This is a genomic window from Allobosea sp. CS1GBMeth4 (genome assembly GCF_900185715.1).
Lineage (GTDB): Bacteria > Pseudomonadota > Alphaproteobacteria > Rhizobiales > Beijerinckiaceae > Allobosea.
Genome location: NZ_FYAS01000032.1, coordinates 1 through 45,913, shown reverse-complemented (window position 1 = coordinate 45,913; position 45,913 = coordinate 1). Strand labels below are relative to the sequence as shown.

The 45,913-nt window shown below is 68.4% G+C and carries 45 protein-coding genes; 24 read left to right on the top strand and 21 right to left on the bottom strand.

The features are described from left to right. The 5 genes from infB to CS1GBM4_RS19900 all read left to right on the top strand — a co-directional run. A partial coding sequence (infB, locus tag CS1GBM4_RS19920) for a translation initiation factor IF-2 (protein WP_244607318.1) occupies positions 1–1,839 on the top strand: 1,839 nt, incomplete at its 5' end. A gap of 12 nt (positions 1,840–1,851) precedes the next feature. Then, on the top strand, positions 1,852–2,403 hold the full coding sequence (locus CS1GBM4_RS19915; RefSeq protein WP_186420496.1) for a YcxB family protein: 552 nt from the start codon (positions 1,852–1,854) through the stop codon (positions 2,401–2,403). 10 nt (positions 2,404–2,413) lie between these two features. After that, positions 2,414–2,845, top strand: coding sequence for a 30S ribosome-binding factor RbfA (gene rbfA, locus CS1GBM4_RS19910; protein ID WP_186420495.1), 432 nt, complete (start codon positions 2,414–2,416; stop codon positions 2,843–2,845). After that, complete coding sequence (truB, locus tag CS1GBM4_RS19905) at positions 2,832–3,773, top strand: tRNA pseudouridine(55) synthase TruB (protein ID WP_186420494.1); 942 nt, start codon at positions 2,832–2,834, stop codon at positions 3,771–3,773. Before rbfA ends, truB begins: the two co-directional genes overlap by 14 nt. 159 nt (positions 3,774–3,932) lie before the next feature. Beyond that, positions 3,933–6,482 (top strand): methyl-accepting chemotaxis protein, encoded by a 2,550-nt coding sequence (locus tag CS1GBM4_RS19900; protein ID WP_186420493.1) that lies wholly within the window; start codon positions 3,933–3,935, stop codon positions 6,480–6,482. 18 nt (positions 6,483–6,500) lie between these two features. On the opposite strand, the gene CS1GBM4_RS19895 is transcribed toward CS1GBM4_RS19900, so the two are convergent. Then, positions 6,501–7,400, bottom strand: a complete 900-nt coding sequence (locus CS1GBM4_RS19895; RefSeq protein WP_186420492.1) for an AraC family transcriptional regulator — start codon at positions 7,398–7,400, stop codon at positions 6,501–6,503. Positions 7,401–7,693: 293 nt separating this feature from the next. Between CS1GBM4_RS19895 and CS1GBM4_RS19890 the strand changes: the two genes are divergently transcribed. Next, a complete protein-coding gene (locus CS1GBM4_RS19890) occupies positions 7,694–8,080 on the top strand; it encodes an Atu4866 domain-containing protein (RefSeq protein WP_186420491.1) in 387 nt (128 codons plus the stop codon). 37 nt (positions 8,081–8,117) lie between these two features. On the opposite strand, the gene CS1GBM4_RS19885 is transcribed toward CS1GBM4_RS19890, so the two are convergent. Then, positions 8,118–8,729: an NAD(P)-dependent oxidoreductase gene (locus CS1GBM4_RS19885; RefSeq protein WP_186420490.1), complete on the bottom strand. Its 612-nt coding sequence runs from the start codon at positions 8,727–8,729 to the stop codon at positions 8,118–8,120. Between the two features lie 119 nt (positions 8,730–8,848). On the opposite strand from CS1GBM4_RS19885, the gene CS1GBM4_RS19880 reads away from it, so the two are divergent. From CS1GBM4_RS19880 to CS1GBM4_RS19865, 4 genes are all read left to right on the top strand, one after another. Next, the gene (locus CS1GBM4_RS19880) at positions 8,849–9,220 is read left to right on the top strand and encodes a helix-turn-helix domain-containing protein (RefSeq protein ID WP_210201608.1); all 372 of its coding nucleotides are present in this window, start codon (positions 8,849–8,851) and stop codon (positions 9,218–9,220) included. 179 nt (positions 9,221–9,399) lie between these two features. Beyond that, the gene (gene rpsO, locus CS1GBM4_RS19875) at positions 9,400–9,669 is read left to right on the top strand and encodes a 30S ribosomal protein S15 (RefSeq protein ID WP_186420489.1); all 270 of its coding nucleotides are present in this window, start codon (positions 9,400–9,402) and stop codon (positions 9,667–9,669) included. A gap of 393 nt (positions 9,670–10,062) precedes the next feature. Next, complete coding sequence (pnp, locus tag CS1GBM4_RS19870; RefSeq protein WP_186420488.1) at positions 10,063–12,237, top strand: polyribonucleotide nucleotidyltransferase; 2,175 nt, start codon at positions 10,063–10,065, stop codon at positions 12,235–12,237. Between the two features lie 64 nt (positions 12,238–12,301). After that, complete coding sequence (locus CS1GBM4_RS19865; RefSeq protein WP_348522339.1) at positions 12,302–13,090, top strand: pyridoxamine 5'-phosphate oxidase family protein; 789 nt, start codon at positions 12,302–12,304, stop codon at positions 13,088–13,090. A gap of 186 nt (positions 13,091–13,276) precedes the next feature. On the opposite strand, the gene CS1GBM4_RS19860 is transcribed toward CS1GBM4_RS19865, so the two are convergent. Continuing rightward, complete coding sequence (locus CS1GBM4_RS19860) at positions 13,277–14,908, bottom strand: aromatic amino acid ammonia-lyase (protein WP_186420487.1); 1,632 nt, start codon at positions 14,906–14,908, stop codon at positions 13,277–13,279. Positions 14,909–15,187: 279 nt separating this feature from the next. Between CS1GBM4_RS19860 and hemA the strand changes: the two genes are divergently transcribed. Then, positions 15,188–16,399 carry a 5-aminolevulinate synthase gene (gene hemA, locus CS1GBM4_RS19855; protein ID WP_186420486.1) on the top strand — a complete coding sequence of 404 codons (1,212 nt, stop codon included), beginning with the start codon at positions 15,188–15,190 and terminating at the stop codon, positions 16,397–16,399. Positions 16,400–16,415: 16 nt separating this feature from the next. Here hemA and CS1GBM4_RS19850 read toward each other — a convergent pair whose 3' ends face one another. The 5 genes from CS1GBM4_RS19850 to CS1GBM4_RS19830 all read right to left on the bottom strand — a co-directional run bounded on the left by CS1GBM4_RS19850 (position 16,416) and on the right by CS1GBM4_RS19830 (position 20,302). Continuing rightward, positions 16,416–17,414 carry an adenosine kinase gene (locus CS1GBM4_RS19850; RefSeq protein WP_186420485.1) on the bottom strand — a complete coding sequence of 333 codons (999 nt, stop codon included), beginning with the start codon at positions 17,412–17,414 and terminating at the stop codon, positions 16,416–16,418. Positions 17,415–17,469: 55 nt separating this feature from the next. Next, a complete protein-coding gene (locus tag CS1GBM4_RS19845) occupies positions 17,470–17,844 on the bottom strand; it encodes a helix-turn-helix domain-containing protein (protein WP_186420484.1) in 375 nt (124 codons plus the stop codon). Then, positions 17,844–18,176: a Smr/MutS family protein gene (locus CS1GBM4_RS24850; protein ID WP_348522338.1), complete on the bottom strand. Its 333-nt coding sequence runs from the start codon at positions 18,174–18,176 to the stop codon at positions 17,844–17,846. Before CS1GBM4_RS24850 ends, CS1GBM4_RS19845 begins: the two co-directional genes overlap by 1 nt. A gap of 231 nt (positions 18,177–18,407) precedes the next feature. Continuing rightward, positions 18,408–19,520, bottom strand: a complete 1,113-nt coding sequence (locus tag CS1GBM4_RS19835; RefSeq protein ID WP_186420482.1) for an MltA domain-containing protein — start codon at positions 19,518–19,520, stop codon at positions 18,408–18,410. A gap of 62 nt (positions 19,521–19,582) precedes the next feature. Continuing rightward, positions 19,583–20,302, bottom strand: coding sequence for a Tim44/TimA family putative adaptor protein (locus CS1GBM4_RS19830; protein ID WP_186420481.1), 720 nt, complete (start codon positions 20,300–20,302; stop codon positions 19,583–19,585). 252 nt (positions 20,303–20,554) lie between these two features. On the opposite strand from CS1GBM4_RS19830, the gene secB reads away from it, so the two are divergent. Together secB and CS1GBM4_RS19820 are read left to right on the top strand one after the other, a co-directional pair. Further along, entirely contained in the window at positions 20,555–21,049 is a 495-nt protein-coding gene (secB, locus tag CS1GBM4_RS19825) for a protein-export chaperone SecB (protein ID WP_186420480.1), read from the top strand. 153 nt (positions 21,050–21,202) lie between these two features. Beyond that, positions 21,203–21,943: a TerC family protein gene (locus CS1GBM4_RS19820; RefSeq protein WP_186420479.1), complete on the top strand. Its 741-nt coding sequence runs from the start codon at positions 21,203–21,205 to the stop codon at positions 21,941–21,943. 14 nt (positions 21,944–21,957) lie between these two features. On the opposite strand, the gene dnaQ is transcribed toward CS1GBM4_RS19820, so the two are convergent. From dnaQ to CS1GBM4_RS19795, 5 genes are read right to left on the bottom strand one after another with little or no spacing between them, the layout of a single operon-like run. Next, a complete protein-coding gene (gene dnaQ / locus CS1GBM4_RS19815) occupies positions 21,958–22,665 on the bottom strand; it encodes a DNA polymerase III subunit epsilon (RefSeq protein WP_186420478.1) in 708 nt (235 codons plus the stop codon). Between the two features lies 1 nt (position 22,666). Next, positions 22,667–23,278 carry a dephospho-CoA kinase gene (gene coaE, locus CS1GBM4_RS19810; RefSeq protein ID WP_186420477.1) on the bottom strand — a complete coding sequence of 204 codons (612 nt, stop codon included), beginning with the start codon at positions 23,276–23,278 and terminating at the stop codon, positions 22,667–22,669. Between the two features lie 22 nt (positions 23,279–23,300). Further along, positions 23,301–24,134 carry a shikimate dehydrogenase gene (locus CS1GBM4_RS19805; protein ID WP_186420476.1) on the bottom strand — a complete coding sequence of 278 codons (834 nt, stop codon included), beginning with the start codon at positions 24,132–24,134 and terminating at the stop codon, positions 23,301–23,303. Between the two features lie 19 nt (positions 24,135–24,153). Continuing rightward, positions 24,154–24,777, bottom strand: coding sequence for a Maf family protein (locus tag CS1GBM4_RS19800; protein WP_186420475.1), 624 nt, complete (start codon positions 24,775–24,777; stop codon positions 24,154–24,156). Then, on the bottom strand, positions 24,774–25,604 hold the full coding sequence (locus tag CS1GBM4_RS19795) for a pyruvate, water dikinase regulatory protein (RefSeq protein ID WP_186420474.1): 831 nt from the start codon (positions 25,602–25,604) through the stop codon (positions 24,774–24,776). Before CS1GBM4_RS19795 ends, CS1GBM4_RS19800 begins: the two co-directional genes overlap by 4 nt. Before the next feature lie 454 nt (positions 25,605–26,058). Here CS1GBM4_RS19795 and hemE point away from each other — a divergent pair, with 454 nt between their 5' ends. From hemE to rho, 3 genes are all read left to right on the top strand, one after another. Then, positions 26,059–27,084, top strand: coding sequence for a uroporphyrinogen decarboxylase (hemE, locus tag CS1GBM4_RS19790; protein ID WP_186420473.1), 1,026 nt, complete (start codon positions 26,059–26,061; stop codon positions 27,082–27,084). Positions 27,085–27,199: 115 nt separating this feature from the next. Further along, complete coding sequence (gene hemJ / locus CS1GBM4_RS19785; protein WP_186420472.1) at positions 27,200–27,625, top strand: protoporphyrinogen oxidase HemJ; 426 nt, start codon at positions 27,200–27,202, stop codon at positions 27,623–27,625. Positions 27,626–27,841: 216 nt separating this feature from the next. Beyond that, positions 27,842–29,107: a transcription termination factor Rho gene (gene rho, locus CS1GBM4_RS19780; RefSeq protein WP_186420471.1), complete on the top strand. Its 1,266-nt coding sequence runs from the start codon at positions 27,842–27,844 to the stop codon at positions 29,105–29,107. A gap of 76 nt (positions 29,108–29,183) precedes the next feature. On the opposite strand, the gene CS1GBM4_RS19775 is transcribed toward rho, so the two are convergent. Next, positions 29,184–31,181 (bottom strand): thioredoxin domain-containing protein, encoded by a 1,998-nt coding sequence (locus tag CS1GBM4_RS19775; RefSeq protein ID WP_186420470.1) that lies wholly within the window; start codon positions 31,179–31,181, stop codon positions 29,184–29,186. Between the two features lie 32 nt (positions 31,182–31,213). On the opposite strand from CS1GBM4_RS19775, the gene mnmE reads away from it, so the two are divergent. From mnmE to CS1GBM4_RS19750, 5 genes are read left to right on the top strand one after another with little or no spacing between them, the layout of a single operon-like run. After that, positions 31,214–32,518 (top strand): tRNA uridine-5-carboxymethylaminomethyl(34) synthesis GTPase MnmE, encoded by a 1,305-nt coding sequence (gene mnmE, locus CS1GBM4_RS19770; RefSeq protein ID WP_186420469.1) that lies wholly within the window; start codon positions 31,214–31,216, stop codon positions 32,516–32,518. A gap of 44 nt (positions 32,519–32,562) precedes the next feature. Next, positions 32,563–34,455, top strand: coding sequence for a tRNA uridine-5-carboxymethylaminomethyl(34) synthesis enzyme MnmG (gene mnmG / locus CS1GBM4_RS19765; RefSeq protein ID WP_186420468.1), 1,893 nt, complete (start codon positions 32,563–32,565; stop codon positions 34,453–34,455). Between the two features lie 4 nt (positions 34,456–34,459). Next, positions 34,460–35,113, top strand: a complete 654-nt coding sequence (gene rsmG / locus CS1GBM4_RS19760) for a 16S rRNA (guanine(527)-N(7))-methyltransferase RsmG (protein WP_244607317.1) — start codon at positions 34,460–34,462, stop codon at positions 35,111–35,113. Continuing rightward, positions 35,113–35,940, top strand: coding sequence for a ParA family protein (locus CS1GBM4_RS19755; protein WP_186420467.1), 828 nt, complete (start codon positions 35,113–35,115; stop codon positions 35,938–35,940). The genes rsmG and CS1GBM4_RS19755 overlap by 1 nt, the downstream gene beginning before the upstream one ends. A gap of 30 nt (positions 35,941–35,970) precedes the next feature. Beyond that, a complete protein-coding gene (locus CS1GBM4_RS19750) occupies positions 35,971–36,852 on the top strand; it encodes a ParB/RepB/Spo0J family partition protein (RefSeq protein ID WP_186420466.1) in 882 nt (293 codons plus the stop codon). 1 nt (position 36,853) lies between these two features. On the opposite strand, the gene holA is transcribed toward CS1GBM4_RS19750, so the two are convergent. The 3 genes from holA to leuS are packed head-to-tail and all read right to left on the bottom strand — an operon-like array spanning position 36,854 to position 41,047. Then, positions 36,854–37,879 (bottom strand): DNA polymerase III subunit delta, encoded by a 1,026-nt coding sequence (gene holA, locus CS1GBM4_RS19745; protein ID WP_186420465.1) that lies wholly within the window; start codon positions 37,877–37,879, stop codon positions 36,854–36,856. Positions 37,880–37,890: 11 nt separating this feature from the next. After that, positions 37,891–38,436: an LPS assembly lipoprotein LptE gene (lptE, locus tag CS1GBM4_RS19740; protein WP_186420464.1), complete on the bottom strand. Its 546-nt coding sequence runs from the start codon at positions 38,434–38,436 to the stop codon at positions 37,891–37,893. After that, positions 38,423–41,047, bottom strand: a complete 2,625-nt coding sequence (gene leuS / locus CS1GBM4_RS19735) for a leucine--tRNA ligase (RefSeq protein WP_186420463.1) — start codon at positions 41,045–41,047, stop codon at positions 38,423–38,425. Before leuS ends, lptE begins: the two co-directional genes overlap by 14 nt. A 117-nt stretch (positions 41,048–41,164) precedes the next feature. Between leuS and CS1GBM4_RS19730 the strand changes: the two genes are divergently transcribed. Continuing rightward, complete coding sequence (locus CS1GBM4_RS19730) at positions 41,165–41,830, top strand: YggS family pyridoxal phosphate-dependent enzyme (RefSeq protein ID WP_186420462.1); 666 nt, start codon at positions 41,165–41,167, stop codon at positions 41,828–41,830. A 48-nt stretch (positions 41,831–41,878) separates the two neighbouring features. Here CS1GBM4_RS19730 and CS1GBM4_RS19725 read toward each other — a convergent pair whose 3' ends face one another. Then, positions 41,879–42,433 carry a L,D-transpeptidase family protein gene (locus tag CS1GBM4_RS19725; protein ID WP_244607316.1) on the bottom strand — a complete coding sequence of 185 codons (555 nt, stop codon included), beginning with the start codon at positions 42,431–42,433 and terminating at the stop codon, positions 41,879–41,881. Positions 42,434–42,627: 194 nt separating this feature from the next. Between CS1GBM4_RS19725 and CS1GBM4_RS19720 the strand changes: the two genes are divergently transcribed. Both CS1GBM4_RS19720 and CS1GBM4_RS19715 read left to right on the top strand, forming a co-directional pair. Next, entirely contained in the window at positions 42,628–43,314 is a 687-nt protein-coding gene (locus tag CS1GBM4_RS19720; RefSeq protein ID WP_186420461.1) for a response regulator transcription factor, read from the top strand. 7 nt (positions 43,315–43,321) lie between these two features. Then, positions 43,322–43,786, top strand: coding sequence for a cyclic nucleotide-binding domain-containing protein (locus CS1GBM4_RS19715; protein WP_186420460.1), 465 nt, complete (start codon positions 43,322–43,324; stop codon positions 43,784–43,786). Here CS1GBM4_RS19715 and CS1GBM4_RS19710 read toward each other — a convergent pair whose 3' ends face one another. The 3 genes from CS1GBM4_RS19710 to CS1GBM4_RS24690 all read right to left on the bottom strand — a co-directional run bounded on the left by CS1GBM4_RS19710 (position 43,787) and on the right by CS1GBM4_RS24690 (position 45,899). Next, a complete protein-coding gene (locus tag CS1GBM4_RS19710; protein ID WP_186420459.1) occupies positions 43,787–44,602 on the bottom strand; it encodes an exodeoxyribonuclease III in 816 nt (271 codons plus the stop codon). A gap of 172 nt (positions 44,603–44,774) precedes the next feature. Further along, positions 44,775–45,611, bottom strand: a complete 837-nt coding sequence (locus CS1GBM4_RS19705) for an outer-membrane lipoprotein carrier protein LolA (protein WP_210201607.1) — start codon at positions 45,609–45,611, stop codon at positions 44,775–44,777. A 153-nt stretch (positions 45,612–45,764) separates the two neighbouring features. Further along, positions 45,765–45,899, bottom strand: a complete 135-nt coding sequence (locus tag CS1GBM4_RS24690; RefSeq protein ID WP_280177669.1) for a DNA translocase FtsK — start codon at positions 45,897–45,899, stop codon at positions 45,765–45,767. Positions 45,900–45,913: the final 14 nt, after the last annotated feature.

Genomic DNA, 45,913 nt, shown 5'->3' with positions numbered 1-45,913 from the left:
CCCGCCTTCCGCCGCCCCGTCCAGCGCATGACCGGCCACCGCGCCTCGGACGCCGCCAAGGAGCGGGTGATGCGCGAGGTGATCATCCCCGAGACCATCACCATCCAGGAACTCGCCAACCGCATGAGCGAGCGTGGCGTCGACGTCATCCGCCTGCTGATGAAGCAGGGCGCGATGCACAAGATCACCGACGTGATCGACGCCGACACCGCCCAGCTCATCGCCGAGGAGATGGGCCATACGGTGAAGCGCGTCGCCGAGGCCGACGTGGAGGAGGGCCTGTTCGACACGCCGGACGCCGACGAGACCCTGGTCTCGCGCCCGGCCGTCGTGACGATCATGGGCCATGTCGACCACGGCAAGACCTCGCTGCTCGATGCGATCCGCAAGACCAATGTCGTGACCGGCGAAGCGGGCGGCATCACCCAGCATATCGGCGCCTATCAGGTGACGACGGCCGCCGGGGCCAAGGTGACCTTCATCGACACGCCCGGCCACGCCGCCTTCACGGCGATGCGCGCCCGCGGCGCCAAGGTGACGGATATCGTCGTGCTGGTCGTCGCCGCCGATGACGGCGTGATGCCGCAGACGGTCGAGGCGATCAATCACGCCAAGGCGGCCAGGGTGCCGCTGATCGTGGCGATCAACAAGATCGACAAGGCCGACGCCAACCCGGATCGGGTCCGCTCCGAGCTGCTGCAATACGAGATCCAGGTCGAGTCGCTCGGCGGCGAGACGCTCGAGATCGAGGTCTCGGCCAAGACCGGCCAGGGTCTCGACACGCTGCTCGACGCGATCGCGCTGCAGGCCGAGGTGCTCGAGCTCAAGGCGAACCCCGACCGCGCCGCCGAGGGCACGGTGATCGAGGCTAAGCTCGACCGCGGCCGTGGCCCGGTCGCGACCGTCCTCGTCCAGCGCGGCACGCTGCGCACCGGCGACATCGTCGTCGCCGGGTCGGAATGGGGCCGTGTCCGTGCGCTGATCGCCGACACCGGCGCGCAGATCAAGGAGGCGCCGCCCTCGCTTCCGGTCGAGGTGCTCGGCTTCAACGGCACGCCGGAGGCCGGCGACCGCGTCGCGGTGGTCGAATCCGAGGCGCGCGCCCGCGAGATCACCGATTATCGCGAGCGCCAGCGGCGCGACCGCCTGGCGGCGCGCGGCGCCGGCTCGGGCGCCGGCCGCTCGCTCGCCGAGATGATGCGCGAGTTGAAGGAAGGCGCGGGCCGCAAGGAGTTCCCGCTCGTCGTCAAGGGCGACGTGCAGGGCTCCGTGGAAGCCATCGTCGGATCGCTCGAGAAAGTCGGCAACGACGAGGTGCGCGCCCGCGTGCTCTCCTCGGGCGTCGGCGCGATCACCGAATCCGACATCACGCTGGCCCAGGCTTCGGGCGCGGTCGTGGTCGGCTTCAATGTGCGCGCCCACAAGGAAGCGCGCGAGGCGGCCGAGCGCGCCGGGGTCGAAATCCGTTACTACAACATCATCTACAACCTGATGGATGATGTGAAGGACGCGATGTCGGGCCTGCTGGCGCCGACCCTGCGCGAGACCATGCTCGGCAACGCCCAGATCCTCGAGATCTTCAACGTCTCGAAGGTCGGCAAGATCGCCGGCTGCCGCGTCACCGACGGCACGATCGAACGCGGCGCCAATGTCCGCCTGATCCGCGACGGCGTCGTGGTCCACGAGGGCAAGCTCGGCCAGCTCAAGCGCTTCAAGGACGACGCCAAGGAAGTGGTCGCCGGCCAGGAATGCGGCATGGCCTTCGAGAACTACCAGGACATGCGCGTCGGCGACGTGATCGAGTGCTACCGCGTCGAGGAGATCAAGCGCAGCCTGTAAGGGAGTTGTCGAATGGCGACCGCTGGGCCGCCATTCGGCGCGCGATATCGCTACACACGCGGCGACCTGTTCGAAGCGGCGCGTGTTGTTCACAGAGGTAGCGTGCGCCAGCGACTTGGGCGTGCTCTCCTCTGGGTTGGCGTGTTCCTCGGCACGCTCTGGCTCGTCAGCAAGCGTTCTCTTTCGGAAATCGACTGGCTATCGGCGCTGCAGCAACCGCTCGTTCTGAGCGCTTTGGTCGGTTTCAGTCTGATCGTCGCGTTCGGACATTATATCGGAATCCTGTGCGTGCTCGCCGGCTACCGGCGTTACGCCGTCGCCGACAAGCAGATTGACATCGTGCTCGGCGCCGAGGGGATCGATACGGATGTGACAGGCATCCGTAGCAGCCTGCCTTGGGACAAGGTCAGCAGCCTTGTCGAAAGACCGGATCGACTACTGATTGGAATCAGCAAGGTCGAGTTCCTAACGCTGCCGCGCCGGGGCTTTGCCGATCCCGAATGTTATCGGACCGCTGTGGAATACGTAAAGAAGCAAGTAGAAGAAGCAGCCTCTCATGCCTAGACCCCCGAAAATGGGTAAGGATTCAGGCCCCTCGCAGCGGCAGCTCCGCGTCGGCGAGCTCATCCGCCACGCCCTCGCCGAGATGCTGGCGCGCGGCGACATCCATGACGATGTCCTGGCCAAGCATGTGGTGACCGTGCCGGAGGTCCGGCTCTCGCCCGACCTCAAGCTGGCCACCTGCTACATCATGCCGCTCGGCGGCCAGGATGTCGGGCCGGTGCTGAAGGCGCTCGACGCCCACAAGCGCCATATCCGCGGCGAGATCGCCCACCGGGTCAACCTGAAATACGCGCCCGATATCCGCTTCCGCCAGGATGAGAGCTTCGACGAGGCGGCCAGGATCGACGCCCTGCTCGATTCCGAGGCGGTGCGCCGCGACACCGATCGCAAGCCGCTGCGCATCGACCAGGACCAGCAAGACGACGATCATGACGACGACTGACGAGAATCCGCAGGCCGGCGGCGGAAGCGGGCGGCCGCCGCGCCCGAAGAAGCGCGACGTGCATGGCTGGGTCGTGCTCGACAAGCCGGTCGGCATGACCTCGACCCATGCGGTCAGCGTGGTGAAGCGCGCCTATTGCGCCAAGAAGGCCGGCCATGCCGGCACGCTCGATCCGCTCGCCTCGGGCCTGCTGCCGATCGCGCTCGGAGAGGCGACCAAGACCGTCCCCTTCGTGATGGACGGGCGCAAGGCCTATCAGTTCACCGTGGCCTGGGGGTCGCAGACCGACACGGACGATACCGAGGGCAAGGTCGTCGCCACCTCCGAGAAGCGCCCCGACGAGAGCGCCATCGCGGCGCTGCTGCCGCGCTTCACCGGGACGATCCAGCAGGTGCCGCCGAAGTTCTCGGCGATCAAGATCGCCGGCGAGCGCGCCTATGATCTCGCCCGCGACGGCGAGGAGGTGACGCTGGAGCCTCGGCCGGTCGAGATCGCCGCGCTGCGCATCGTCCGCCATGACGGCCCGACCACAACCTTCGAGGCCGAATGCGGCAAGGGCACCTATGTCCGCGCCATCGCACGCGATCTCGGCCTCGCCCTCGGCTGTCTCGGCCATGTCGCGCATCTGCGCCGGACGCGGGTCGGGCCGTTCGCCACGGCGGACGCGGCGACGGTCGAGGCCCTGCGCGACGCGGCGGGTGCGGCCGAGGCGCTGCTGCCGGTGTCGGCGGCGCTGGCGCTGATCCCCGAGATCGTGGTGCATCGCGACGCCGCGCTCCGGCTCAAGCGTGGCCAGAGCGTGCTGCTGCGCGGCCGCGACGCGCCTTTGGAAGCGGATGCGGTCTATGCGGTGAGCGGGGGCGTGCTGGTCGCCACCGGCTCGATCACCCAGGGCGAGTTCGTGCCCCACAGGGTCTTCAACCTCTGAAAATCGCCGCGAGACCGGGCGTCGAAAGGCGCCGTTAACGCTCGCCCGGCTATACCCGGCACGACGAGGCGTTCGTGACCGACGGCCCCCGCCGCGGATCGCGGCACCGGGATCGACGACAATGTCGGTCCGCGTGCCGGGATCGGGGACCAAGGGGCCATGCGCGTCACGCATTTTCTGTTCTGCACGATCGCAGCCGGCGCAGCGGCGATCCTCGCCAGCGGCTATATCGCCTATCATCAGGCGCAGACGCTTTCATCGGCCCGCGAGGCGCGCGCGCTCGTCGTCGCCTCCGAAAGCATCTCCCGGGTCCTCGAACGCGCCGCGGTGGAGCGCGGCGCCGTCACGCAGTCCCTGCTCGCCAGCGATCCCGACGGCAAGCTCGCCGCCGCCGAGGCCCAGGCCGCACGCGAGACGGATATGCGCGTCGGCCAGATGCAGGAGGCCTTCGCCGGAACGAGCCTCGCCGGACGCGCCGAACTCGCCGGCCCGGTCGCGCAGATCGGCCGGCAGCTCACCGAGGCCCGCAAGCTCGCCCGGAGCGAGGCGGAGAAGCCGCTTGCGCAGCGCGACGCCAAGGCGGCGGGCACCCTCAACGGCACCTTCTCAGAGATCCTCGGCCGGCAGGTCGCGCTTCAGCGGCAGATCGGCGCCCGCATCGGCGATCTCAACCCGGAGGTCGGCAAGGCGGTCTCGCTCGGCGAGCTGTCGACCGGCCTGCGCGAAAGCGCGGGCACCCGCTCGGTCTTCTTCACCCAATATGTCGGCAGCGGCGCCAGGCTGACGCCTGCGGCCGTCGCCGCCGTCGACCGCAACACCGGCCGCATCGAGCAGCTCGGGGTGCTGATCGACCAGGCGCTGGCGCGGCTCGTGATCACGCCGCAGCTCCAGACGGCGATCGACGCGGTCAAGACCGGCTTCCGGGACGAGGAGACCCGGACCTACACGGCGATGTACGAGGCGGCGCGCGACGGCAAGCCGCCGGGCATGAGCCTCCCCGACTGGCGTGCCTGGGCGCAAGCATCGCTGGCGACCATCCTGCAGCTCCGCGATGCGGCCTATCGGCAGGCGACCGCCCAGATCGATGCCGACATCGCGCGCGCCGGCTGGCAGCTCGCCCTCGCATTGCTGGCGATCCTTGCGGTCACCGGCATCGTCGCCGGCATCGTGATGCTGTTCAATCGCGGCGTGGTGCGCCCGCTCGGCAAGCTCGCCCGGTCGGTCGAGCTCATGCTCTCCGGCGCCGCCGACGCGCAGATTCCGCCCAAGGTCGGCATGGTCGAGGTCGACGCGATCAGCCATGCGCTGTCCGATTTCGACGCGAACCTGAAGCGCATCCGCGAGCTCGAGGCGGCGGAGCATGCCGCCGCGGAGGCGCGGCTCGCGCGGGCCCGGTCGCTGGAGGCGGTGGTGAGCGATGTCGGCGAGGTCGTGTCGGCCGCGGCGGCGGGGGATTTCTCGGCGCGGCTGCAGATCACGGACGCCGACGAGCAGATGCAGCGGCTGGTGGCCGGGATCAACGAGATCAACGTGGTGGTCGATTCGGCGACGACCGAGTTCGTCGAGGTCCTGCAGGCGCTGGCGGCGGGAGATCTGACGCGGCAGGTGCCGACCGCCTATCGCGGCCGCTTCGCCGAGCTCAAGGACGCGGTGAACGAGACGGTGGAGCGCCTCGCCTCGACGGTGCGCACCATCCAGTCGACCTCGGCGGAGGTCGGGGTGGCAGCGCGGGAGATCAACAGCGGGGCGGACGATCTGTCGAAGCGCACCGAGGAGCAGGCCTCCTCGCTCGAGCAGACGGCGGCGACGACCGAGGAACTGGCAGCCTCGGTCAAAGCCTCGGCGCAGGGCGCGCGCCAGGCAGCCGCGATCGCCGAGGAGGCGATGCAGGCGGCCCAGGCCGGCGGCGCCATCGCCGGCGAAGCGGTCTCGGCCATGGCCCGGATCGAGCAGGCCTCGAAGAAGATCTCCGAGATCGTCTCGGTGATCGACGGCATCGCCTTCCAGACCAATCTGCTGGCGCTCAACGCCGCGGTCGAGGCGGCCCGGGCCGGAGACGCCGGCAAGGGCTTCGCCGTGGTCGCCTCGGAGGTGCGCACCCTGGCCCAGCGCTCGGGCGAGGCCGCCAAGGACATTTCGGGGCTGATCTCGTCCTCGAACGTCGAGGTCGAGGCCGGGGTCAAGCTGGTGCGCCAGGCGGGGAACGCGCTGGAGACGATCCTCACCGCCTCGCAGAAGGTCACCGGCACGATCCAGGAGATCTCGGTGGCGGCGGACGAGCAGGCCAACGGCATCGGCGAAATGAGCCAGGCGGTGGCCCATCTCGACGAGATGACCCAGGCGAACGCGGCGCTGGCGGAACAGAGCGCCGCCTCGGCCGGGGCCCTGTCGGGGCGGATCGGCGAGCTCAACGCGCTGGTCGCCAGCTTCCGCACCGGCGAAGGCCGGCCCGTCGCCGCCACGACACCGCCCGCCGCCCGGCCGGCGCCCAGGGCGCCGAGGCCGACAGCCCTCGCCGTTCACCCGGATACCGTCCAGCCCATGCCCGCGACGGCCGACACCGAGCCGGAGCGGCTGCGCCAGCTCGCCGAGGCCGCCTTCGTCCAGAGCCGCACCGCCGCGCCGCGCCGCGACCGGCCGGCCGCCAGTCCGCCCGCCCGCAAGGCCGCCAATGGCCGCGCCGGCGACGACGGATGGGAGGAATTCTGAGGGGCCGTTGCGGCGGCGTCAGGCGCCGAGATCCGCCTGGGCGCCGCGCAGGCGGGCGACGTCGCGCACGGGCGGCGCTCCGAACAGGCGGCTATATTCCCGGCTGAACTGCGAGGGGCTCTCGTAGCCGACCTCGAACCCGGCCGAGGCGGCGTCGTGCGCATGAGACAGGATCAGCCGACGCGCCTCCTGGAGGCGTAGCTGCTTCTGGTATTGCAGCGGGCTCATCGCCGTCACCGCCTTGAAATGCTGGTGCAGCGCGGAAGGGCTCATCCGCGCCTCGGCCGCGACGATGTCGATGCTGAACGGCCTGCGATAATTGCGCTTGATCCAGCCGATGGCGCGGTTGACCTGCTGCAGCTTGCTCTCCGCGACCGCGATCTGGCGCAGGCGCGCCGCCTGCTCCCCGGTCAGCAGCCGGTAGAGGATCTCGCGCTCGGCCAGCGGCGCGAGCACCGGAATGTCGGCGGGCGAAGCCAGCAGACCGGTCAGCCGGACGACGGCGTCGAGCAGGGCCGGTGTCATCGGGCTGAGCGCCATCCCCGGAGCGGGCGCCGCCGGCCGCTCCGCCAGCGGCGCGGCGTCCAGCATCAATGCGCCGATGGCGGCCGGGTCGAGCTCGAGCTTGACGCAGAGATAAGGCTGTTCCGGCGTCGCCTCGACCACCTGGCCGATGACCGGCAGGTCGAGCGAGACGACGAGGCAGCGCGCCGCATCGTAGCGATAGATCCGCTCGCCCAGGATGACCTGCTTGGCCCCTGCGGCGATGACGCAGAGCGCCGGTTCGTGCAGGCCGTGCATGGGCTCGCTCGGCTGCGAGAGGCGCACCAGCTTCAGGCGCGGGATCGCCGTGGCGTGGACGCCGTCGGTCGGCGCGAAACGCTCGATCAGGGCGGCGAGCTCGTCGACCTGGCGCATGCAGACTCCCTCCTCCGCCAGCCGCAAGCGGACGGCCCGGACTTTCATATAAGGAAGCGCCGGAGTTTTGCGATGCCCGGGCCGGACCCCTGGAGTATCGGGCAAGGATCGCGGCGGATCGATCTACCGGCCGCGGCGCGCGCCGGTGCACAAGCAGGACTTCACCGGCAGCGTCGTCGACGACAGCCCGGGGCCACGAGCCCCGGCGGCCGAGCACCGGTCGCTCCTGACATATTCCTGCCAGAGGCGGCGCTATCTGCGCAGCCCAACAACCTGAACGAAAGGAGATCACCATGCCCTTCAGCCAGGTCCTCCAGTCGCTCGGCGCGCTCGCGTCGATCATCGCCCCGGCGAAGCAGCCGGTGCGCCCGCTCGAGATCGACCTCGAGCTGCCCGAGCCGCTGAGCAGGGCCGAGCGCGCCGTGCTCGGCCGCTGGATCAGCGAGGACGGCGCCATCCGGCTCGACCTCAGACCCAATGGCCGCTTCGGCAAGCAGCGCGACCAGGCACCGAGCCATGGCGGCCGCTACGAGGTCGACGCGTCCCGGCTCTATTTCGAAAGCGATACCGGCCATGTCTGGCGCGGCGAATTGCGCCGCGGCCAGCTCGCCTTCGGCGAGAAGCGCTTCCGCCGGGCCTCGCGGCCGGATCCAGCCGGATCGATCCGGCCCGACCGCTGAGCCTCGCGGATCGAAGCGGGACGTTCGGCGCCCTGCCTCAATAGCCGACCGTGAAGCGCTGGCGCACATGCGCCGGCGTCTCCAGCTCGTCGACCAAAGCGACGGCATAGTCCTCGGCCGAGATCCGGCTGCGGCCCTCGCCATCGACCAGGAGCTGATCCTTGCCGAGGCGGAACCTGCCGGTGCGCTCGCCCGGCTCGATCAGGGCCGAGGGGGAGAGGAAGGTCCAGTCGAGGCCGCTCTCCCCCTTGAGCAGATCGAGATAGGCGCCGCCCTTCTTCGCCTCGTCGAGATAGAGCGCCGGGAACGCCTCGGTGTCGAACAGCCTGACGCCCGGCGCGACCTCGAGGCTGCCGGCGCCGCCGACGACGAGATAGCGCTTCACGCCCGACTGCTTCACGGCGGCCAGGAGGATCGCCGGATCGCTGGCCGAATAGTGCACCGAGCTGATCACCGCGTCGTGGCCGGCGAGCAGGGCGGCCAGCCCGTCCCTGTCGTAGACGTCGCCCTTCCTGGCGGTGACGCCGGCGCCCTGCGGCACCTTCTCCGGATTGCGGACGATGGCGGTGACGCGATGGCCGCGGCTGGCCAGCTCGGCGAGCAGGCGCGAGCCGATGAAGCCGGTGGCGCCAATGAGAGCAATCTGCATGCGCGGTCCTTTCTGGTATCTTTCGGAAATCTACATCCCGATGGACACCAGATGGCAGCCATGCGATTTTCGCTCAAGAAGGCACTTCCACGCCACAAGGTCACCTGACGGAAACCGCCATGCTGCATCGCCCCGACCCGTTCAACGCCCGCTGCCCGACACGGCAGGTGCTCGACCGGGTCGGCGACAAATGGGCGGTGCTCGTGCTGATCCTGCTCGAACGGGAGACGCTGCGCTTCAACGAACTGCGCCGGCGCATCGAGAGCATCTCGCAGAAGATGCTGTCGCAGACGCTGAAAAGCCTGGAGCGCGACGGGCTCGTCACGCGGCGCGCCTTCGCGACCGTGCCCGTCACGGTCGAATATTCGTTGACGCCGCTCGGCCGCACGCTCGCCGGCACGGTCGCGGCGTTGACGCAATGGGCGGAGAGCCATATCGGCGAAATCGAGGCGGCGCAGCGCCGCTATGACCGCGGCGAGACCGCGGCCTGAGCGGGTCCCGACATCGCGCCGCTGGTCTTTCGCCAGATTTCGTGTATATGCCGCGGCAACCGGCTCGACAGCCGGCTGCGCATCCCTTCCGCGATGAGGCGGATGCGGGCCTCGGACCTCGCTGGACGGCATCCCGGCCTGGCCCGCCAGATCAACACCGAACCCAAAGGACATGACCGATGTCGATCACTGCTGAGCGCAAGACCGCGCTCGTCAAGGAATTCGCCACCAAGCCGAACGACACCGGCTCGCCGGAAGTCCAGATCGCGATCCTCACCGAGCGCATCAGCAATCTGACCGGCCACTTCAAGTCGCACAGCAAGGACAACCATTCGCGTCGCGGCCTGCTCAAGCTGGTCTCGCAGCGCCGCTCGCTGCTCGACTACCTCAAGGGCAAGGAAGAGGCGCGCTACAAGACCCTGATCGAGAAGCTCGGCATCCGCCGCTGATCGAGACCGAATCCCGCCCGGTGCCTCGCAGCCCCGGGCGGTTCTGCTAGAGCCGTTCCGATCAGCTTGCGGTGCAAGCTGATCGGCAAAACGGTCTCTCAGCTAAGAGTGAGAGACGGATTCACCGATCAGATTTGAGTCAATCTGATCGGATCCGGCTCTAGCGGGCCGTCGCGGCCCGAGCTCGAGGCAGCCGCAATGGTGCGGCCAGCCTTTCCAATGCGGCGGCCGCATGGGGCGGCCTTCCCGCATGATCCGCCGGCGCAAGCCGCGTCCATGGCAGGATCGCCGAGCGCCCGGGCGCGCTTCCCGCAAGCACCTCCCGGACGTTTTGCCGTCTTGCCCATGGGCTCGCGCGCCGGACGGATCGCATCCGACCGAAAGAAGACCTCCATGTTCGATACCCAAACCGAAGAGCTGATCTGGGGCGGGCGCAAGCTCGTGCTCGAAACCGGCAAGATCGCCCGCCAGGCCGACGGCGCCGTGCTCGCCACCTATGGCGAGACCGTCGTGCTCGCCACCGTCGTCTCGGCCAAGGAGCCGAAGCCGGGCTTCGACTTCTTCCCGCTGACCGTCAACTACCAGGAGAAGACCTTCGCGGCCGGCCGCATTCCCGGCGGCTACTTCAAGCGCGAGGGCCGTCCGACCGAGAAGGAGACGCTGGTCTCGCGCCTGATCGACCGGCCGATCCGCCCGCTCTTCGTCGACGGCTACAAGAACGACACCCAGGTGATTGTGACCGTGCTGCAGCACGATCTCGAGAACGACCCCGACATCGTCGCGATGGTCGCGGCCTCGGCGGCACTGACGCTGTCGGGCGTGCCCTTCATGGGCCCGGTCGGCGCGGCCCGCGTCGGCTATATCGACGGCGCCTACCGGCTCAACCCGCTGGTCGACGAGGTCAAGGAATCGGTGCTCGACCTTGTCGTCGCCGGCACGCAGGACGCGGTGCTGATGGTCGAGTCCGAGGCCAAGGAGCTGACCGAGGAGGTCATGCTCGGCGCCGTGATGTTCGGCCACAAGCACTTCCAGCCGGTGATCGAGGCGATCATCCGCCTGGCGGAGAAGGCCGCGAAGGAGCCGCGCGACTTCCAGGCCCCGGACGATTCCGCGGTTCTCGACGCGATCATGAAGGTCGGCGAGGCCGATCTGCGCGCCGCCTACAAGATCACCGCCAAGGCCGAGCGCTACAAGGCGGTCGACGCGGCCAAGGCCAAGGTCGTCGCCGCGCTGGTCTCGGAGACCCCGGACGGCGTCACCAGCTTCAGCAAGGAGAAGGTCGGCGCCCAGTTCAAGGAAGCCCAGGCCAAGATCGTGCGCTGGAACATCCTCGACGACGGCGTGCGCATCGACGGACGCGACGTCAAGACCGTCCGCCCGATCGTGGCGGAAGCCGGCGTGCTGCCGCGCACCCACGGCTCGGCGCTGTTCACCCGCGGCGAGACGCAGGCGCTGGTCGTGACCACGCTCGGCACCGGCGACGACGAGCAGTTCATCGACTCGCTGGAAGGCACCTACAAGGAGACCTTCCTGCTGCACTACAACTTCCCGCCCTACTCCGTCGGCGAGACCGGCCGCATGGGCTCCCCCGGCCGCCGCGAGATCGGCCACGGCAAGCTCGCCTGGCGCGCCATCCACCCGATGCTGCCGGCCAAGGGCGAGTTCCCCTACACGATCCGCGTCGTCTCGGAGATCACCGAGTCGAACGGCTCGTCCTCGATGGCCACGGTCTGCGGCACCTCGCTGGCGCTGATGGATGCGGGCGTGCCGCTGAAGTCGCCGGTCGCCGGCATCGCCATGGGCCTGATCCTCGAAGGCGAGCGCTTCGCGGTGCTCTCCGACATCCTCGGCGACGAGGACCATCTCGGCGACATGGACTTCAAGGTCGCCGGCACGGCGCAGGGCATCACCTCGCTGCAGATGGACATCAAGATCGCGGGGATCACCGAGGAGATCATGAAGGTCGCCCTCGGCCAGGCCAAGGGCGGCCGCGAGCACATCCTCGGCGAGATGGCCAAGGCGCTCTCGGCCTCGCGCAGCCAGCTCGGCGAGTACGCGCCGCGCATCGAGACGATGAAGATCCCGGTCGACAAGATCCGCGAAGTCATCGGCTCCGGCGGCAAGGTGATCCGCGAGATCGTCGAGAAGACCGGCGCCAAGGTCAACATCGAGGACGACGGCACCATCAAGATCGCCTCGGCCGACGGCAAGTCGATCGAAGCGGCGATCAAGTGGATCAAGTCGATCGTCTCCGAGCCGGAAGCCGGCCAGATCTATGACGGCTCCGTCGTCAAGGTGATGGAATTCGGCGCCTTCGTGAACTTCTTCGGCGCCAAGGACGGCCTGGTCCATATCTCGGAGCTGGCCCCGCGCAGGGTCCAGAAGGTCCAGGACGTCGTCAAGGAAGGCGACAAGGTCAAGGTCAAGTTCCTCGGCATGGACGAGCGCGGCAAGGTGCGCCTGTCGATGAAGGTGGTCGACCAGACCACCGGCGAGGACATCACCGAGAAGCTGAAGGCCGAGCGTGAGGCCGAGAAGTCCCGCGAGCGCCAGAACGCCGAGGACTGATACGCGATCCGCGTTTCACGTGAATCAGACGCCCCGCATCGCAGGATGCGGGGCGTTTTCGTTCGTGCCGCAATTGCCGGCACAGCGGAGCAATCCAGGATCGGGCCGCGCTCGCGGCCTGGATCGCTCTGTCGGCTGCGCCTCCTCGCAACGACGAGAAATCCTCTGGTGCGTCACAGCGAAGTCCAATAGTCTAGACCTATTGGCCTTGGAGACCTGCATGACCGCGCATCGGATTACGTCGCTTGAGCAGCTCGCCGCGCTCTATCCGAACCCGGTCGCGCCGGCCTCGGTCCTCAAGGAGATCGATCACATCGACGCCAATTACGGCGCGCTGATCGCGGCCTCGCCGTTCTTCGTGCTCGCCACCAATGGTCCGGACGGGCTGGATTGCTCGCCCCGCGGCGATCAGCCGGGCTTTGTCGCGGTCAGCGACGCGAAAACGCTGCTGATCCCCGACCGGAGAGGCAACAACCGTCTGGATTCACTGAGGAATCTCCTGTCCGACAATCGGGTCGGACTGCTCTTCCTGATCCCCGGCTGCGGCGAGACCCTGCGCGTCAACGGCACCGCCGTGCTCTCGACCGAACCGGAACTGTGCGCGCGCTTCGAGATGGCCGGCAAGCTGCCGGCTTGCGTGATGGTTGTGACAGTCGAGACGGCCTATTTCCAGTGCTCGCGGGCGGTGGTGCGGGCCGATCTCTGGAACCCGTCGGCGCAGGTCGACAAGCGCTCGCTGCCCAGCGCCGGCACGATCCTGCACGACATCTCGGCGCGAGCAGCGGCTGAGGCGTTCGATGGCGAAGCCTATGACAAGGCGCTGCCGGCGCGAGTCAGGGCGACGCTGTATTGAGTGGGATTGCTCGACCGCGACGATGAGAGCGCGGAAGCCCTTTCCTGAAACGAGAGGGTAGGGTGAGGTGTAGGAGGTTGCCTGGCGCTGCGAGCGTTCACCGCGCGGCTAGGTTCGAGCTCACATTTTCAGTCCGAACACCTCACCCCTGCTCCTCTCCTTCCAGGAGAAGGGTTCTCCAGAGCCCTACTCCAATCCCCCCACAGCCGCTTCGACCGCCGCGACGATCGCGCCGGAGCGGACCAACGCCGTCGCCTGGTTCATCTCGGCAGCGTACCAGCGGTCGCCGTCGAGCGCGGGAGGAATCGTCTCGCGCAGCGCGTCGAGCGCCGCCTGCGTGCCCTTGCCGAGCGGATGGGCCTTGGCCGTCTCGGCGATCAGCGAGAGCGCCTGGCAGGCCATCAGGATTTCGGCCGCAATGATCATCTCGACATTCTCGACCACGATGCGCGCCTTGCGGCCGCACCAGGTCGAGTTCGAGACGTGATCCTCGGCATTGGACTTGCCGGGAATCGAATCGACCGAGCCGGGCGCGGAGAGCGTGCGGTTCTCCATCACCAGCGCCGACATCGAGCACTGAACCGTGGCGAAGCCGGTGTTGAGGCCGCGCTTGCCGGCAAGCAGGTTGCGCGGCAGGCCGTAGCTCAGGGTCGGGTCGATCAGGCGGGCGAGGCGGCGCTCGCAGATCGAGCCGAGATCGGTCATCGCGATGGCGAGCAGGTCCATCGCCTGCGCAACGTACTGGCCATGGAAATGGCCGCCGGAAATGACGCGGTAGCCGTCATCCTCGGGGAAGATCAGCGGGTTGTCGGTCGCCGAATTGGTCTCGGTCGCGATGATCCGGCCGACATAGTCGAGCGCCTCGCGGGCGGGGCCGTGCACCTGCGGGGCGCAGCGCAGCGAATAGACGTCCTGCACGCGCGGCGCCGGCGGCTTGCCCGGCGTGCGGCCGATCTCGTCGGGATAGATCGTCTCGCGGGCCGAGGCCGAGCAGCGCTTGCTGCCCTGCGTGATCTTCAGAAGATTGCGCGCGACCAGCGCCTGGCCGGGATGCGGGCGGGCGGCATGGACGCGCGGGTCGAAGGCGGCGAGCTCGCCGCGCATGGCCTCGAGCGAGAGCGCGAGGCCGATATCGGCGGCCTTGGTCAACCGCCTGGCATCCTCGGTCGCGAGCACGCCGAGCGCCAGCGAGACGGTCGAGCCGTTGATCAGGGCCGAGGCGTCCTTGGCACCGAGCTTGAAGTCCGGCTCCAGCCCCGCCCTGGCGAGAGCGTCGCGGGCCTTCATCCGCCTGCCCTTGTAGATCGCCTCGGCCTCCTCGAAGCCGCAGATCGCCGCCGACATGTGGGCGAGCGGGGCGAGATCGCCGGAGGCGCCGACCGAGCCCTTCTGCGGGATCACCGGGTGGACGCCGGCATTGAGGCAGGCGAGCAGGCGTTCGACCAGAGCGACCTGCGGGCCGGAATAGTTCGAGGCGAAGGCGTTGGCGCGCAGCAGCATGGTGGCGCGCGTGACATCCTCCGGGAAGGGCTCGCCGACGCCGGTGGCGTGGGCATAGACGCTCTTGCGCTGATATTCGGTCATCTCCGACATCAGCACGCGCTGGTCCTTGAACAGGCCGACGCCGGTGTTGAAGGAATACATGAACGGCGCCTCGTCGTTCATGAAATTGGCGTCGATATGGGCCCGCGTCGCGGCGATCGCCTCGCGGGCGGATTTGGCCAGCGTCGCCTTCTCGTAGCGGCCGGAAGGCCCTGGCCGGGCCACGCGCAATACCTGCCTGCCCTTCAGGGTCCGTCCGTCGATCGTTACCGCCATGGCCTGTCCTCGTCAGCTGTGCCGCCGGCCTTGCGCGCTTTGCGCAAGATCAAGACGTCGAGCATGGTCCCGTCATAAGACTGCATCCCACAGGAACAAGCTCTAGCGGGCCATCTCCCGAAAGGGGAGGCCCAATCCCGTCCGCGGCCGGAAAAGCAATTTGCACGATTCGGCGCAGCTGGTGCGAGGAGGAGCCGGTCGCGGCCTCGCCACGGCGCGACATCGGCGCGCCTTTACCAGCTGCCTGCAATCCCTCAAAGGTGGCGCCAGGAGCACACCATGGATTTCGAAGCCTTTTTCCGCAGCGAGCTCGACAGCCTCAAGGCCGAGGGCCGCTACCGCGTCTTCGCCGATCTCGAGCGCTGCGCCGGCCGCTTCCCGCGAGCAGCCTTCCACGGCCCCGGCGGCCCGCGCGAGGTCACCGTCTGGTGCTCGAACGACTATCTCGGCATGGGCCAGCACCCTGCCGTGCTCGCCGCGATGCGCGAGGCGCTCGACAGCTGCGGCGCCGGCGCCGGCGGCACCCGCAACATCGCCGGGACCAATCACTACCATGTCCTGCTCGAGCGCGAGCTCGCCGACCTGCACGGCAAGGAGGCGGCGCTGCTGTTCAATTCCGGCTACATGTCGAACTGGGCCTCGCTCTCGACCCTGGCCGCGCGGATTCCGGGCTGCGTCGTGCTGACCGATGCCGCCAACCACGCCTCGATGATCGAGGGCATCCGGCATTCGCGGGCGGACAAGCTCATCTTCGCCCATAACGACGCGCGGGACCTGCGCCGCAAGCTCCAGACGATCGACCCGGCGCGGCCGAAGCTGATCGCCTTCGAGTCGGTCTATTCGATGGATGGCGACATCGCGCCGATCGCCGAGTTCTGCGATCTCGCCGACGAGTTCGGCGCGATGACCTATATCGACGAGGTCCACGCCGTCGGGCTCTATGGCCCGCGCGGCGGCGGGGTCAGCGAGCGCGACGGGCTCGCCCATCGGCTCGACCTGATCGAGGGCACGCTCGCCAAGGCCTTCGGCGTGATGGGCGGCTACGTCACCGGCTCGACGGCGCTGTGCGACTTCATCCGCAGCTTCGCCTCCGGCTTCATCTTCTCGAGCTCGCTGCCGCCGGCGCTCGCCGCCGGCGCGCTCGCCGCGATCCGCCACCTCAAGACGAGCGCGGCCGAGCGCGAGGGCCAGCAGGACCGGGTGCGGAGCCTGCGCCGTCAGCTCGACCAGGCCGGCATCCCGCATCTGCCCAATCCCAGCCATATCGTGCCGGTGATGGTCGGCGATGCGGCCCTGTGCAAGCGGATCAGCGACGAATTGCTGGAGCGCTTTGCGATCTACGTCCAGCCGATCAACTACCCGACGGTGGCGCGCGGCAGCGAGCGGCTGCGGATCACGCCGACGCCGCTGCATTCGGACGCCGACATCGCCGCGCTGGTCGGCGCGCTCAGCGAGATCTGGAGCGCGGCCGGGCTGCAGCGGGCGGCCTGAACCGGCCGCCCCGCCCTCAGAGCAGGCCGTTATTGCCCGCGAGCGTCTTCAGGCTGACGTCCGGGCGCGCACCGACATGGCTGATGACCTCCGCCGCGGCAAGCGCGCCGAGCCGCAGGCAGTCGCGGACCTCGCGCCCCGAGGTCAGGCCGTGCAGGAAACCGGCGGCGAAGAGATCGCCGGCGCCGGTCGCGTCGACCACGCGCTCGACCGGGAAGACCGGCTCGGCCACGACGCCGTCCGGCGTCAGCGCCAGCGCGCCGTTCTCCGAGCGGGTAACCACGGCGAGGACGTTCTCGGCCCGCAGCGCCGCCAGCGCCGTGTCGAAATCCGAGCTCTGATAGAGGCTCTTGAGCTCGTGCTCGTTGGCGAAGACGAGGTCGACCAGGCCGTTGCGCACCAGGCCGAGGAACTCGTCGCGATAACGGTCGACGCAGAAGGAATCGGACAGGGTGATGGCGACGCGGCCGCCAGCCTTGTGGGCGAGCTCCGACGCCTTGCGGAAGGCGTCCTTGGCCGCGGGCGGATCCCAGAGATAGCCTTCCAGATAGACGATGTCGGCGTTCTCGGCCGTCGCCGCGTCGACATCGGCGGGCGTCAGGCCCTGGCAGGCGCCGAGATAGGTGTTCATCGTGCGCTCGCCGTCGGGGGTGACGATGATGAAGGAGCGCGCGGTGGCCGGGCCCTCGCTCGCGGCCGCCGTGTCGAAGGCGACGCCCTGCGAGGTCAGGTCATGGCGATAGAGCCTGCCGAGTTCGTCGGCCTTGACCTTGCCGATGAAGGCGCTGCGCCCGCCGAAGGAGGCCAGGCCCGCGGCCGTGTTCGCCGCCGATCCTCCCGAAACGTATTTGCCCGGCCCCATCGCGCCGTAGAGCAGCTCGGCCCTCGCCTCGTCGATCAGCATCATCGCGCCCTTGGCGAGCCCGTGGGCGACGAGGAAATCTTCCTCCGCCGAGGCGAAGACGTCGACGATGGCATTGCCCAAGGCGAGCACGTCATAGCGCTTGGAGGTCATTGAAGGGGTCCGTGATGGGAGGATGGCGGCGTTTCGCATTTGCCCGGCGCTGTGGTCAAGCGCTGCCGCGGCGGCGCGCGGCGCTGTCGAGGATCGAGGTCAGCGCGGCGAGATCGGACGGGCCGAGCCATTGCACCTCATGGGCCAGCCGGTTGGCGAAGAGGGTGGCCTCCGGCTCCAGACCGGCCGTGTCGACCACGACGCGTGGATGCGACAGCTCGGCGAGGCGGATCAGCTCGTCGGCCTCGTCCCAGATCACGCCGAGCAGATGGATCGCACCCTGAACCAGGGTGAAGGTGGGCTGGCCGCGCTTGCCGTGCTCGAGTGCCGAGAGATAGGCCGGGGTGACGCCGAGCGCCTGCGCCATCTGCGCCAGGGTGACGCCGCGGGCGGCGCGCAATTCGCGGACGCGGCGGCCGAAAGGGGTCATCAACCGGTCTCCCGGCTGCGGCGCAGGCGGATATAGAGCGCGCCGGCCCCGCCATGGCGCTGCTCGGCCTCGTCGAAGCCCAGCACCAGCGGGCGCAGGTCCGGCAGACGCAGCCAGTGCGGGACGTTGCGGCGCAGGATGCCGCGCTCCTCGCCATAGCCGGTATCGCCGGCGATACCCTTGCCGGTCACCACCAGCACCAGTTTCGCGCCGCGTTGCTGCTGCAGGCGCAGGAAGCCGCGCAAGGCCGAATGCGCCTCGTCCTGGCGCAGGCCATGCAGGTCGATCACCGCCTCGACGCCCTGGCGGCCGCGACGCAGCTGGGTGCGCATGCGCCGCTCGAGCGGGACGAGCGGCGGCGGCGCGGGCCTGCCGGAGGGTTGGGCGGACCCGGAAACCGGGGCCGGCTGGGTCTTCGGCGCAGCCGCGGCGGGCGACGCAGGCTCCGCCGCGTCCTCGGGTTCGGTCGGCGGACGCCCCGGCAATGGCGTGACGGTGCGGGCGACCTGGCGCCACAGCGCCAGTTCCGCCTCCGAGAGGAGCTTGCCGCGCCGACGCATGGCTCAACGTGGCCAGAGCACGACGAAGTCGACGGCGTGGCGGATCAGCCCGGCACGATGGCCTGCCTCGGCGCCGGAGCCGATGAAGAGATCGACCCTGGCCGGGCCGACGATCGCGCTTCCGGTGTCCTGCGCCAGCATGAGCCGGGCCAGCCTCTCGCTGCCGCCCTTGCCGTCGGGAATCTCGGCCTCGATCCACGCCGGCATGCCATAGGGCCAGTGCGAGCGGTCGACCGCGATGCTGCGCAGCGGCGTCAGCGGCAGCCCAGCCCCGCCGATCGGGCCGGATTCGGCCGGCAGGTCGTCCTTGCGCGCGAAGAAGACAAAGGAGCGGTTGAGCCGGATCAGCCCGCGAGCGAAGCCGGCATCGGCCTTCAGCCGGGCGATCAGCCGGTCCATCGTCATCTGCTCGGGCGGGATGTTCTCGCGGCGGCTGAGCTCGCGCCCGAGCGAGGTGTAGGGGTGGCCGTTGCGGCCGGAATAGACGAGGCGCGTCACCTTGCCGTCCGGCAGGCGGATCCTGCCCGAGCCCTGGACCTGCAGCACGAAACGGTCGACCGGATCGCGCAGCCAGAGGATTTCCAGCCCCTGCCCGGCGAGCGCGCCTTCCTCGATCGCCATCCGGTCCGGGAACGGCTCGAGCCCTTCCGCCGTTCGGCGCGCTGCGCTGAGGCTCGGGTCGAGTCCGGGCCAGTCGTCGCCCGGCATCTTGGTCACCAGATCGGCGGGACGGCCATAGAGCGGCGTCGGGAAGGCCTCGGAGCGCGTCGGCGAGCCTTCGAATTCCGGCTCGAAGTAACCAGTCATGAAGCCGCGTTCGGCGCCGGCCGGACGGATGCGCCAGAAGCCGAAATTGTCCTCGAAGAAGCGGCGGGCAGCGCTTCTGTCCGGCGCGCCGGCGGCGAGCAGGGCGGCCGCCTTCGCGCAAAGCCCCGGCAGGCCGGACGGCGGCGCGAGGCCCTGGCGCAGCGGCGGGTCGGTCTCGCAGCCCTCGGCGAACAGGGCGAGGACCGCGAGCTGGTCGTCTCCGCTCCAGCCAGCGAGCGCAGCGGGCGCCACGGGCTCGGCCCGGGCGCCCGGCGGCAAGGGCGGTGAGGAGGCGCTGGCGTCCGTCATCGACAGGCCTGCGGCCAGGACTCCAGGAACGAAGAGCCCCAGAACGAGACCGGCGGCACGTATCACGCCGCCGATTCGGTGGCGACGAGCAGCCAGTTCGGATCGCGGCTGCCGAGCTGGCGCGAGAAGGTCCAGACGTCGTTGACCTCGGAGACCGCGTCGGCGCTGCCGTCGACGACATTGCCCTGCGCGTCGCGGACCACGCTGATCAGCTGCGAGACGAAGGCGATGGTGACCTGAGCGGTCTTGCCCTTGACGTCGACTGCGGCGATCTCGGCCTTGTCGATCGAGACGAAATTGGATTCCGCCTTCTCGCCGCGCTTCTCGCGCTCCGCGATCGCCTGCTCGAAGCCTTCATAGACCTCCTTGGCGAGCAGTCCCTTCAGGGTCTTGCGGTCGCCGCGGGCGAAGGCGGTGACGATGGTCTCATAGGCCGATTTCGCCCCGGCGAGGAAGCTCTGCGGATCGAAGCGCTGCTCCTGGCGCGCGATGGCGTCCAGTCCGACGGCGATCGGCGAGCCCGGTTCAGCGATGTCCTTCCAGCGTTCGGCATCGGCCGGCGTCGCGGCGTCGTTGGCGGCGCCCGGCAGGCGGATGACATTGTCGCGGCGCTCGCCATTCGCCGGCTGTTCGGGCCGCAGAGGCGGAGCCTCGCGGCGCGCGAAGGGATCGACCGGCGGCTTCTCGTGCCCGGTCTTCTGGCCCAGGACCGAGCGCAGCTTCCAGGCGACGAAAACGGCCAGGGCCAGGAAGACCAGGGTCGTCATATCGAAATTCTGCATCGCCGGCTGATCCGAACCTCGAAATCTCGTTCCCGCGCGGGCGCGCTTCCGGCGCCCGTCATCGGACGGATATGGTGACGCAGGCTCGTAACATCCACCCCCGGCCGGCGACAAGGGCACCGAAGGTCGCTTCGCTTGTGCCAGCCCCGCCGCCATGATAGCCGACGCGAGCCCGGCGCTGCCGCCTTGCCGGGCAGTTCCGGCCATGGCACGGAATTTCCCGATGGTTTTGTACAGACAATGATGGGACCGATGGCCAACGAAAACGGCAACGGCGCCGGCGCCGGCAACCAGCAGGGGCCCAGCCTCAACACGCTGATCCAGTACATCAAGGATTTCTCCTTCGAGAACCCGAACGCGCCGCGCTCGCTGATCCAGCAGCAGCAGCCGCAGGGCGGCCCGCAAATCGGCCTTCAGGTCAATGTGCACGCCAATGCGCTCGGCGAGAGCGATTTCGAGACGATCCTGACGCTCGAAGGCAAGGCGACGCTGAACGACGAGACGCTGTTCGCCTTCGAGCTGAGCTATGCCGGCGTCTTCCGCATCCTGGGCGTGCCGCAGGAGCAGCTGCACGCGGTCGTGATGATCGACTGCCCGCGTCTGCTGTTTCCGTTCGCGCGGGCGATCGTCGCCGACGCCGTGCGCAATGGCGGCTTCCCGCCGCTCTATATCGACCCGATCGATTTCGCCCAGCTCTATCGTCAGCGGCTCGAGGAGATGCAGACGCAGGGCGCCCCGAACGCCTGAAGGCACGGCCAGCACGAGAGACGGGAAAGAGCCCTCCGGGGCTCTTTTCATTGTTGATTTGCGCGGGCGCTTGCGAACCGGCCCGGCGCTTTCCATCTCGACCTCGCCAGAGGCGCCCATCCCGGCGCGCCGACCCAGCGAGGTGACGGATCCATGGACGCCCTTATGACGCTCGCCGCCGACCCGACCGTATGGGCGGCGCTCGGCGCCCTGATCGCCATGGAAGTCGTCCTCGGCATCGACAACCTCATCTTCATCTCGATCCTGACCAACAAGCTGCCGGCGCATCAGCGGGCGCGCGGCCGCAGGATCGGCATCGGGCTGGCGCTGATCCTGCGCCTCGGCCTGCTCTCGACCGTCGCCTTCATCGTGCAGCTCACCACACCGGTATTCTCGGTCTTCGGCAAGGCCTTCTCCTGGCGCGACATCATCCTGATCGCCGGTGGCCTGTTCCTGGTCTGGAAGGCGACCAAGGAGATCCATCACAAGGTCGACCCCGGTCACGGACCCGACATGTTCGACACGGGGGCCGCAGCCGTGACCTTCGGCGGCGTGATCGTGCAGATCCTGCTGCTCGACCTCGTCTTCTCGATCGACAGCATCATCACCGCCGTCGGCATGACCGAACACGTGCCGGTAATGGTGATCGCGGTGATCGTCGCCGTGCTGGTGATGCTGCTCGCGGCCGATCCGCTGGCGCGCTTCATCGACAGGAACCCGACGATCGTGATGCTGGCGCTCGGCTTCCTGCTGATGATCGGCGGCACGCTGATCGGCGAAGGCTTCGGCGCCCATATCCCGAAGGGCTACATCTACGCCGCCATGGCGTTCTCGGCCCTGATCGAGGGGCTGAACATGCTCTCGCGCCGGGCGAGCCGGAAACGCGGCGGGTAGGGCCGGCGGCCGGCCTACGCCTCCTCGGGCAGGCCGAGATAGCCGCGCCAGAGCGGGCCCTTGAGCTTCATCACGAAGGCCTCGTGGGCGGCCCGCTCCTCCGGCGTGAGACGCGACGCGAGCGGGCGCTGGCGAACCGGTCGCTCGATCGCGACGGCGATGCCGAGGCCGGGCTTGCCGACGACGGCGGTGCCGAGGCCGAGGCTGGCCTGCTTGCCGCCGATCAGCTCGATATAGACCTCGGCCAGGATCTCGGCGTCGAGAAGCGCGCCGTGCCTGGTGCGGCGGCTGTTGTCGATGCCGTAGCGGGCGCAGAGCGCGTCCAGGCTGTTGCCGGCCCCGGGATGCTTGCGCCTGGCCATGGCGAGCGTATCGACGACGCGGGCCGGCACGATCGAAGGCAGGCCGAGACGGCCGAATTCCATGTTGAGGAAGCCGACATCGAAGGCAGCGTTGTGGATGACCAGCCGCGCATCCTCGATGAAGGCCATGAACTCGCCGGCGACCGCGGCGAAGACCGGCTTGTCGGAGAGGAAGGCATCGGAGAGGCCGTGCACCTGGAAGGCGCCGTCGGACATGGCGCGCTCAGGATTGATGTAGACGTGGAAATTGCGGCCGGTCGGGCAATGGTTGAGCAATTCGACGCAGCCGATCTCGACGATGCGGTCGCCCTTCAGCGCTTCGACGCCGGTGGTCTCGGTGTCGAGGACGATCTCGCGCATGTCAGCCCACCCTTTCCACGCGGCCGGAACGACCGGCGACGGCGTTCAGGATAGAGCGGACCTGGCGCTCCGCGGCCACGAGCCCGCGCGAGGTGTCCACAAGGAAATGGGCGCGGGATCGCTTCTGCGCATCCGGCATCTGGCGGGCGAGGATCGCGGCGAGCTTCTCGTCGGTCATGCCCGGGCGGGCGAGGACGCGCTCGCGCTGGACCTCGGCGGGCGCGGTGACGACGACGACCGCGTCGCAGCGGCTCTCCCCGCCGGTCTCGAGCAGAAGCGGCACGTCGAGCACGGCAGCCGGCACTCCTGCACGGCGACACTGCGCCACGAAGGCCTGTTCGGCGGCCCGCACCAGGGGATGGACGATGCCTTCGAGCTCAGCCAGCGCCTCCGGCCGGCCGAGCACGGCGGCGGCGAGCTTGGCCCGATCGACCACGCCACCCGCCGCCGTTCCGGGGAAGGCAGCCTCGATCGGCCGGGCCGCCGCCCCGGCATAAAGCGTGTGCACCGTCTGGTCGGCATCGTGGACGGGAACGCCGGCGGCGCGGAACATTGCCGAGGTCGTCGACTTGCCCATGCCGATCGAACCGGTGAGGCCGAGCAGGAAGGTCATCGCTTCGCCTCCGCGATCGCGCTCATGCGGCCGGTATATCCGCTTCGATCCGCGCCCGCAGCGTATCCGTCACCTTCGGACGGACGCCGAACCAGCGCTCGAAGCCGGGTACCGCCTGATGCAGCAGCATGCCGAGCCCGTCGACCGGAATACCGCCCCGGCGCCTGGCTTCGGCGAGCAGTGGCGTCTCCAGGGGAACGTAGACGATGTCGTCGACGATCGTCCCGGGTCGCAGGGCCGAGAGGTCGATCTCGAGCGGCGGCTGGCCGCGCATGCCGAGGGAGGTGGTGTTGACGATCAGGTCACTCTCGCCGACGAGCGCCGGAATCTCCCGCCAGGACCGCGCCTCGACGGTTCCCGGAAACAGCGCCGCCAGCTCGGCCGCGCGCTCCGGGCTGCGATTGACCAGACGGATGCGCCCGACGCCACGCCCGGCGAGGCCGTAGGCCACGGCACGGGCCGCGCCCCCCGCACCGAGGATCAGCGCCGTGCCGCTCCCGTCGCGCCAGCCGGATGCGCAGGCATCGAGATGAGCGAGGAAACCATAGGCGTCGGTGTTGTCGCCATGCAGCCGGCCGCCTTCCATCCAGAGCGTATTGGCGGCTCCCATCGCCCGCGCCGTGTCGCTGACCTCGTCGAGCAGCGGCAGCACGACCTCCTTGTCGGGCACGGTGACGTTGCCGCCGGCGAACTCGCCGGCGCGCAGGCGCCCGAGGAAGGCGGGCACCTCGGCGGGCGCCACGTCGACCCGCTCATAGCTCCCGGAAAGACCATGCTCGGACAGCCAGTGGCCATGGATCAGCGGCGAGCGCGAATGCGCGACCGGGTGGCCGATGATGAAGCAGCGTCTGGTCATGACGATCGGAGAACCGGAATCAGGCGAGAAGATCAAGGCCGCGCAAGGCGGCGAGCAGGTCCAGAACGGGCAGCCCCAGAATGGTGAAGTGGTCGCCCTCGACCCTGTCGAAGAGATGAATGCCGAGACCTTCGAGCTGATAGCCGCCGACGCTCGCCGTCGCAGCCGGACCGGCCTCGGCGACATAGGCCTCGATGAAGGCCGGCGTCAGCGCCCGCATCACGAGGGCCGCGGTGCTGGCGCCGCGGCCGATGATCTGCCCGTCGCGCGCCAGGACGAAAGCCGAGGTGAGCTCGTGCCGGCGGCCCGCGAGTAGCGCGATCTGTCGGCGGGCGGCGGCGGCGTCCTCGGGCTTGTGGAAGGGACGGCCCTCGCAGGTCAGCATCTGGTCGGCCGCGAGGACGACCCGGCCCGCATGCGACGGCGACACCGAGAGGGCCTTGGCCTCGGCCAAAGCCGCGGCAACGCCGGAGGGCGGTCCGCCCATGGCGAGGAAATCCGCTTCGATCGCCCGTTCGTCGACCACCGGCCTGACCGCCTCGACCGGGAGCGCGGCCGCCTGGAGCAGCTGCCGGCGCGTCGCGCTGCCCGAGGCGAGGATGAGCGGCGCATCGCCGCGCCAGAAGGTCGAGCCGGCGGTCACGTCGCGATGAACTTCATGCGGTGGTCGCGCAGCAGGTCGAGAATCGCAGCCGCCGTCTCCTCGATCGAGCGCCGGGTCACATCGATCACGGGCCAGCCCCTGCGGGCGCAGAGGCGACGCGACTGGGTGATCTCGTCGGCCACGGCGTCCGGGTCGACATAAGGCGTCTCGTCATCCGCCTTCAGCGACAGCAGCCGATTCTGCCGGATCTGGATGATGCGTTCGGCGCTGGCGACAAGACCGACGATCAGCGGCTTCCTCAGCCCTTCGAGCTCGGTGGGCAGCGGCACATTCGGGACCAGGGGGATGTTGGCGGTCTTGATGCCGCGATTGGCGAGATAGATGCTCGTCGGCGTCTTCGAGGTGCGGCTGATGCCGACGAGAATGACATCGGCGCTTTCGAGGTCGCCGCCGAGTTGGCCGTCATCATGCATCAGCGTGTAGTTCATCGCGTCGATGCGGCGGAAATAATCGGCGTTGAGCATATGCTGTGCGCCGGGGCGCGGTGCCGAAGCCTGGCCGAGATAGGACTGGAACAGCGACAGCACCGGCTGCAGCACCGACAGGCACGGACAACCGATGTCGCGGCAGAACGCTTCGAGCCGCTCCGACCATTCCGGTTCGACCAGCGTATAGAGCACAACGCCCGGCGAGGACTCGATCTCGGCGAGGACCCGCGACAGCTGGTTCTCCGAACGGACGAGCGGGTAGACATGCTCGATCGCGGAAACGGCCTCGTATTGCGCCGCGGCAGCGCGGCTGACCGCGATCAGCGTCTCGCCCGTCGCGTCGGAAACCAGATGCAGATGAAAATAGTTGCGCGCCACGGCTTCCCTCGCCGGCCTTCTCCGGTGTCAGGTCTAGAGATGTTCCGCTGGCGTGGGAATCCCTCATTTCCGCCCACCCGAAGGACGGAGGCCGGTTGCGAGCCGGGCGGGACAACTGGGGATAACCGGACACGGCCGGAGCCCGGCGGCAGTCGCCCGGGATAAGCCGGCCGACGGCTCAACAGGTATCACCCTGTGGGCCCGGTGGCGATGTTTCACGTGAATCATTTTGCGACGTGGCGCCAAGCCGCTCCGAGGAGCGAAAATCAATTCGTTAAGAAACTGTTAAGGGGTCGCCGTCGAGGAAACCCTGCCTCGGCTCGACGGCGCCCTGCCTGTGGGCAGGTTGTGGACAATGTTGGGGCGGGCTATGTGCCCCTGCCCAAGAGTCAAAACAAAAGACTCTCTTAGAAAAGAATCTTTTAGAACGATGGGCCAAAGCCCGGTGCGCTTCATGAACGACAGCCTCTTCCTCCGTGCCCTCTCCGGCGAGACCCTGCCGAAGCCGCCGCTCTGGCTGATGCGCCAGGCCGGCCGCTATCTGCCGGAGTATCGCGAGCTGCGGGCCAGGGCCGGCAGCTTTCTCGACCTGTGCTACAACCCGGCTCTCGCCGCCGAAGTGACCTTGCAGCCGATCAGACGTTTCGGCTTCGACGCCGCGATCCTGTTCTCGGACATCCTGGTCGTCCCCCATGCGCTCGGGCAGAAGCTCTGGTTCGCACAGGGCGAGGGGCCGAGGCTGGAGCCGATCGCCGACGCGGCCCGGCTCGGCGAGATCCGCGAGGAGATCGATCAGGATGTGCTGGCCCCGGTCTACGAGACGGTGCGCCGGGTGAAGGCCGCTCTTCCCGGCGGGACGGCCCTGATCGGCTTTTGCGGCGCGCCCTGGACCGTCGCGACCTATATGGTGGCCGGACGCGGCACGCCGGATCAGGGGCCGGCCAAGGAGCTGTTCCAACGGGATCCTGCCCTGTTCGCGCGCTTGATCGACCGGCTCGTCGTCAGCTCCGCCGCCTATCTCAATGCCCAGATCGATTCCGGCGTCGATGCCGTCCAGATCTTCGATAGCTGGGCCGGTTCGCTCACGGCGGGGGATTTCCAGCGCTGGTGCATCGAGCCGACACGGCGGATCGTCGAGCTCGTCCGGGCGCGGCATCCGCAGGCGAGGATCATCGGCTTTCCGCGTGGCGCCGGAACAGGCATTCCGGATTATGTCCGTGGCACCGGCGTCGATGCGGTGGGGCTCGAAACCGAGATCGACAGGGGTTTCGTGCGCGAGGCCATCCAGCCGCTCGTGCCGGTGCAGGGCCATCTCGATCCGCAATTGCTGCGCGCGGGAGGTGCCGAGATGGAGCGCGAGATCGCGGCGATCCGTGCGGCCTTCGGCGCGGGCCCGTTCGTGTTCAATCTCGGGCACGGCATCCTGCCGGATACGCCGATCGCCCATGTCGAACGGCTGGTCGAGCTGGTGCGGGCCTAGGGCGTGGTCCGCGAATCGGCGACCGGCTTGTGGCGGGCCTGTTATCGATTTTCTGATGCCGCGCGGATTCCGCCGGTCGGCGAGCGACCCGAAGACACGCTAGGAGACGAGCGTCATGGCTTATGACTGGGTCAAGGCTTTCCATGTGATGGCGGTGATCGCCTGGATGGCGGGGATGCTCTATCTGCCGCGCCTGATGGTCTATCACGCCGAGGCGCAAACCGGCTCGATCCAGTCCGAGACCTTCAAGATCATGGAGCGCCGGCTGCTGAAGGGCATCATCAATCCCTCGATGATCGTCGCCTGGGTGCTCGGGCTCCACCTCGCCTGGAGCGGCTTCGGCTTCAAGGGCGGCTGGCTGCACGGCAAGATCGCCCTCGTCCTCGTCCTGTCGGCGCTGCATGGCTATCTGGTCGGCAGGGTCAGGGCCTTTGCCGAGGACCGCAACGACAAGCCGGCGCGGTTCTACCGGGTCCTCAACGAAGTGCCTGCCGTGCTGATGGCGATCATCGTCATCTTGGTGATCGTCAAGCCGTTTTGACGCCGGCACGGTTTCTCGCTTGAGCCGCGCCGGGAAAGCGGTTATCAAGCCTCTGCGCCTTCTGTTCGCGTCCTCCCTATCGTCGACGGTTCGTGCCGCGGCTGCTCCGCCAGCCGACACGACATCCTGACAAGTGGGCCTCAGGTCCTCGTCCCGTCGATCCCTCAGCTGCCGTCCGGCCTGCCTGAGCGCAGGTCCGCTCAACCCGGGTGCCCCATGCGGGAAATCAAGCTCCACGAACTCAAGGCGAAGTCGCCGACCGAACTGCTCGCCTTCGCCGAAGGCATGGAGGTCGAGAACGCGAGCACCATGCGCAAGCAGGAGCTCATGTTCGCGATCCTGAAGCAACTGGCCTCCCAGGAGACCGAGATCCTCGGCGAGGGCGTCGTCGAGGTGCTGCAGGACGGGTTCGGCTTCCTGCGGTCCTCCGATTCGAACTACCTGCCTGGACCCGACGACATCTATGTCTCGCCTTCGCAGATCAGGAAGTTCGGGCTGCGCACCGGCGATACGGTCGAAGGGCCGATCCGCGGGCCCAAGGACGGCGAGCGCTATTTCGCCCTGCTCAAGGTCAACACGATCAACTTCGAGGATCCGGAGAAGATCAAGCACAAGATTCACTTCGACAACCTGACGCCGCTCTATCCGGACGAGCGGCTGAAGCTCGAGGTGCAGGATCCGACCAAGAAGGATTTCTCGCCGCGTGTCATCGACATCGTCGCGCCGATCGGCAAGGGCCAGCGCGCCCTGATCGTGGCGCCGCCGCGCACCGGCAAGACCGTGCTGCTGCAGAACATCGCGCAGTCGATCACCACCAACCACCCCGAATGCTATCTGATCGTGCTGCTGATCGACGAGCGGCCCGAGGAGGTCACCGACATGCAGCGCTCGGTGAAGGGCGAGGTGGTGTCCTCGACCTTCGACGAGCCGGCGACGCGCCACGTCCAGGTCGCCGAGATGGTGATTGAGAAGGCCAAGCGCCTGGTCGAGCACGGCCGCGACGTCGTCATCCTGCTCGATTCGATCACCCGGCTCGGCCGCGCCTACAACACGGTGGTGCCGTCCTCCGGCAAGGTGCTGACCGGCGGCGTCGACGCCAACGCGCTGCAGCGGCCGAAGCGCTTTTTCGGCGCCGCCCGAAATATCGAGGAGGGCGGCTCGCTGACCATCGTCGCGACCGCGCTGATCGATACCGGCAGCCGCATGGACGAGGTGATCTTCGAGGAGTTCAAGGGCACCGGCAATTCGGAGATCGTGCTGGACCGCAAGGTGGCGGACAAGCGCATCTTCCCGGCGATCGACATCCTCAAGTCGGGCACCCGCAAGGAAGAGCTCATCACGCCGCGCTCCGACCTGCAGAAGACCTATGTGCTGCGCCGCATCCTCAATCCGATGGGCCCGCAGGACGCGATCGAGTTCCTGATCGACAAGCTGCGCCAGACCAAGCAGAACTCCGAATTCTTCGATTCGATGAACACCTGAGCGCGACCGAAGCCTCAGCGCTACGGAAAGGCCCCGGCACCGCGCCGGGGCCTTTTTTTGATGCCGCGTGCAATCCTCAACGTGCGCCTGCCACCGCCTCGCGCAACCGATCCGGGTCGGTGACCGGCGGCAGGCAGCGACCGTGCAGGCAGACGAAGGCAGCGCCGGCTCCCGCCTGCCGGGCATAGGCGTGAGCCGGATGGTCAGGCGGCAGGACGTCCGGCTCGGGACAATCGACCAGCATCGTCGTCGGATGAGGGAGTGCCAGGGCCGCTTTGCGGAAGCCATCGCGCTTCGGCCCGGCGAGCACGATCTCGACGCCGTTGCGGGCGAGATCATAGGCGTTCAGCGCCGAGCCATGCGCCAGCGGGGCCTGCGCGGCAGCGGCGAGTATGACCGCGAGGAATTGGTCGGCCCGCTCGCGATCCGCGGGCAGACCGGCTTGTGCCGCGAGGCGCAGGAGGTTGGCGGCATGCAGGCCGTTGGCATTGGGCACGGCGTCGTCGTGAGTCGGCCTCGGTATGACCGGAAGAGCGGCGCTGTCGGAGCGAGTCATCCGTAGCAGACCCGAGTCGGCCTCGCGGTAGTGCCGGTCGAGATGCGCGCTCCAGCGTGCGGCGAGAGCGAGGTAGTGCCGGTCTCCGGTGGCGTCGTGCAGGGCAAGCGCCGCGTCCGCCATGGCGGCATGATCGAGCGCGAAGCCCGGCGTGATCAGCCGGCCGGCGCGGTAGGAATGGGCGAGGCCGTCGCCGTCCGGCATGGATTCGGAAACGAAATAAAAGGCCTGCGCGGCGAGGTCGATCCAATCCTCGCGCCCGAGCAGGCCGCTTGCCCGGACGAGCCCTGCGATCATCAGCCCATTCCAGTCGGCCAGGATCTTGTCGTCGCGGCCGGGCGGAACGCGCTGGCTACGGACCGCCAGCAAACGGGCGCGCAGCCCGGCGAGGCTGGCCGCGATCTCCGGAGTGGGGTCGGGCGTGTCCAGCCGGTTGAGGATGGCGTGGCCCTCCCAATTGCCGCCCGCGGAGACATCATAATGGCGCGCGACGACGGCCGCATCCTCCGGCCCGAGCGCCTCGTTCAGCTCGTCCAGCGTCCAGACATAGAACTTGCCTTCCTCGCCGTCGGAGTCGGCATCGAGGCTGGCGGCGAAAGCGCCCTCCGGCAACAGCATGTCGTGCCTCAACCAGGCGACGATTCCGTCCGCCGCATCCAGAAGAAGCGGATCGCCGGTGCGCGCTGCCTCGAGCGCGTAGAGCGGCAGCAACTGGGCGTTGTCGTAGAGCATCTTCTCGAAATGCGGCACGAGCCAGCGCTCGTCGACGGCATAGCGGGCGAAGCCGCCGCCGAGATGATCGTGGATCCCGCCCCGCGCCATCTGGACGAGCGTGCGGTTGGCGGTGTCGCGAGATGCTTCGTCTCCGTTGCGTGCGCCGTGGCGCCAGAGCAGCTCGATCAGACCCGGATTGGGGAATTTCGGCGCGCCGCCGAGTCCGCCATGGTCGCGGTCGAAGCGCCTTGCCACCTGGCCGGCGATATGGTCGAGATCCGGCTCGCCGCCTGCCGCGCCACGCTGCAGGCTTTGTTGCAGGGCCTCGCCGATCGCCGCAGCGTTGCGGACGATGCGTCCGCGATCGCTGCGGTAGAGAGTGGCGATCTGCCGAAGGACATCGATGAAACCCGGCCGTCCATAACGGGAGGTCGGCGGAAAGTACGTGCCGCCCCAGAACGGCGCGCCTTCGCTGTCCAGGAACATGGTGAGCGGCCAGCCGCCCTGCTCTCCCAGGGTATGCAGGGCGCTCATATAGACATGATCGATGTCGGGGCGCTCCTCGCGGTCGACCTTGATGTTCACGAAGAGCTCGTTCATCACCGCAGCGATGGCGGGATTTTCGAAGCTCTCATGCGCCATGACATGGCACCAATGACAGGCGGCATAGCCAATGGAGAGCAGGACGGGACGGTCGCTGGCGCGCGCCTCGGCGAAAGCCTCGGCGGTCCACTCCCACCAGTCGACGGGATTGTTCTGGTGCTGCAGCAGATAGGGACTGGCGGCGTGTTTCAGACGGTTCATCGACAGAACTCCGCCTCGTGCGGTAGCGAGCCGTGAAAGCCTATCCGACGATCGTGGCGCTGTCGTCCGGAGCAGGACGTGCAGGCATCGCCGTGCTGCGGATCTCCGGCGAGCGCGTGCGATTCGCAGTCGAAACGGTCGCTGGATCGGTGCCCCAAGCCCGAAAGGCGAGTTATCGCCCGCTGCGCGATGCGCATGGTGACGTCGTCGACCACGGTCTCGTCCTCTTCTTTCCGGCTCCTGCGAGCTTTACCGGCGAAGACGTCGCCGAGTTCCACATCCATGGCTCGCGCGCTGTCTTGTCGCGGCTGCTCTCGGTCCTGACCGCCCTGCCCGGCCTGCGGCTGGCGGAGGCCGGCGAATTCACCCGCCGTGCCTTCGAGGCCGGGAAACTCGATCTGGCGGCCGTGGAGGGCCTGGCCGACCTGATCGATTCGGAGACGGAATGGCAGCGCCGGCAGGCGTTGCGACAGATGGAAGGTGCACTCGGCCGTGCCGCCGCGGCGTGGCGGGCCGGCCTGATAAGGGCGATGACCCGGCTCGAGGCGGAGATCGATTTCTCGGACGAGGGCGATGTCGGCGGGCCGCTGATCGCCGAAGCTGTCGCGGATGCCCAGGCTGTGGCGGTGAGCCTGCGCGCCGCACTCGGCAGTTTCGCAGCCGGCGAGCGCGTCCGCGAGGGGTTCCTCGTGGTGCTGGTCGGGGCGCCCAATGCCGGCAAGTCGAGCCTGCTCAACGCGCTTGCGCGGCGCGATGTCGCGATCGTTTCCCCGGCTGCGGGAACGACCCGCGACGCGATCGAGGTCAGGCTCGACCTGGGCGGCATCCCCGTCGTGCTCGTCGATACCGCCGGGTTGCGCGAAAGCGCCGATCCGGTCGAGGCCGAGGGGGTGCGGCGCGCCCGCGAGCGGGCCGCCAGCGCCGATCTGGTACTCCGGCTGCAGCCGCCCGATTCGGAGCCGGAACGACAAGACGGCGATGGGCGGGAGATCATCGTCGCGACCAAGATCGACCTCGGGGCACGTGCCGACGCCTGCGACGTCGCCGTCTCGGCAGTGACGGGAGCCGGCCTCCCCGAGCTGATCGCGCTGATCGCGGCGCGGCTGAGCGACCGGCAGCAGGCGGAGCCCGCGCTCGTGACACGCGAGCGCCAGCGGCTGGCCGTCGCGGACGCCGTCGCGGCGATCGAGCGCGCCGGCGCGCTGCCGCATGCGATGCCCGAGCTGATCGCGGAGGAGCTGCGTCTGGCGGTCAGGGCGCTCGAGCGCCTGATCGGCAAGGTCGATGTCGAGGACGTGCTCGACAGCCTTTTTTCCGGCTTCTGCATCGGGAAATAGCGGTTTTCGTTGACCTCCGGGCCCGGCTTGGCTAGCGAACGCTCATGTCGGATACGCAAGCGAGCGGGCACTACGATGTCGTCGTGGTGGGCGGCGGTCATGCCGGGGCGGAGGCCGCGGCGGCGGCCGCGCGCGCCGGCGCCAGAACGGCGCTGGTCACCCAGCAGCTCGCCACGATCGGCGCGATGTCGTGCAACCCCGCGATCGGCGGGCTCGGCAAGGGCCATCTCGTTCGCGAGATCGATGCGCTCGACGGAATCATGGCCCGCTGCGCCGACCAGGGCGGCATCCAGTTCCGCATGCTCAACCGGCGCAAGGGCCCGGCGGTGCGCGGCCCGCGCGCGCAGGCCGACCGCAAGCTCTACCGCGAGGCCGTCCAAGGCGCGCTGGCGGCGCAGACCGGCCTCACCGTGATCGAAGGCGAAGCGTTCGATCTGGAGGTCATAGCCGACCGCGTCACGGGGGTCGCGCTCGCCGACGGTCGTCGATTCGACTGCGGAACGGTCGTGCTCACGACCGGCACCTTCCTGCGCGGGCTGATCCATATCGGCGAAACGCGAATTCCGGCCGGGCGGGTCGGAGAAGCGCCTTCGCTCGGATTGTCGGCGACGCTGGAACGCCACGGCTTCCCGCTCGGCCGCCTGAAGACCGGGACGCCGCCGCGGCTGGACGGACGCACGATCGATTGGGCCAGTCTGGAGATGCAAAGCGGCGACGAGCCGCCCGAGCCGTTCTCGATGATGACCGCGGCGATCACGACACCGCAGATCAGCTGCGGCGTGACCCGGACGACGTTGGCGACGCATGAGCTGATCCGCGCCAATCTGCACCGTGCGCCGATGTTCTCCGGCCAGATCGAGGGCCGCGGGCCGCGCTATTGTCCGTCGATCGAAGACAAGGTCGGGCGCTTCGGCGATCGGGACGGTCATCAGATCTTCCTCGAACCAGAGGGCCTGGACGACCCGACCGTCTATCCGAACGGGATTTCGACCTCGTTGCCCGAGGATGTTCAGCTCGGTCTCCTGAAGACGATCCCGGGTCTCGAGCGCGCCGCGATGCTGCGGCCGGGCTATGCGATCGAGTATGACTATGTCGATCCGCGGGCGCTGCGGCCGACGCTGGAGACGCGGGCGATCGCCGGTCTCTTCCTGGCCGGACAGATCAACGGCACGACGGGCTATGAGGAGGCCGCGGCCCAGGGCCTGCTCGCCGGCCTCAATGCGGCGCGCCGCGCCGGGGGAGCAGAGCCGGTCGCTCTGGATCGGACGCAGTCCTATATCGGCGTGATGGTCGACGATCTGGTGACGCGCGGCGTTACGGAGCCGTACCGGATGTTCACGTCGCGCGCCGAGTTCCGGCTGTCGCTGAGGGTGGACAATGCCGATGAGCGGCTGACACCGCTCGGCATCGCGCTCGGCGTGGTCGGGAGCAGCCGGGGCGAGCATTTCGCGCGCCGCCAGTCGGAAATCGTTAAGCTTACCGAAGTCTTGCGGGAGCGGAGCGTGTCGCCGAGCGAGGCTGCTGCGGCCGGGCTGGAGCTGAACCGCGACGGGATCAGGCGTTCGGCTTTCCAGATCCTCTCTTACCCGACAATCGATTTCGCGGCGCTGGTGCGGGTCTGGCCGGATCTGGCGGATGTTCCGCAAGCGGTGCGGGAGCGCGTCGCGGCCGATGCCACCTATGCGGTCTATCTCGACCGGCAGGCGGCCGAGATCGCATCCTACCAGCGCGACCAGGCCCTCGCCTTGCCCGATGATCTCGACCTCGACGGCATTTCCGGGCTGTCGAACGAGTTGCGGAGCAAGCTGCGTGCCGCCTGGCCGGATAATCTGGCGCAGGCCGGCCGGATCGAAGGCATGACGCCGGCGGCGCTGACCTTGCTGGCGGCGCACGCGCGCAAGCATCAAGCCCGCGCTGCGGCCAGCGCCGAGGCTTGAGCCTGTGAGTTCTGTTGATAAGGCGGACAACCTGGACCGGCGGCGTGCTTTTCGCTTGACGCCTGTTTCACGTGAAACAGAAGAGCGGCTCGACGTCCTGGTCGCCGAGTTGAGGCGCTGGCAGAAGGCCAAGAACCTCGTCTCCGGCACGACATTGGACGAGGTCTGGACCAGACACGTCGCCGATTCGCTGCAGCTGCTGGATCATGCGCCCCAGGCGCGGCGCTGGCTCGATCTCGGCTCGGGCGGCGGGTTTCCGGGTCTGGTCCTCGGCATCAGGCTTGCGGAGCTGGGCGGGCACATCGATCTGGTCGAGAGCAATGCCCGCAAATGCGCCTTCCTCCGCCATGCCGCGCGGCTGACCGACGCGTCGGTCACGGTCCATCATGCCCGGATCGAGGAGGTCGTCGATGGCTTTGCCGGAAAGGTCGAGGCCGTGACCGCGCGGGCGCTGGCGCCGCTGCCGCTCCTGCTCGACTGGTGCAAAGAGCTGTTGAGAACCGGGGCGACGGGAGTCTTTCCCAAGGGACAACATCTAGAGGCGGAATTGACCGCCGCGGCTAAATATTGGAAGATTCAGGCTACAACGTTTCCATCCGTGACGGATTCGGCGGCCGCCATCCTGGTGATCAGCGGCGCCGAGAAACGGGCCGATTGATGACCGAAACTCGCTCCACCTCCAGTTCCGCGCGTCCGCGCGTATTGGCGCTCGCCAATCAGAAGGGCGGGGTCGGAAAGACCACCACCGCGATCAATCTCGGCACGGCTCTGGCCGCCATCGGCGAGAAGGTGCTGATCATCGATCTCGATCCGCAGGGCAACGCCTCGACCGGGCTCGGCGTCGACCGCCGGAGCCGCAAGGCGTCGACCTATGACGTGCTATGCGGCGATATCGGACTCGGCATGGCGATGCAGGCCACGGCCGTTCCCAATCTGTTCCTGGCGCCGTCGACACTCGATCTGCTCGGCGTCGAGCTGGAGATCGCGAGCGCCAAAGACCGGGCGGCGCGGCTGAAGAAGGCGATCGACGAGCTGGTCGACGACCAGCGCTGCAACGACCTGACCTATATCCTGATCGATTGTCCGCCGTCCCTGAGTCTGATCACGATCAACGCGATGACGGCGGCCGATGCGGTGCTGGTGCCGCTGCAATGCGAGTTCTTCGCCCTGGAAGGCCTCAGCCAGCTGCTCAAGACGGTCGAGCAGGTCCGCGCCGGGCTCAACCCGCGCCTGATCATCCAGGGCGTGGTGCTGACCATGTACGACCCGCGCAACAATCTCTCCGGCCAGGTGATGGCCGATGTCCGCCATTTTCTCGGCGACAAGGTCTACGAGACTGTCATTCCGCGCAATGTGCGGATTTCCGAGGCGCCGTCCTACGGCAAGCCGGCGCTGCTCTACGATCTGCGCTGCGCCGGATCGCAGGCCTATCTGAAGCTGGCCTCGGAGGTGATCCGGCGCGAGCGCACATTGCGCGCCGCCTGATCTGCAGGAAAAGGTTCAAGAGGAATGGCAATGGTCGAGGAACAGGGGCGTTCGCGTCTTGGCCGGGGTCTCGCTGCGCTGATCGGCGATGTCGGCGAGGAGATCGGCGCGATCGAGCGTGCCCGCGGGCAGCGCAAGGTGCCGGTCGAGTTCCTGCGGCCGAATGCGCGCAATCCGCGCAAGGCTTTCGCGGAAGCCGATCTCGAGGATCTCGCGGCCTCGGTGCGCGAGCGCGGCATCCTGCAGCCGATCATCGTGCGCTCGATCCCGGGCATGATCGACGCCTATGAGATCATCGCCGGCGAGCGGCGCTGGCGGGCAGCCCAGCGGGCCGAACTGCACGATGTACCGGTGATCCTGGTCGAGGCCAATGATCGCGAAGCGCTCGAGATCGCCATCGTCGAGAATGTCCAGCGTGCCGACCTCAACCCGATGGAAGAAGCCGCCGGCTATGAGCGGCTGATCGCGGAGTTCGACTATACCCAGAACGATCTCGCGAAGGTGATCGGCAAGAGCCGCTCGCATGTGGCTAATACGCTGCGCCTGAGCAAGCTGCCGGAGCCGGTCAAGCGCATGGTCGGTGACGGCTCGGTCTCGGCCGGCCATGCGCGGGCCCTGCTCGCCGTTTCGGAGCCGGAACAGATCGCGAGACGCATCGTCGAGCAAGGCCTTACGGTGCGCGATGTCGAGCGGCTCGGACAGGACGAGGCGCGCAGCGAGAACAAGCCCGTGCGGGCCGCCGCGCCGAAGCCGGAGAAGGATCCGGATACGCGGGCGGTCGAGAAGGCACTGGAGGAGGCGCTCGGCCTCGGCGTGTCGATCCAGCACCGCGCCAATGGCGGTGGCGAGATGAAGATCAGCTACAAGACCCTCGACCAGCTCGACGCGCTCTGCCGGCGTCTGAAGGCCTGATTCAGCCCCGGCCCTTGCCGGCCATCCGGGTCAGGGTCCAGAGCGCGCGGGCCGCAATCGGCCGCGCCATGTCGCCGTCGCGGCGGACCGCCAGCATCGCCGTGCCGAGGATCGTCACCGCTTCCCGCAATTTCGCCGCCGGCCAGGCGTTGAGCGCGGCTTCGGCCGTGGCGATGCGAGGATAGGGCAGGCGCATGGCGCCGACGGCCTCGCGCGGCGGCTTGCCGGCGTCGACGGCGAGCCTGGCCTTCAGCAGCGCGAGGGAGTGGCGCAGTACCGCGCCGAGCAGCACGCCCTGGTCGAGCCCCTCGCCCGCAAGCTTGGCGAGCGCGAGATCGAGGCTGGGCAGACGGCCGGCAAAGACGGCATCGACCACCCCGGCCTGCTCGCGCTGCGCGGTATCGCCGACCACGGCCTCGACATGAGCAGTCGTCAGCGCCGCGTCACTGCCGGCATAGAGGATCAGCTTGTCGATCTCCTGGCGCGAGGTCTGCCGGTCGCCGCCGAGCAGGCTGGTCAGCAGATCGCGCGTGCTGCGGTCGATGCTCTTGCCCGCCGCCCGGGCCATTTCGTCGACGATGGCGCCGAGATCGCGCGCGGCGTCGCCATAGCAGGGCACGGCGAGCGCCGATTTCGCGCGCTCGCAAGCCGTACGCAGCGGGTTGGTCTTCTGGAGATCACCGGCCTCGATGATTACGATCGCGTCCTGCGAGGGCGTCGCCAGCAAAGGCTCGACCGCGGCGACGAGCGGGCGCGAGGTCGGTGAAACCCGAATGGCTCGGCGCCCGCCGAACAGGCCGATCGTGTTGGCCTCGTCGACCAGCTTCAGGGGATCGGAGGCGAGATCGTCGCCATCCATGCGGATCAGCTGGAAGGCGTCCTGCGGATCGTCGACGCTGTTGCGGGCCAAGGTGGCCGCCCGTTCCGAGATCAGTCCGGCATCGGGGCCGTAGAACAGGAACAGGCGCCAGGACGGATCCGGCCGCGCCAATGCGCGCTCCGCCTCATGCGCCTTCACCATCGCCATGGCTGGCGGCCTCAGCCGCCGACGAGCGCGGCGGCGACGCGGGCCTTGATCAGCCGGGCGAGCTCCTTGGCGGCGCGGACCTGGGCGTCGCGGGCGGCGCGCAACGAGGCGAAGCGCTGCTGCGAGCGCTCATAGGGCGCCCGGACGACGCTCTGCCCGGAGGCGACGACTTCGTTCGAGCCGGCCCGGACCAGCTGCCAGTCCGCCGTGGCGATCAGGATCGCCGAATCGGCGCGGCCGTTGGCGTAGTCGACCGTGATCACCTCGAGCGACTCCGTCGTGGTGGCGTTGAGCTTGAGGATCTTCTGCCGATCGGGCGCGCCGCCGCCATCGAACTCGAAGACGAGCTCGTTGCGCAGGTAATGCCCGACCAGGCCCTTGATCTCCGGCACCTCGATGCCGAGCATGGCGTTGCGGACATTGCCGCCGACCTTGCTGACCGTCCCCTCGCCATAGAGCGGCTGGAAACAGCCGCCGGCGAGCGCGGCGAAGGCGAGCGCCGCGGCGAGTGCCAGCGACGGGCGGCGTGCTCTGGTCCGGGTCTCAGACGACGACATTCACGATCCTCCCCGGCACCACGATCACCTTGCGGATCGGCCGGTTCTCCAAAGCCCTGGCGACGGCCTCCGAGGCCCGCACGATCGCCTCGACCGCCACGGTATCGGCATCGGCCGGCACCGTCACCTCCGCCCGCTTCTTGCCGTTGACCTGTACCGGCAGGATCTTGCTGTCATCCTGCAACAGATCCGTTTCCGCCTCGGGCCAGGCGGCTTCGCCGGCAAGGCCGGGCAGGCCGAGCGCCTGCCAGCACTCCTCGGCGAGGTGAGGCATCATCGGGGCGACAAGCTGCGTCGCGATCATGGCGGATTCGTGCAGCGCGAAGGCGATGTCCGGGGCGATCTCGGCCGATTCGGCGGCGGCGTCGAGCGCTTTCCCGATCGCGTTGCTCAAGGTGTAGACATGCGCGACGCAGCGGTTGAAGGCGAGCCGCTCGATATCTGCGCCGACCGCGTGCAGAGCGCGGTGGCTGGCCTTGCGCAGGGCAAGCGCGGCCTCGGAGAAGGAGGCCGGGCGGGCCGGCGCATTCCCCGTGCGCTCGCCGATCTCGGCGACCAGACGCCAGAGCCGCTGGACGAAGCGGGCGGAGCCCTGGACGCCCTCGTCGGTCCAGATCACATCGCGATCCGGCGGCGAATCGGAGAGCATGAACCAGCGCGCGGTGTCGGCACCGTAGGAGGCGATGATGTCGTCGGGGTCGACGACATTCTTCTTCGATTTCGACATCTTCTCGATCGGGCCGATCTCGATCGGAGCCCCGGTCTCGACGTCGAAGCCGCGGCGCTCGTTGCCGACCGTCTCGATCCGGACATTGCCGGGCTCGACCCAGGAGCCGTCCTGGGCCCGGTAGGTCTCGTGCACGACCATGCCCTGGGTGAACATGCCGTCAAAGGGCTCGTCGAGCCCGGTATGGCCGGTCGCCTTCATCGCCCGGGTGAAGAAGCGCGAATAGAGCAGGTGCAGGATCGCGTGCTCGACGCCGCCGATATACTGGTCGACCGGCAGGAAGCGGTCGACCGCCTTGCGGTCGGTCGGGCTCTCGGTCCGCCAGGGATCGGTGAAGCGGGCGAAATACCAGGACGAATCGACGAAGGTGTCCATGGTGTCGGTCTCGCGCCGTGCCTTGCCGCCGCATTGCGGGCAGGCGACATGCTTCCAGCTCGGATGATGATCGAGCGGGTTGCCGGGCTTGTCGAAGGAGACGTCGTCGGGGAGCTTCACCGGCAGATCCTGTTCCGGCACCGGCACGACGCCGCAGCTTTCGCAGTGGACGACCGGGATCGGGCAGCCCCAATAGCGCTGGCGCGAGATGCCCCAGTCGCGCAGCCGGAAATTGACCTTGCGCTGGGCGACCGGGCGGTTGCCGAGGCTTTTGCTCTCCAGCCGCTTCGCGACTTCTTCTTTCGCCTCCGTAATGGTCATGCCGTCGAGGAAGCGCGAATTGATCATCCGCCCTTCGCCGTCATAGGCGGTGTCGGTGATGACGAAGCTCGCCGGGTCGGTGCCCTCCGGGCAGACGACCGGGGTGTTGCCGAGCCCGTATTTATTGACGAAATCGAGGTCGCGCTGGTCATGCGCCGGGCAGCCGAAGATCGCACCGGTGCCGTATTCCATCAGGATGAAATTGGCGACGTAGACCGGCAAGGTCCATGACGGATCAAAGGGATGGACGGCGCGCAGGCCGGTGTCGAAACCCTGCTTCTCGGCCTTGTCGATGTTCTCCTGGGCCGTGCCGGTCTTCTTGCACTCGGCGATGAAGTCCTGCAGCGCCGGGTTCGTTTCGGCGGCGGCCTTCGCCAGCGGGTGGTCCGGCGCGACGGCCAGGAACCGCGCGCCGAACAGCGTGTCGGGCCGGGTCGTGTAGACCTCGACCTCGCCCTGGCCCAGCGGGTTCGATTCGAGCGCGAAACGAACCAGCAGGCCTTCGGAGCGGCCGATCCAGTTCTTCTGCATCAGCCGGACCTTGTCCGGCCAGCGGGTCAAACCCTCGAGCGCGTCGTTCAGCTCCTGGCCGAAGGCGGTGATCTTGAAGAACCACTGGGTCAGCTCGCGGATCTCGACCGGCGCGCCCGAGCGCCAGCCGCGCCCATCGATCACCTGCTCGTTGGCGAGGACGGTCTCGTCGACCGGATCCCAGTTGACCTTGGCGGTCTTGCGGTCGACCAGTCCGGCCTTCAGGAAATCGAGGAAGAGCTTCTGCTGGTGCCGGTAATAGCTGGCGTCGCAGGTGGCGAGCTCGCGGCTCCAGTCGAGCGACAGGCCCATCGACTGCAGCTGGCTGCGCATGGTCGCGATGTTGGCATAGGTCCAGTCGCGCGGGTGGACCTTGTTGGCCTTGGCGGCGTTCTCGGCCGGCAGGCCGAAGGCGTCCCAGCCCATCGGATGGAGCACCGAGAAGCCCTTGGCGCGCTTGTAGCGCGCGACCACGTCGCCCATCGCATAATTGCGGACATGGCCCATATGGATGCGCCCCGAGGGATAGGGGAACATCTCGAGCACGTAATAGCTCGGCCGCGTATCGTCGTTGCGGGTCTCGAAGAGCTTGCGCTCGTTCCAGACCTTGCGCCATTTCGGCTCGGCTTCCTTCGGATTGTAGCGTTCGACGGCCATGCTGATCGTGTCGTTCTTGCGTGAGCGGAGTTGCGCGGACTAGGACACGAAGCGATGCGCCGGGTCAATGTTCAGAACGGCTTGGATGCTGCGCGCGATGGATGAAAGGCGACGGCAATGCAAGATGTTGCGGCAAGGCTGCAGGAGACGCGGACATCGATCGCCCGTGCGGCGCGCGATTTCGGCCGCAAGCCGGACAGCGTGACTCTGATCGCGGTCTCCAAGACCAAGCCGGCGGAGATGATCGTGCCGGTGCTGGAGGCCGGGCAGATCGATTTCGGCGAGAACTACGTCCAGGAGGCGAAGGCCAAGTGGCCGGCGCTGCGGGAACGCTTCCCGCAGGCGCGCCTGCACATGATCGGGCCGCTGCAGTCGAACAAGGCGCGCGAGGCGGTGGCGCTGTTCGACGCGATCCATTCGCTCGATCGCGAGAGCCTCGCCAGGGAGCTGGCCAGGGAGATCGAGCGGGCCGGCAGGGCGCCGCAGCTGATCGTGCAGGTCAATACCGGCGCCGAGCCGCAGAAGGGCGGCGTCCTGCCGCAGGAGGCCGACGCTTTCCTCGCGCTTTGCCGGAGCCGCTATGGCCTGACGATCGCGGGGCTGATGTGCATTCCGCCGGCGGAAGAGCCGCCCTCGCCGCACTTCGCCCTGCTCGCCAAGATCGCCGCGCGCAACGGGCTGGGGATCCTGTCCATGGGCATGAGCGCCGATTACGAGGCGGCGATCCAGCTCGGCGCCACCCATGTCAGGGTCGGCAGCGCGATCTTCGGCGCGCGCGGCTAGATCCTGCCCGCGCCTGGCCTTTTCGCGTCGATCGGGAAAGCCGTCTTCTCAGCGCACCACGATCGCACAGTGCCGCGCCAGGCGCGGCAGCAACCTTGCGAAGACATCCCCGGTGACGGCGACGCAGCCCGCCGTCGGGGTGAAGCCCGGCCGGGCGAGATGCCAGAAGATGGCGCTGCCGCGGCCGCGCCGGACGGGCGCGTCGTTCCAGCCGAGCTCGACGACGACGTCGTAGAGGTGGTCGGCGCGGGCGAGCCGCTCCTCAGCCTCACCGGGAGGGCGCGCGATCAGGCGGTTGTAGCGCCGGTCGTTCTGGTCGTCGCACCAGGCGTCGCGCGGCGTGATGGCACGGACCGGCAGCAGGCTCGCCGGCCGCGGCAGCCGGTCGGCGCGGTAGAAGACGCGGCGCAGCGGCAGCCTGGCGCGCGGCGTGCCGCCGTCGCCCTCGCGCTTGGCGACGACGACGCCTGACTGGCCGAGCGCACAGGGGAAGGAGGCGGAACCGGCGATCAGAAAGCCCCTCCGGCGATCATGCACCGAGCGCACCACCAGCAGCCGCGTCAGCCGTCGGCCGGCGGCGGCGGCATCATCACGTGTTTTCACGGAGCATCCATCCTGCGTGATCTGGCGCCCATTCTCGCGGCTCCGCCTGCTTTCCGTTTGACCAGCTTCGGCGGTGCAGTCAGAATCCACGCTGAACTCAATGTGTTGGAGCGTGTTCCGGGCCGCGAAGTGGCTCCCACTTCCGACGAACATGCTCTAATGTCGCGCCAACGCCAACGGCTTGAATCACCTTCATGTCAGCAACCCATCATATCCTGCTGGTCGACGACGACCAGACGCTGCGCGATGCGCTCTCCGAGCAGCTCGCGCTCTATGACGAGTTCAAGGTGTCGTCGGCACCGACAGCGACGGCGAGCCTCAAGGCCGTGCAGGCCGAGCGCGTCGATCTCGTGGTCATGGATGTCGGCCTGCCCGACATGGACGGCCGCGAGGCGGTGAAGCTGATGCGCAAGACCGGCTTCAAGGGTCCGGTGGTCATGCTGACCGGGCAGGGCTCGGATGCCGACACCGTGCTCGGCCTGGAGGCCGGGGCCAACGATTATGTGGTGAAGCCGTTCAAGTTCGCCGTGCTGCTGGCGCGCATCCGTGCGCATCTGCGGCAGTACGAGGCGAGCGAGGACGCGATCTTCCAGGTCGGGCCCTACACCTTCCACCCGGGCTCCAAGCTTCTCGTCAGCGCCAAGGGCTCGAAGACCAAGCTCACCGAGAAGGAGACGGCGATCCTGCGCTTCCTCTACCGGGCCGGCCGCAAGCCGATCGCGCGCGAGACGCTTCTGCAGGAGGTCTGGGGCTATAATTCGCAGGTGACCACGCACACGCTCGAGACCCATATCTACCGTCTGCGCCAGAAGATCGAGCCGGATCCCGCCAATGCGCGGCTGCTCGTCACGGATGCCGGCGGCTACCGGCTGAATCCGTAAGCGCCGGATGTCGCTCAACGACGACATCACCCTGTTGGCCCGGCAGCCGCTGCTGGGCCTGATGGATCGCGATGCGCTGCGTCTCGTCGCCTTCGCCGCCGAGACCCGGTCCCTGCGGGCCGGCGACGTGCTGTTCCGGCGTGGCGAGGGTTCGGACGGGGCGTTCCTGGTGATCTCGGGGGCCATCGCCCTCAATCGTGAGGATGATGGCCGGCCGGCCGACGAGATCGTCGGGCCCGGCGCACTGATCGGCGAGCTGGCGCTGTTCACGGCACTGGAGCGGCCGGTGACGGCGGTGGCGCGCGAGCCGACGCAGGTCATGCGGCTGGCCCGCAGCGTGATGCGTCGCGTGCTCGGCGAATCGCCCGATTCGGCGCAGGCGATCGCGCAGGCGATCGCGCAGCGGCTTCACGACTTCAACGACGAGCTCGCCGCCGTCGGGACGGCGCTGAGGGCGATCGACCTGCGCTGATCAGAGCTCGAGCCGGACCGTCACCGGGACATGGTCCGAGGGTCGCTCCCAGCCGCGCGCCTCGCTCAGGAAATCAAGGTCGCGCAGCGTCGGCTTCAGCCCGTCCGAGAGCCAGATATGGTCGAGCCGGCGCCCGCGATTCGAGGCCTGCCAGTCGGCGGCGCGGTAGCTCCACCAGCTATAGAGCTTCTCCGGTTCCGGGCGCAGCGTGCGCGCCGCGTCGGTCCAGCCGAGCTCGCTGCGCAGCGTCTCCAGCGTCGTGGTCTCGACCGGCGTATGGCTGACGACGTCGAGCAGCTGCCTGTGGCTCCAAACGTCGTGCTCATAGGGCGCGATGTTGAGATCGCCGACGAGGAGGCTCGGCCGGCCCGAGGGGTTGCGGGCGATGCCCCAGGCGCCGACGGCGTCGAGGAATTGCAGCTTGTGGGCGAATTTCGGATTGGCCTCGGGATCCGGGATATCGCCGCCGGCCGGGATGTAGAAATTATGGACGGCGATGCCGGCTGCCGCGCCGGCGCCGGCCGCGAGCACGACGGTCATGTGGCGGGCGTCGTTGCGCTCGCACATCGCCATCGCTTCCTTCTCCGCGAAGGGCAGCTTCGAGACGATGGCGACGCCGTTGTAGCCCTTGTTGCCGATGAAGGCCTGATGGACATAGCCGGCCTCGGCGAGGGCCCTGGCCGGGAATTTCTCGTCCGGCGTCTTGGTCTCCTGCAGGCAGAGGATATCGGGTCGATGCGCCTTCAGGAAATCGGTGACGAGCCCGATGCGCAGGCGCACCGAATTGATGTTCCAGGTGGTGACTGAGAGCTGCACGAAAAGGGGAATCCGGCCGAGAGGGAAGCCGGAAACTGGGTCGTCGGGTCAGGAAAAGCAAGCGTTGCGGTAGCCGCATCGTCATTGCGAGGAGCGAAGCGACGAAGCAATCCAGCGGCCCGGCGCGCGCTGCCGCTCGTGGCTTGCTTCGCTACGCTCGCAACGACGGAACTCAGAGCACGCGCTGGTAGTCGATCACGAAGTTCTTCTGATCGGGCCGGCGCTGCGTATCGAGATTGTAGAGCGAGACCGAAGTCTCGTAGCCCTGCGGGTCGATCACGACCCATTGCCGGAGCTCGTTGGCGGTGAGATCGAAGTTCAGGGTGATCTTCGAGGTGCCGCCGAGGGTCGAGCGATCCTCGAGCTTGAGCGACAGGATGTCGCCCTTGGTGCTGACCCCGGTGACGGTGGTGTCCCGTTCGAGATTCATCTGCTCCTTGAGCAGGAACTTCAGCGGCGTCTGGCCGATCGAATAGAGGTCCTGGGTCGCGAGCTTGCGGTCGCGGATCGCAACCGAGGTGCCGTCCGCCACGACCTCCATCGTCACCGGCGGGCGATACTCGAAGCGCATCTTGCCCGGACGCTGGACATAGAGCTTGCCTTCGAAGCGGCGACCATCGGCGGCGAACTGAATGAAATCGCCCTGCAAGGTCGAGAAGCCGTTGAAATAGGCGTTGAGCCGCTCGACCGCCTCGGCCTTCGACAGCGGCGCGCTCGGCTTCGACGGCTTGGCCGGTGCGCGCGGCTCGCTGTTCGCGGCGACGACCGGTGCGGGCGCGCGCGGAGCGGGCGCAGCGGCGGCCGCGTCGGCCTGGACGGCGTCGGTGCGGGGGGTCCCCAGGCCCGGGGGCCGGATCGGCGGCAGCGGGATCGGCCGCTGGGCGGTCCGCGGCGCTGCAGGCTGGGCTGCCGGCTTGATGTCGAGGGGCTGGGCGAGGACCGGGCCCGAGGCCAGCGCGAGCGCCAATGCGGCGGCTGCGAGGGCTGGCATGGGCGAGAGATGGGTCATGGAGCTCCGGTATCCGGTTGCGGCCTTCTGGCGGAATATCGTGCCGCCACGCCGGGCCGGCAAGGGTTCAACGCGACAGTCGGCGGCGAGGTTGCACCGGGCTGATGGCATTTTCAGGACCGGTTTCGCGCCGGCCCGCGGCAGCGGCGTGCCTCACTCCTCGTCTTCCCTGGCCCGTCCGGTTTCGACGAGGATGTCGCGCTTGCCGGCGTGGTTGGCCGGTCCGACGATGCCCTCGTTCTCCATGCGCTCCATGATCGAGGCGGCGCGGTTGTAGCCGATCTGCAGCCGGCGCTGGATGT

Coding starts and splice junctions, on each gene's coding strand:
- CS1GBM4_RS19915 (WP_186420496.1), top strand. CDS start 1,852: ATGGCGACCGCTGGGCCGCCATTCGGCGCGCGATATCGCTACACACGC.
- rbfA (WP_186420495.1), top strand. CDS start 2,414: ATGGGTAAGGATTCAGGCCCCTCGCAGCGGCAGCTCCGCGTCGGCGAG.
- truB (WP_186420494.1), top strand. CDS start 2,832: ATGACGACGACTGACGAGAATCCGCAGGCCGGCGGCGGAAGCGGGCGG.
- CS1GBM4_RS19900 (WP_186420493.1), top strand. CDS start 3,933: ATGCGCGTCACGCATTTTCTGTTCTGCACGATCGCAGCCGGCGCAGCG.
- CS1GBM4_RS19895 (WP_186420492.1), bottom strand. CDS start 7,400: ATGCGCCAGGTCGACGAGCTCGCCGCCCTGATCGAGCGTTTCGCGCCG.
- CS1GBM4_RS19890 (WP_186420491.1), top strand. CDS start 7,694: ATGCCCTTCAGCCAGGTCCTCCAGTCGCTCGGCGCGCTCGCGTCGATC.
- CS1GBM4_RS19885 (WP_186420490.1), bottom strand. CDS start 8,729: ATGCAGATTGCTCTCATTGGCGCCACCGGCTTCATCGGCTCGCGCCTG.
- CS1GBM4_RS19880 (WP_210201608.1), top strand. CDS start 8,849: ATGCTGCATCGCCCCGACCCGTTCAACGCCCGCTGCCCGACACGGCAG.
- rpsO (WP_186420489.1), top strand. CDS start 9,400: ATGTCGATCACTGCTGAGCGCAAGACCGCGCTCGTCAAGGAATTCGCC.
- pnp (WP_186420488.1), top strand. CDS start 10,063: ATGTTCGATACCCAAACCGAAGAGCTGATCTGGGGCGGGCGCAAGCTC.
- CS1GBM4_RS19860 (WP_186420487.1), bottom strand. CDS start 14,908: ATGGCGGTAACGATCGACGGACGGACCCTGAAGGGCAGGCAGGTATTG.
- hemA (WP_186420486.1), top strand. CDS start 15,188: ATGGATTTCGAAGCCTTTTTCCGCAGCGAGCTCGACAGCCTCAAGGCC.
- CS1GBM4_RS19850 (WP_186420485.1), bottom strand. CDS start 17,414: ATGACCTCCAAGCGCTATGACGTGCTCGCCTTGGGCAATGCCATCGTC.
- CS1GBM4_RS19845 (WP_186420484.1), bottom strand. CDS start 17,844: ATGACCCCTTTCGGCCGCCGCGTCCGCGAATTGCGCGCCGCCCGCGGC.
- CS1GBM4_RS24850 (WP_348522338.1), bottom strand. CDS start 18,176: ATGCGCACCCAGCTGCGTCGCGGCCGCCAGGGCGTCGAGGCGGTGATC.
- CS1GBM4_RS19835 (WP_186420482.1), bottom strand. CDS start 19,520: ATGACGGACGCCAGCGCCTCCTCACCGCCCTTGCCGCCGGGCGCCCGG.
- CS1GBM4_RS19830 (WP_186420481.1), bottom strand. CDS start 20,302: ATGCAGAATTTCGATATGACGACCCTGGTCTTCCTGGCCCTGGCCGTT.
- secB (WP_186420480.1), top strand. CDS start 20,555: ATGGCCAACGAAAACGGCAACGGCGCCGGCGCCGGCAACCAGCAGGGG.
- CS1GBM4_RS19820 (WP_186420479.1), top strand. CDS start 21,203: ATGGACGCCCTTATGACGCTCGCCGCCGACCCGACCGTATGGGCGGCG.
- dnaQ (WP_186420478.1), bottom strand. CDS start 22,665: ATGCGCGAGATCGTCCTCGACACCGAGACCACCGGCGTCGAAGCGCTG.
- coaE (WP_186420477.1), bottom strand. CDS start 23,278: ATGACCTTCCTGCTCGGCCTCACCGGTTCGATCGGCATGGGCAAGTCG.
- CS1GBM4_RS19805 (WP_186420476.1), bottom strand. CDS start 24,134: ATGACCAGACGCTGCTTCATCATCGGCCACCCGGTCGCGCATTCGCGC.
- hemE (WP_186420473.1), top strand. CDS start 26,059: ATGAACGACAGCCTCTTCCTCCGTGCCCTCTCCGGCGAGACCCTGCCG.
- hemJ (WP_186420472.1), top strand. CDS start 27,200: ATGGCTTATGACTGGGTCAAGGCTTTCCATGTGATGGCGGTGATCGCC.
- rho (WP_186420471.1), top strand. CDS start 27,842: ATGCGGGAAATCAAGCTCCACGAACTCAAGGCGAAGTCGCCGACCGAA.
- CS1GBM4_RS19775 (WP_186420470.1), bottom strand. CDS start 31,181: ATGAACCGTCTGAAACACGCCGCCAGTCCCTATCTGCTGCAGCACCAG.
- mnmG (WP_186420468.1), top strand. CDS start 32,563: ATGTCGGATACGCAAGCGAGCGGGCACTACGATGTCGTCGTGGTGGGC.
- CS1GBM4_RS19755 (WP_186420467.1), top strand. CDS start 35,113: ATGACCGAAACTCGCTCCACCTCCAGTTCCGCGCGTCCGCGCGTATTG.
- CS1GBM4_RS19750 (WP_186420466.1), top strand. CDS start 35,971: ATGGTCGAGGAACAGGGGCGTTCGCGTCTTGGCCGGGGTCTCGCTGCG.
- holA (WP_186420465.1), bottom strand. CDS start 37,879: ATGGCGATGGTGAAGGCGCATGAGGCGGAGCGCGCATTGGCGCGGCCG.
- lptE (WP_186420464.1), bottom strand. CDS start 38,436: ATGTCGTCGTCTGAGACCCGGACCAGAGCACGCCGCCCGTCGCTGGCA.
- leuS (WP_186420463.1), bottom strand. CDS start 41,047: ATGGCCGTCGAACGCTACAATCCGAAGGAAGCCGAGCCGAAATGGCGC.
- CS1GBM4_RS19730 (WP_186420462.1), top strand. CDS start 41,165: ATGCAAGATGTTGCGGCAAGGCTGCAGGAGACGCGGACATCGATCGCC.
- CS1GBM4_RS19720 (WP_186420461.1), top strand. CDS start 42,628: ATGTCAGCAACCCATCATATCCTGCTGGTCGACGACGACCAGACGCTG.
- CS1GBM4_RS19715 (WP_186420460.1), top strand. CDS start 43,322: ATGTCGCTCAACGACGACATCACCCTGTTGGCCCGGCAGCCGCTGCTG.
- CS1GBM4_RS19705 (WP_210201607.1), bottom strand. CDS start 45,611: ATGACCCATCTCTCGCCCATGCCAGCCCTCGCAGCCGCCGCATTGGCG.